The organism is Amycolatopsis albidoflavus, assembly GCF_039525725.1.
Lineage (GTDB): Bacteria > Actinomycetota > Actinomycetes > Mycobacteriales > Pseudonocardiaceae > Amycolatopsis > Amycolatopsis albidoflava.
In genome coordinates this window covers 170,861-227,813 of the sequence record NZ_BAAAHV010000028.1, presented here as the reverse complement: position 1 = coordinate 227,813, position 56,953 = coordinate 170,861, and the positions used below count along the sequence as shown (strand labels likewise).

Annotated in this window: 56 protein-coding genes and 1 pseudogene (2 of these 57 cut by a window edge); 42 read left to right on the top strand and 15 right to left on the bottom strand. The window is 67.7% G+C overall.

Annotated elements, in window-relative coordinates; translation table 11 throughout:
- A protein-coding gene (locus tag ABD156_RS43825; RefSeq protein WP_344287416.1) for a hypothetical protein crosses the window boundary here: on the bottom strand, positions 1-605 show its 5' portion. Its footprint begins 34 nt before the window's first position; 605 of the gene's 639 nt are visible here — the first part of the coding sequence; it begins with the start codon at positions 603-605; its stop codon lies off the left edge, out of view.
- Positions 606-1,173: 568 nt separating this feature from the next.
- On the opposite strand from ABD156_RS43825, the gene ABD156_RS43820 reads away from it, so the two are divergent.
- The 4 genes from ABD156_RS43820 to ABD156_RS43805 are packed head-to-tail and all read left to right on the top strand — an operon-like array spanning position 1,174 to position 4,684.
- Positions 1,174-1,785, top strand: a complete 612-nt coding sequence (locus ABD156_RS43820) for a dTDP-4-dehydrorhamnose 3,5-epimerase family protein (RefSeq protein ID WP_344287414.1) — start codon at positions 1,174-1,176, stop codon at positions 1,783-1,785.
- Positions 1,786-1,836: 51 nt separating this feature from the next.
- Positions 1,837-2,835 (top strand): dTDP-glucose 4,6-dehydratase, encoded by a 999-nt coding sequence (locus tag ABD156_RS43815; RefSeq protein ID WP_344287412.1) that lies wholly within the window; start codon positions 1,837-1,839, stop codon positions 2,833-2,835.
- Entirely contained in the window at positions 2,832-4,013 is a 1,182-nt protein-coding gene (locus tag ABD156_RS43810; RefSeq protein ID WP_344287410.1) for a DegT/DnrJ/EryC1/StrS family aminotransferase, read from the top strand. The genes ABD156_RS43815 and ABD156_RS43810 overlap by 4 nt, the downstream gene beginning before the upstream one ends.
- Positions 4,010-4,684 (top strand): formyl transferase, encoded by a 675-nt coding sequence (locus ABD156_RS43805; RefSeq protein WP_344287408.1) that lies wholly within the window; start codon positions 4,010-4,012, stop codon positions 4,682-4,684. Before ABD156_RS43810 ends, ABD156_RS43805 begins: the two co-directional genes overlap by 4 nt.
- Positions 4,685-4,697: 13 nt before the next feature.
- On the opposite strand, the gene ABD156_RS43800 is transcribed toward ABD156_RS43805, so the two are convergent.
- The gene (locus tag ABD156_RS43800) at positions 4,698-5,846 is read right to left on the bottom strand and encodes a UDP-N-acetylglucosamine--N-acetylmuramyl-(pentapeptide) pyrophosphoryl-undecaprenol N-acetylglucosamine transferase (protein WP_344287406.1); all 1,149 of its coding nucleotides are present in this window, start codon (positions 5,844-5,846) and stop codon (positions 4,698-4,700) included.
- A gap of 462 nt (positions 5,847-6,308) precedes the next feature.
- Here ABD156_RS43800 and ABD156_RS43795 point away from each other — a divergent pair, with 462 nt between their 5' ends.
- Positions 6,309-7,529 carry a helix-turn-helix transcriptional regulator gene (locus ABD156_RS43795; protein WP_344287404.1) on the top strand — a complete coding sequence of 407 codons (1,221 nt, stop codon included), beginning with the start codon at positions 6,309-6,311 and terminating at the stop codon, positions 7,527-7,529.
- Here the strand turns inward: ABD156_RS43795 and ABD156_RS43790 are convergent, their stop codons facing one another.
- The 3 genes from ABD156_RS43790 to ABD156_RS43780 form a co-directional block, all read right to left on the bottom strand.
- A complete protein-coding gene (locus ABD156_RS43790; RefSeq protein ID WP_344287402.1) occupies positions 7,530-8,180 on the bottom strand; it encodes an HAD family hydrolase in 651 nt (216 codons plus the stop codon).
- A gap of 180 nt (positions 8,181-8,360) precedes the next feature.
- Positions 8,361-8,579 (bottom strand): DUF397 domain-containing protein, encoded by a 219-nt coding sequence (locus ABD156_RS43785; RefSeq protein ID WP_344287400.1) that lies wholly within the window; start codon positions 8,577-8,579, stop codon positions 8,361-8,363.
- Positions 8,572-9,459: a helix-turn-helix domain-containing protein gene (locus ABD156_RS43780; protein WP_344287398.1), complete on the bottom strand. Its 888-nt coding sequence runs from the start codon at positions 9,457-9,459 to the stop codon at positions 8,572-8,574. Before ABD156_RS43780 ends, ABD156_RS43785 begins: the two co-directional genes overlap by 8 nt.
- A gap of 1,396 nt (positions 9,460-10,855) precedes the next feature.
- Here ABD156_RS43780 and ABD156_RS43775 point away from each other — a divergent pair.
- The 11 genes from ABD156_RS43775 (at position 10,856) to ABD156_RS43725 (ending at position 21,017) form a co-directional block, all read left to right on the top strand.
- Positions 10,856-11,368: a hypothetical protein gene (locus ABD156_RS43775; protein ID WP_344287396.1), complete on the top strand. Its 513-nt coding sequence runs from the start codon at positions 10,856-10,858 to the stop codon at positions 11,366-11,368.
- Between the two features lie 697 nt (positions 11,369-12,065).
- Positions 12,066-12,311 (top strand): helix-turn-helix domain-containing protein, encoded by a 246-nt coding sequence (locus tag ABD156_RS43770; protein WP_344287490.1) that lies wholly within the window; start codon positions 12,066-12,068, stop codon positions 12,309-12,311.
- Positions 12,308-12,748, top strand: a complete 441-nt coding sequence (locus ABD156_RS43765; RefSeq protein ID WP_344287394.1) for an NUDIX domain-containing protein — start codon at positions 12,308-12,310, stop codon at positions 12,746-12,748. Before ABD156_RS43770 ends, ABD156_RS43765 begins: the two co-directional genes overlap by 4 nt.
- Before the next feature lie 149 nt (positions 12,749-12,897).
- Entirely contained in the window at positions 12,898-13,743 is an 846-nt protein-coding gene (locus ABD156_RS43760) for a hypothetical protein (protein WP_344287392.1), read from the top strand.
- A gap of 605 nt (positions 13,744-14,348) precedes the next feature.
- Positions 14,349-15,296, top strand: coding sequence for a hypothetical protein (locus ABD156_RS43755; protein WP_344287390.1), 948 nt, complete (start codon positions 14,349-14,351; stop codon positions 15,294-15,296).
- Positions 15,296-15,682, top strand: a complete 387-nt coding sequence (locus tag ABD156_RS43750; RefSeq protein ID WP_344287388.1) for a helix-turn-helix domain-containing protein — start codon at positions 15,296-15,298, stop codon at positions 15,680-15,682. The genes ABD156_RS43755 and ABD156_RS43750 overlap by 1 nt, the downstream gene beginning before the upstream one ends.
- A 69-nt stretch (positions 15,683-15,751) precedes the next feature.
- Complete coding sequence (locus ABD156_RS43745; RefSeq protein WP_344287386.1) at positions 15,752-16,663, top strand: Scr1 family TA system antitoxin-like transcriptional regulator; 912 nt, start codon at positions 15,752-15,754, stop codon at positions 16,661-16,663.
- Positions 16,660-17,310 (top strand): helix-turn-helix transcriptional regulator, encoded by a 651-nt coding sequence (locus ABD156_RS43740; protein WP_344287384.1) that lies wholly within the window; start codon positions 16,660-16,662, stop codon positions 17,308-17,310. Before ABD156_RS43745 ends, ABD156_RS43740 begins: the two co-directional genes overlap by 4 nt.
- 335 nt (positions 17,311-17,645) lie before the next feature.
- Complete coding sequence (locus ABD156_RS43735; protein ID WP_344287382.1) at positions 17,646-17,945, top strand: hypothetical protein; 300 nt, start codon at positions 17,646-17,648, stop codon at positions 17,943-17,945.
- Positions 17,946-18,393: 448 nt separating this feature from the next.
- Positions 18,394-19,683, top strand: coding sequence for an MFS transporter (locus tag ABD156_RS43730; protein ID WP_344287380.1), 1,290 nt, complete (start codon positions 18,394-18,396; stop codon positions 19,681-19,683).
- 113 nt (positions 19,684-19,796) lie between these two features.
- Positions 19,797-21,017 carry a GGDEF domain-containing protein gene (locus ABD156_RS43725; RefSeq protein ID WP_344287378.1) on the top strand — a complete coding sequence of 407 codons (1,221 nt, stop codon included), beginning with the start codon at positions 19,797-19,799 and terminating at the stop codon, positions 21,015-21,017.
- Here the strand turns inward: ABD156_RS43725 and ABD156_RS43720 are convergent.
- The gene (locus ABD156_RS43720; RefSeq protein ID WP_344287376.1) at positions 21,014-21,406 is read right to left on the bottom strand and encodes a winged helix-turn-helix transcriptional regulator; all 393 of its coding nucleotides are present in this window, start codon (positions 21,404-21,406) and stop codon (positions 21,014-21,016) included. The two genes, ABD156_RS43725 and ABD156_RS43720, sit on opposite strands and share 4 nt — an antisense overlap.
- Positions 21,407-21,771: 365 nt before the next feature.
- Here ABD156_RS43720 and ABD156_RS43715 point away from each other — a divergent pair, with 365 nt between their 5' ends.
- The 23 genes from ABD156_RS43715 (at position 21,772) to ABD156_RS43605 (ending at position 41,807) form a co-directional block, all read left to right on the top strand.
- Positions 21,772-22,662, top strand: a complete 891-nt coding sequence (locus ABD156_RS43715) for a hypothetical protein (RefSeq protein WP_344287374.1) — start codon at positions 21,772-21,774, stop codon at positions 22,660-22,662.
- A 24-nt stretch (positions 22,663-22,686) separates the two neighbouring features.
- Positions 22,687-23,328, top strand: coding sequence for an A24 family peptidase (locus ABD156_RS43710; protein WP_344287372.1), 642 nt, complete (start codon positions 22,687-22,689; stop codon positions 23,326-23,328).
- 68 nt (positions 23,329-23,396) lie between these two features.
- Positions 23,397-23,957, top strand: a complete 561-nt coding sequence (locus tag ABD156_RS43705; protein WP_344287370.1) for a hypothetical protein — start codon at positions 23,397-23,399, stop codon at positions 23,955-23,957.
- A gap of 437 nt (positions 23,958-24,394) precedes the next feature.
- Positions 24,395-24,940 (top strand): hypothetical protein, encoded by a 546-nt coding sequence (locus ABD156_RS43700; protein ID WP_344287368.1) that lies wholly within the window; start codon positions 24,395-24,397, stop codon positions 24,938-24,940.
- A 168-nt stretch (positions 24,941-25,108) separates the two neighbouring features.
- Positions 25,109-25,714 carry an SAF domain-containing protein gene (locus ABD156_RS43695; RefSeq protein WP_344287366.1) on the top strand — a complete coding sequence of 202 codons (606 nt, stop codon included), beginning with the start codon at positions 25,109-25,111 and terminating at the stop codon, positions 25,712-25,714.
- 39 nt (positions 25,715-25,753) lie between these two features.
- Positions 25,754-26,581: a hypothetical protein gene (locus tag ABD156_RS43690; protein ID WP_344287364.1), complete on the top strand. Its 828-nt coding sequence runs from the start codon at positions 25,754-25,756 to the stop codon at positions 26,579-26,581.
- Complete coding sequence (locus ABD156_RS43685; RefSeq protein WP_344287362.1) at positions 26,578-28,059, top strand: TadA family conjugal transfer-associated ATPase; 1,482 nt, start codon at positions 26,578-26,580, stop codon at positions 28,057-28,059. The genes ABD156_RS43690 and ABD156_RS43685 overlap by 4 nt, the downstream gene beginning before the upstream one ends.
- Complete coding sequence (locus ABD156_RS43680) at positions 28,056-28,997, top strand: type II secretion system F family protein (RefSeq protein ID WP_344287360.1); 942 nt, start codon at positions 28,056-28,058, stop codon at positions 28,995-28,997. Before ABD156_RS43685 ends, ABD156_RS43680 begins: the two co-directional genes overlap by 4 nt.
- Positions 28,994-29,899 carry a pilus assembly protein TadB gene (locus ABD156_RS43675; RefSeq protein ID WP_344287358.1) on the top strand — a complete coding sequence of 302 codons (906 nt, stop codon included), beginning with the start codon at positions 28,994-28,996 and terminating at the stop codon, positions 29,897-29,899. Before ABD156_RS43680 ends, ABD156_RS43675 begins: the two co-directional genes overlap by 4 nt.
- A 57-nt stretch (positions 29,900-29,956) precedes the next feature.
- Positions 29,957-30,211 carry a hypothetical protein gene (locus ABD156_RS43670; protein ID WP_344287356.1) on the top strand — a complete coding sequence of 85 codons (255 nt, stop codon included), beginning with the start codon at positions 29,957-29,959 and terminating at the stop codon, positions 30,209-30,211.
- Between the two features lie 18 nt (positions 30,212-30,229).
- Positions 30,230-30,658 carry a hypothetical protein gene (locus ABD156_RS43665; protein WP_344287354.1) on the top strand — a complete coding sequence of 143 codons (429 nt, stop codon included), beginning with the start codon at positions 30,230-30,232 and terminating at the stop codon, positions 30,656-30,658.
- 95 nt (positions 30,659-30,753) lie between these two features.
- The gene (locus tag ABD156_RS43660; RefSeq protein ID WP_344287488.1) at positions 30,754-31,122 is read left to right on the top strand and encodes a TadE/TadG family type IV pilus assembly protein; all 369 of its coding nucleotides are present in this window, start codon (positions 30,754-30,756) and stop codon (positions 31,120-31,122) included.
- A complete protein-coding gene (locus ABD156_RS43655) occupies positions 31,119-31,571 on the top strand; it encodes a TadE family protein (RefSeq protein ID WP_344287352.1) in 453 nt (150 codons plus the stop codon). The genes ABD156_RS43660 and ABD156_RS43655 overlap by 4 nt, the downstream gene beginning before the upstream one ends.
- Positions 31,568-31,981 (top strand): hypothetical protein, encoded by a 414-nt coding sequence (locus ABD156_RS43650; RefSeq protein WP_344287350.1) that lies wholly within the window; start codon positions 31,568-31,570, stop codon positions 31,979-31,981. The genes ABD156_RS43655 and ABD156_RS43650 overlap by 4 nt, the downstream gene beginning before the upstream one ends.
- A complete protein-coding gene (locus ABD156_RS43645) occupies positions 31,978-35,139 on the top strand; it encodes a BTAD domain-containing putative transcriptional regulator (protein ID WP_344287348.1) in 3,162 nt (1,053 codons plus the stop codon). Before ABD156_RS43650 ends, ABD156_RS43645 begins: the two co-directional genes overlap by 4 nt.
- Before the next feature lie 1,587 nt (positions 35,140-36,726).
- On the top strand, positions 36,727-36,885 hold the full coding sequence (locus ABD156_RS43640; protein ID WP_344287346.1) for a hypothetical protein: 159 nt from the start codon (positions 36,727-36,729) through the stop codon (positions 36,883-36,885).
- A gap of 36 nt (positions 36,886-36,921) precedes the next feature.
- On the top strand, positions 36,922-37,686 hold the full coding sequence (locus ABD156_RS43635; protein ID WP_344287344.1) for a hypothetical protein: 765 nt from the start codon (positions 36,922-36,924) through the stop codon (positions 37,684-37,686).
- Positions 37,687-37,729: 43 nt separating this feature from the next.
- Complete coding sequence (locus ABD156_RS43630; RefSeq protein ID WP_344287342.1) at positions 37,730-37,864, top strand: hypothetical protein; 135 nt, start codon at positions 37,730-37,732, stop codon at positions 37,862-37,864.
- Positions 37,864-38,136: a hypothetical protein gene (locus tag ABD156_RS43625; protein WP_344287340.1), complete on the top strand. Its 273-nt coding sequence runs from the start codon at positions 37,864-37,866 to the stop codon at positions 38,134-38,136. The genes ABD156_RS43630 and ABD156_RS43625 overlap by 1 nt, the downstream gene beginning before the upstream one ends.
- A 23-nt stretch (positions 38,137-38,159) precedes the next feature.
- The gene (locus ABD156_RS43620) at positions 38,160-39,245 is read left to right on the top strand and encodes a DUF932 domain-containing protein (RefSeq protein WP_344287338.1); all 1,086 of its coding nucleotides are present in this window, start codon (positions 38,160-38,162) and stop codon (positions 39,243-39,245) included.
- Positions 39,246-39,375: 130 nt separating this feature from the next.
- Positions 39,376-39,993 (top strand): hypothetical protein, encoded by a 618-nt coding sequence (locus ABD156_RS43615; protein WP_344287336.1) that lies wholly within the window; start codon positions 39,376-39,378, stop codon positions 39,991-39,993.
- Between the two features lie 74 nt (positions 39,994-40,067).
- Positions 40,068-41,120: a DUF3560 domain-containing protein gene (locus ABD156_RS43610; RefSeq protein WP_344287334.1), complete on the top strand. Its 1,053-nt coding sequence runs from the start codon at positions 40,068-40,070 to the stop codon at positions 41,118-41,120.
- An 81-nt stretch (positions 41,121-41,201) separates the two neighbouring features.
- The gene (locus ABD156_RS43605) at positions 41,202-41,807 is read left to right on the top strand and encodes a hypothetical protein (RefSeq protein ID WP_344287331.1); all 606 of its coding nucleotides are present in this window, start codon (positions 41,202-41,204) and stop codon (positions 41,805-41,807) included.
- Here the strand turns inward: ABD156_RS43605 and ABD156_RS43600 are convergent.
- Positions 41,797-42,825, bottom strand: a complete 1,029-nt coding sequence (locus ABD156_RS43600; protein WP_344287329.1) for an IS630 family transposase — start codon at positions 42,823-42,825, stop codon at positions 41,797-41,799. The genes ABD156_RS43605 and ABD156_RS43600 overlap by 11 nt on opposite strands.
- A gap of 573 nt (positions 42,826-43,398) precedes the next feature.
- Between ABD156_RS43600 and ABD156_RS43595 the strand changes: the two genes are divergently transcribed.
- On the top strand, positions 43,399-43,674 hold the full coding sequence (locus ABD156_RS43595) for a hypothetical protein (RefSeq protein ID WP_344287327.1): 276 nt from the start codon (positions 43,399-43,401) through the stop codon (positions 43,672-43,674).
- Positions 43,675-43,777: 103 nt separating this feature from the next.
- Here the strand turns inward: ABD156_RS43595 and ABD156_RS43590 are convergent, their stop codons facing one another.
- From ABD156_RS43590 to ABD156_RS43560, 8 genes and pseudogenes are all read right to left on the bottom strand, one after another.
- Positions 43,778-44,731 (bottom strand): M23 family metallopeptidase, encoded by a 954-nt coding sequence (locus ABD156_RS43590; protein WP_344287325.1) that lies wholly within the window; start codon positions 44,729-44,731, stop codon positions 43,778-43,780.
- Between the two features lie 6 nt (positions 44,732-44,737).
- A complete protein-coding gene (locus tag ABD156_RS43585) occupies positions 44,738-45,772 on the bottom strand; it encodes a replication-relaxation family protein (protein ID WP_344287323.1) in 1,035 nt (344 codons plus the stop codon).
- 68 nt (positions 45,773-45,840) lie between these two features.
- A complete protein-coding gene (locus ABD156_RS43580) occupies positions 45,841-48,342 on the bottom strand; it encodes a type IV secretory system conjugative DNA transfer family protein (RefSeq protein WP_344287321.1) in 2,502 nt (833 codons plus the stop codon).
- Between the two features lie 44 nt (positions 48,343-48,386).
- Positions 48,387-48,539, bottom strand: a pseudogene (locus ABD156_RS47945) (GP88 family protein); the annotation flags it as partial.
- A 35-nt stretch (positions 48,540-48,574) separates the two neighbouring features.
- The gene (locus ABD156_RS43575; protein WP_344287319.1) at positions 48,575-50,485 is read right to left on the bottom strand and encodes a VirB4 family type IV secretion system protein; all 1,911 of its coding nucleotides are present in this window, start codon (positions 50,483-50,485) and stop codon (positions 48,575-48,577) included.
- A complete protein-coding gene (locus tag ABD156_RS43570) occupies positions 50,482-51,645 on the bottom strand; it encodes a PrgI family protein (protein WP_344287317.1) in 1,164 nt (387 codons plus the stop codon). Before ABD156_RS43570 ends, ABD156_RS43575 begins: the two co-directional genes overlap by 4 nt.
- Positions 51,642-53,798, bottom strand: coding sequence for a TrbL/VirB6 family protein (locus tag ABD156_RS43565; RefSeq protein ID WP_344287315.1), 2,157 nt, complete (start codon positions 53,796-53,798; stop codon positions 51,642-51,644). Before ABD156_RS43565 ends, ABD156_RS43570 begins: the two co-directional genes overlap by 4 nt.
- 4 nt (positions 53,799-53,802) lie before the next feature.
- Positions 53,803-55,329 carry a pilin gene (locus ABD156_RS43560; protein ID WP_344287313.1) on the bottom strand — a complete coding sequence of 509 codons (1,527 nt, stop codon included), beginning with the start codon at positions 55,327-55,329 and terminating at the stop codon, positions 53,803-53,805.
- A gap of 535 nt (positions 55,330-55,864) precedes the next feature.
- Between ABD156_RS43560 and ABD156_RS43555 the strand changes: the two genes are divergently transcribed.
- Both ABD156_RS43555 and ABD156_RS43550 read left to right on the top strand, forming a co-directional pair.
- Positions 55,865-56,848: a hypothetical protein gene (locus ABD156_RS43555; protein ID WP_344287311.1), complete on the top strand. Its 984-nt coding sequence runs from the start codon at positions 55,865-55,867 to the stop codon at positions 56,846-56,848.
- On the top strand, positions 56,841-56,953 hold the start of the coding sequence (locus ABD156_RS43550; protein ID WP_344287309.1) for a DNA methyltransferase. The gene runs 808 nt beyond the window's last position; 113 of the gene's 921 nt are visible here — the first part of the coding sequence; the start codon lies at positions 56,841-56,843; the stop codon falls past the right edge of the window. Before ABD156_RS43555 ends, ABD156_RS43550 begins: the two co-directional genes overlap by 8 nt.

Below are 56,953 nucleotides of genomic sequence, written 5' to 3'. Positions count from 1 at the left end.
GCAGCGGTCTCTACTTTCCGCGCTCCGGCGTACAGCTGCCGGGCGTGGTCGATCAGGCGTTCGGCCACGCCTGCTTCGAACTGCATCCCGGAGTCGAACGCCTCGGACGAGGTCAGCGAGGGGATTGGCACTACAGCGCGGGACTCTGAGGCGCAGAAGAACCGTTCCGGGGTGCCGGGATCGTCTTCGACGATGCCGATGTGCAAGGTTTTCAGCCCCAGGCTGCGGTCGTGCGGGTCGCGGACCTGCAGCAGGTCCAGAAGGTGGTCCTTGAGAACCTGATGGCGCGGCGGCCCGAACAGCACCCGGTAGTGCACCAGTTCGGGCTCCGCGGTCAGCGCGCTGTGGATGGTTTCCAGATAGGTCGCGTCCCGGGACCGCGAGCCGACTACGGCCAGGTACCGGCGGGCGTTGCGAACCACATCGGCCATCGCATCGCGCAGGTCGTGGTGTCCGATCAGCAGGCGTGGTTGCTCCGACGGCGTTGTGAGCTGGGTGTCCTGATGCGCGAACAGCACCTCCGGAGGAGAGCCGTAGAAATCGGACAGCATCTTGCGGTACTTGATGCTGGTGACGCGTACTCCGCGTTCCCATCCGGACAACATGCCAGCGGTGACACCTGATGAGCCCCTTTTGGCCCGGCTGTCCAGCTTCTCGCAGACTTGTGCCAACGTGGCCGGCAATGACAGCCGCGCCCGGCGCAGTGGGGACGCGGGCGGGTTGGCGGCTGTCGTATCGCGCTCTGCTCGCTTCTTTCCGCGTCCGTTCCCCGGCATCATGTCCTGCCTTCCCGCCCAGGAAGCAGGTTACGGCTTTCGCCCTTCCGGTTGGGCAAAAGAGGCGACTTCGACGCGAACGGAGTGGTTGGACGTCAGTTGCGGCCACCGGTGTGCGTCGGAGAAGTTCCTGCCCGGTTTTTGTTCACCGTGCCAACGTTCCGCGGGTGCGCTGCCTGCTGTTTCCTCAGCCGAGGTGAACAACTAATGCACAAACAGGCGGCCTAAACCGCGAATTCAATGACATTGCCGCGTCCGCGGTGCTGGGCGATGCTGTCTGGACTTGAAGCGCACGCGTGTCCGGCCGCGGCATGGCAGGACGGGCTTCATGCCTCAGGGCATCACAGCTGATTCTGGGCCATCAGGCACCGCTTGCTCGATTCTGGGAGGAAACGGAATGGAGTCACGGACCGATCCTTTGCCTATCGCTGGCGCGTGGAAGGTCGTGCCCGGGTCGTTCGACGACGACCGCGGCTCGCTGCACGAGTTGTTCCATAGTGGACTGTTTGGTGCAGGCACTGGCATGTCCTGGTCCGTACAGCAGGCGATCTGCTCGATGTCGCGCAGGTCGGTCCTCCGCGGGATTCGCGTGACCACAGTGGACGGTCCGGCGAAGCTCGTGTCCTGTCTGCGCGGCGAGGTGCTGGACGTCGTCGTGGACCTGCGCCTGGGGTCGCCGACATTCAGCCGCTTTCATATCGAGCACCTCAACGAGGACAACCGGACCGCGCTGTACATCGCACCTGGGCTCGGACACGCTTTCCTGTCTCTAGCCGAACGCACGACAGTCCTATACCTGCTGTCACGACCGCACCGCGAGGGAGACGAGCATCCGGTCCACCCGCTCGACCCCGCGCTCGCGATCCCCTGGCCCTCCGACGTCATGCCGATGCTGTCGGCGAAGGACACCGCCGCGCCCACCGCGTCCCATGCGCGCGCAGCCGGACTGCTGCCCGACTACGGCGAATGCCTGCCGTTGAACGGCAGCGGCCCTGCCCGCGCCAGCTGATCAGCATGTCTGCCCGATCTGTCCATCGCCTAGTCCGATAAGGGGAACACCATGCACAAGGTTTTCGTCACCGGCGGCGCCGGGTTCATCGGCTCGCACCTGACGGACCGGCTCATCGCCAGCGCGGACGTCGAGCAGGTCACCGTGCTCGACGCGCTTACCTACGCCGGAGACCGCCGCAACCTCGCCGACGCGGAACAATCGGGCAAGCTCCGGTTCGTCCACGGCGATCTGCGCAACCACGACCTCGTGTCCGCAGTCCTGCCCGGCCACGACTGGGTAGTCCACCTGGCTGCGGAATCCCACGTCGACCGCTCGCTGCGCGACGTCGCGCAATCCGTGCGCACCAACGTCATGGGCACCCAAGCATTGCTCGACGTCGCCATGCGCACCGATGTGGCCAAGTTGGTCCACGTCTCCACCGACGAGGTCTACGGGCCGTTGCCGACCGGATCGGCCGCCGAGGACGCGCCGCTGCGCCCGACAGTGCCCTACGCGTCAAGCAAAGCCTGCAGCGATCTCCTCGCTTTCTCCTACTACATCTCGCAGGGGGTTCCGGTGTGTATCACGCGTAGTTCGAACAACTACGGACCGCGCCAGCATCAGGAAAAACTGATCCCGCGGTTCCTCGCCCTGCTGCTGGCCGGGCAGCCGGTGACCCTGCACGGCGACGGCCGCCACGTGCGCAACTGGCTGCACGTCGCGGACAACTGCCGCGCCATCGACATCGTTCTGCGCAAGGGCACGCCCGGCGAGACCTACAACATCGCGGGCGGCACCGACCTGACGACCCTCGCCTTGACGCGGCTCCTGATCAAGGCCACCGGCAGCAGCGCGGACGCGATTACCCACATTCCCGACCGGCCTGCCAACGACATCCGCTACAGCATGACCTGGGACAAGATCGCGAACCTGGGCTTCGCCCCGATCCGCGACTTTCCCGAAGGCCTGGCGGACACGATCGACTGGTACCGCACCCACCCCGAACGCCTCGCGCTGCGATCCGAAATCTCGCAGCACGCCGCCGAATTCGAGGGAGCACCGGCATGACCGTCGTGACTAGTCCAAGCGGCCTTGCGGCCAACGCGCGCCCATACCTGCACGGGACCGAACTGGCAGCGATCGCCCGCGTGCTCGAAACCGGCCAGTACGGGCACGGCGCGGAAACGGAGCAGTTCGAACGCGAACTCGCCGCGTTCCTCGGCGTCGAGGACGTCGTCGCTGTTGCGACCGGCACCGCGGCCCTGCACCTGGCGCTGCTGGCTGCGGGTGTCGGCCCCGGCGACGAGGTGGTCGTGCCGTCGCTGACCTTCTGCGCCAGCGTGCAGGCCATCCTCGCCACCGGCGCCGCCCCGCGCTTCGCCGACGTCGACCCCACCACGCTCTGCGTCACCGCCGACCATGTCCGCGCCGCGCTCACTCCGACGACCCGCGCGGTTATGCCCGTGCTCTACGGCGGACGCGCCGTCGACCTCGCGCCGATCGCCGCCGACCTTGCCGCCAGGGGAATCGTCGTAGTCGAGGACGCGGCGCACGCCTTCGGCTCTGCGCATCCCGGCGGCCGTCGCGTCGGCACCACTGGCGCGCTCACCTGTTTCAGCTTCGACGCGATCAAATCGCTCACCTGCGGCGACGGCGGCGCCATCGTTCCCCGGACTCCCGACGAAGCGCAGCGGCTGCGCCGAGTCCGGCTCCTCGGCATGGGCGCGGTCCGCGAGGAACGCGTCCGCACCGTGGGCTACCAGGTGCACGAGGCCGGCTTCCGCTGCCACCTGTCCACGCTCCATGCCGCGATCGGCCGGGCCCAGTTGGCCGGATTCCCCGAGATCGCCTCCCGCCGCCAGCGGCTGTGGCGCAGCTACGCCGCCGCGCTGGCCGGGATCCCCGACGTGAGTCTGGTCGACCTCGACGTGGCCCGCTCGGTGCCGTTCAACTGCGTCGTCCGCGTGCCCGCTCCGCATCGCGACACCGTCCACGCCCGTCTCCACGCTGACGGGATACAAGCCGGGGTGCACTACCCGCCCAATCACCGCCAGCCCGCCTTCTCCGCGTGGTCAAGCCCTTTGCCCGCAACCGAAACCCTCGCCGACGAGATCCTGAGCCTGCCGTTCCACCCCGACCTCACCGACGGCGACATCACCCGAGTGGCGGATGCGCTCGCCGCCGCGCTCCGCACCGCACCCACCGGCAGCACGGCAGCGGTCGGGCAGGAAGCGGGAGCACGGTGACCCGCCGCGTCGCCGTCCTCGGCAAAGGCACCCTCGCCGTCCACGCCTGCGAAACACTGGTCCAGCTCCCCGACGCAGTTCTCGACACCGTCGTCCCCGTCCGCCCTGAACCGGAATGGGACATAAGCCTCACCGATACCGTCTCCGCCCGCTGGCCGCAGGCCCACATCATCGCGTCCGGGGACTGGCGTGAGCTGGAACCTGGCCGCTGCGATCTCGTCGTCAGCGTCCTGTACGACAAAATCATCGGCCCTGACCTCGTCGCTTCGACACCGATGATCGTCAACTGCCATCCCGGACGGCTTCCCCAGCACCGCGGCGTACGGCCCGTCAACTGGGCACTGCGCAACGGCGACCACCTCGCCGGGATCACCGTCCACGTAGTCGACGACGGGATCGACTCCGGCGCGATCCTCGGCGAAACCCTGTTCTCAATCTGGCCGGACGTCGACGAAGTCCGCGACGTGTGGCAGCGCGCCATCGGCCACGGCCGCAGACTTCTCACCGACACCCTGCCCCGCCTCGACCGGATCACCCCGCGGCCGCAGGACCCAGCACTCGCGACCACTCACTACAGCCGCGACAACCACCTGCTCGGTGAACGATCCGACTGGACCCGCGCATCGTTCGACCCACAGCAGCGCCCCCGAACCAGCCGGGCCGATCCTTGACCCCGCAGCGGGGTCAGCGACGACCGGCCGCAGCGACGTCGAAGAGGATGCCGACGAGCCGGTCAGCCGCATCCGGTCGGCCCTGTTCCAGAGCCTTCTCGGCCATCGCAGCACGCTTAGTTGGGTTGGCCAGCAACGGTTCGAGCGCGTCGCGCAGGGCCGCAGGACTGGCCTCGTCCAGTAACGCGCTCGCCGCGCCCGCAACCGCCAGCACCCGAGCGTTGTGGGCTTGCTCGCCGCCCGCCGACGACGCGAGGGGAACGAGCACAGAGGGAAGCCCCAACGCGGTCAGCTCCGCGATCGTGCCGGCACCGCTGCGCGAAACCACCACATCGGCCAACGCGAACACATCTGGCAGCTCCCGACCCACGAACCCGACCGGCAGATAGCGTGCCGCACGTTCGTCCGGCACGGTGCCGACGGCTTCGTGCATCCGATCCAGGGCACCCGGCCCGCACTGGTGAATCACGTTCGCCCGTTCCAGCATCCACGGCAGGATCTCGGAGACGAGCCCGTTGATCTGCGCGGCGCCTTGCGCACCGCCGGTAACGTACACCGTCGGCAGCGACGCATCGAACCTCGGCGAGCCCAGCGCAGGCGCGGCCTTCTGCGCGCACCCGCCGAACACTTCCGGCCGGACAGGATTCCCGGTCACCACAGCCCGCCCGCGCGCCCGGCCCGGCAACAACGGCAACGTCGAGGCCGACGAGACCGCCATGACCGTCGCGATCCGTGCCAGGAGGCGATTGGCGAGCCCCAGCCGCACCGTCTGCTCGTGCACGACCAGCGGACGCCGGCATACCCACGCGGCCAGGCTCACCGGAACCGACACGTAGCCGCCGGTTGCCAGCACCACGTCAGGCTTGAACGCGGCGACCGCACGGACCGACTGCACAATCCCGACCGGAACCTTCGCCATGTCCTTGATATTGGCCCACGAAACCATCTTCAACGGGTTTCGCGCGCGCCGAACCTTGCCCGCAACAACCGGGACAAACGGAATATGCTCGTTCCCGGCGACACGCGCTTCCAGCCCGTCAGAAGTTCCGACCCACACCACCTGGACGGCACCGTGCCCTGATACCAGGCGTGCCTGGGCTGTGCGGACCGCGGTGAGCGCCGGATACGTGTGGCCACCGGTACCGCCGCCGGTCACCAGCATGCGAACGGTGCATTCACTTCCGGAATGGCCTGAATTCACGCGTAGTGCCTCTCGTGTCCGAGCCCGGCAGGGCTGCGCTCGTCGGCGCTTGGCAAGCTTGCCACCCCGCCACGACACCGACGAAGGCGGGCAGTCACGCTGCGCGGCTTTGGGACGAGGGGAACCACCGCAAGGCCCATACGTTCGGACGCGGCTCAGCGCGCACAGTTCGGTATTGCTACCGCGGTCGCAACTACAGTTCTTCGCAGGGCATGCAATGAACTGGTGGTGTTCGCCTGGCGACATGCAGAGCAAACGATCCAGCTCCGCGAACCCGATTCGCGCACGCGACGGGGTCGCACATCCGGAGCGAACTTTGCCATCCTGCCCGTATGATGGTTCCGCTGCTGTTATCCACGGGTCCACTATCCAGCCGTGACCTGCGGTCGACGGCGTAAACCCGAACGGGGGAGGACGGCTCAGATGGCTACCCAACCACCACGTTCGCAGTTGCGCGATTTGCGGGAGCGACGCGGTTTCTCCCAGAAGTCTCTTGCTCGTGCCCTCAGAGTCTCGTGGACCACTGTCCAGCGCTGGGAACTTGGCGAATCGTTGCCTCGCGCGACGCACCGCTACGGGTTGGCTCGAATCTTGGATGTCCCGCTCGATGCGCTCGACCAGTTCTTTACCTCTCCGTCGCCGGAACGCCGCACTTCTGCAGGCGCTGTTCACGCGTGTATTCCAGCTCTGCGGCGCGTCCTTGCCGCCCGCGACTTTCCCGAAGACGGGCCGGTGGGGTCGTTTGAACATCTGCGGCAGCGCGTCGCGAGGCTCGTCGGCCAGAGGCTCCAGTCGGACTATTTTGCCCTAGCCGCCGATGCTCCCGCCGTGCTGGCGGAGCTGCACCGAGCGATCGCGAACTCTCCACGCGAACATCGAGGGACCTGTGCACGATTGCTTGTCAACGCATACCGTGCGGCCGACGCCATTGCCGACAAGTACGGCTACTACGACCTCTCGGCGCGGATCATCGATCTTATGTCCGACGCAGCGGTCGACGCCGAAGACGAACTGCTCGTCGCCAGCTGCGCGTACGTGCGCGGCGAGACGTTCTTCGCGACCCTCGACTACGCCACGGGGAGACGCGCGCTAGAAGCAGCTGGCGCGCAGATCCGCACAGCCGACAGTGCAACAGCCGCTGCAACTTATGGCGCGTTGCATATGCGGGCGGCAGTTTTGGCGGCTCGCGGCGGCGATGCGGTGCGCGCGAGAGACCACATCGCCGAAGCACAGCAGTTCGCCTGCAAGGTCAATGAGGGCGTCCACCAGGGAACAGTGTTTGGCCCTGCGTCAGCGCGGATCCACCAGCTTTCCCTCGACGCGGAGCTCGGCGACGTCGGTGCCGCCATGCGTACGGCCGGACGGTGGCGACCGCCGACCAGCCTTCCGGCAGAGCGGCGTTCGCATTTCTACATCGAACTCGGCCGCGTCCGACACCTGGCGGGGCGTAACGACAACGCGATTTCCGCTCTGCTTACGGCCTCCCAGATCGCGCCTGAACACGTGCGAGAGCATCCGCACGTCAACTCGATCGTCCGAACGCTCTGGGAGACGAACGCTGGCTCACCCAGCAAAGGCCTTCTCGAACTCCGTGACAAAGTACTGCCGCTGCAAGCTCTCGTGGAAAGCGGCGGAACTCGTTAGCTATGTCTTCGGTGTGGTGAGCAGGTCTGGCAGTTCCATGAGGTTGTCGATCACCCATTCGGCGTCACGAACCACTACCGGGTCACTGGCCCACAGGTAGCCCCACGGTCCCCGACGGATGAGCGCAGGAAGGAGTCCTGCTGCGCGAGCGGGTGCGATGTCATTATCCCGATGGTCTCCGACATACACGATCTCGCTGGGATCGCCGGGTGCGAAGTCGATGACTTGCTTGAAGAACGCTTGATCTGGCTTCGCGATGCCCCATTCCCCTGAGGTTGCGATCGCGTCGACCGGCAGTTGCAGCGATCGGAGCAGCTCCGCGGCCTTCACGGTCTGATTTCCGGCCACCCCTACCCACAGGCCATGTCGGCGCAGAGACTCAAAAGTCTGGCGCACATCCGGGTAGAGGTCACTCTCGTGGATCTCCTCGCCGACGCCTGCGTCTTCGCGCCGTTGGCGTTCGCCTTCCAGGTCGAAGCCAGGGCGCAGCACCTGGAATGTCTCGGCGTTGTTCCGGCCTGCAGCGGTGACTGCTCCGAGGATGGCAGAGAATGTGTGCCGGGGGACGCCAAGCCAGTCCGCCCAAGCGCCGAACTCGCGCGTGTCATCGAGCAACGTCTCGCCGACGTCGAAGACTACCGATTTAATCATGTCTTCTCCCGCAGAGATCTGGTTCTGGCGTGCGGCCGCGGTTGGCTTGCATCGGGCGTATTGCACACCACGAACCACAGCCGAAGTTCAGGCTCGAACAGCTGCTGCCGCGGCCACCGACGCTGGACAGTTCCAAGCTCGTCCTAGGCGGCGCGGCGTGCCGCATCGGCGGCCGGAGGGTCAACCGTCTCCGTCCGTCTTCTGTCGGATCGCAGCGAGCAGACCTGGCCAGTTGTCCCAGGGAATGGCCAGCATGCCGCCCTTTGGGTCTTTGCTGTCGCGCAGGAACACCTTTGCTTCTCCGAAGGCTACTTCCACGCAGTTCGTTTTTTCCAGGTCGTTGCCGGAGTAGGTGCTCGTGAACCACTCAAGCCGAGCCTCGCTGTCAAGATCACGCATCGCTCGTCAGCACCCCGATCTGTTGGCGGATAAAGGAAGCCGTCTCATCCGGCGACAATGCGGGTCCTTTCCACTGCAGTTCACCCGTTTCACGCGAGAGACCCGCGGCATTGTCGAAGACCTTCGCGAAGCGTTGCACATCGTCTGGGTTGTCCACCACGCTGGCTCCTGCCTGGTACTCGAAGTACACCCACGACGGCACGCCCGGTTCATAGTCAACGAGCGTGAGTCCTCCGGTCGCCGCACCGTAGTCGCCGGCTTCCTTGGGCACGACCTGGAGTGTCACGTTCGGCTGCTGCGCGAGCCTGTCGAGGTGTTCGAGTTGAGCCAGCATGACCGAAGGCTCGCCCACGACACGCGTCAGACAGATTTCGTCCAGAACCGCGTGGTACCAGAGGGGTTTCCGACACTGGTGGTCAAGTCGCACTTGTCGCTGCTTCCGGACCGCTATCGCGCGCCGGGTCGGGTCTCCAAGGGCCTGCGCTAGGGCCATCATGTACCGCTCGTCTTGCATCATGCCGGGGATCAACGTCGTTGCGAGTTCCCGGAGCCCTGTCGCGTCACCGGTCTCGTGCACCAGTCGCCGAAATGCAGCCGACGCGCCCTTAGGCAGGCTGACCGGCTTAGGCTCGTTCTTCGCCGCCTGGTAGAGGCCCCACGCATCCTCCATCACCGGATCTCCGGCGGAGACTCCCACGAATTCGAGGATCGTCTTGATCATGGGCCAGGACGTCTTCAATTCCCCAAGTTCGTATCGGCTGACGCTGGACGGAGCCTGATCGACATGCGTGGCGACTTCATCGACCTTCTTGCCGGATGCCTTTCGGGCACTGCGCAGCAGGCTTCCAAGTTCACGGGTTGTGCGGGTGGAAGTCGCCATGTGCTGAGCATACAGTCCGCGCACGTGCGCGGACTCGCCAAGAGTGCTCGTCCGGCGCTGCTGCTCGGCCGAGCGCCGCACGTTCGACTACCTGAGGTTAGCGAACCCGCCTTCGCTCCCCGAATCGGGTCCCTGACCTGCATAGAACGTCCGAGCTGATCAACGAATCGGCCCAGTGGAGGCACTCGCGAGCCATGCGCGGCCCTGAACGGGTGACCGCTGGCGGTACCGCATTTGCACCGCACTTCCCGCACGTGCGTCGTTCGCGCTTGATTCACGCACGTGCGCATGTCTACGGTTCATGTGTTCGCCGGATGACGCGCAGTAAGCGGTGCGACACGTTGTAAACGGACGTGAGCATCAATCGGCATCCGACAATGTTCGCTTCCCGCTTTGCCGATTCTGGAGTCAAACGCGGACGCGCCGATAGCCGCTTTTCGAGGGGGTTCAACGGATGAATACGGAAGCTGCCTGGGAACTTAGCTCGGCGTTGGCGGCGGTGCGCGACATGCAGTGCACAGTAGTTGTCGATACGACGGCGGGGGTTGGTCCCGCGCGGCGTGTGCTGGGGGAGTTCATCCGAGAACGCACAAGAATCGCGATCGCCGGACCGTGTACTACCGCCGTCTCGCTGGAGATTCCCGTCATTCTTGCCTGTCTCGGAATGCCCAGCTTTCGAGTCGCGCTCTACTGGGCCTTTGCGAGATCTCCCGGGCAGGCAAGCAGCGGCCCCATCGACGCGCCGCGTGTTCCGAGGAGGCCTAGCCAAATGCATCCTCGCAACCTAGCGGAGATCTCGTGAGGTCAAGGCCTGCTGGTCTCTCTTGAGGCATTGCGGCCACCCCGGGGCGTCGGTAGTCGACGGCGCGAGCGTCCCAGGGGATATCGGCGGCGGACGGGCGAGGTCGAGCCCGACGGCGTGCACCTTCTGCCCCGCAGCAGAACGCCCGGGCGCCCTCGCCCGCCTGCCGCCCCATAGCCGCGGTGGAGGCGGCTGGCCCCGACCAGTTGCCTCCACCGCGTTCCACCCCGATTGAGAGGTGTCCGGAATGGCCGGACCAGTTCAACGCCTGTGGACCACGCCCTATACGTGCGGGCGGGACGGCCTGCAGCACGAGATTACCGATGAGGCGTTTCAGGCTGCGCACGAGCGCGGAGTCCCTCTTGTCGCCGTCTGCGGTCGCCAATTGGCATGCTCGCTTGCCATTTCGGCCCCCGGGGCCAGGTGCGCGGCGTGCGTCCGAATCGTTGAACGGTCCCGTGCGCGACAGTGCGAGAAGCAGCGGGCCGTTCTGGTCCTCGTCCAGGGCGGGCGGGAGGGCCGGCATCGCCGACCCCGGTCGGTTCGCTGGCCTCACCGCGTTCACGGGCGAAGCCAGCACTCCCGGAGGGCATCATGAACAACAGTGACAGGCCAGCACAAACCGACGTTGCACACGAGTCCGCCGCGCCGAATGCTGACGGCGGTCTGGACCGCGCCGCGAAGGCCGATGCGAAGCTCCGCAATGTCCTCGGCAGGGTGTTGCGTTCGGTACGCGAAGGCCGGGGGTTCAGCTGGAGCGGCTCGGCTCCTGCGATGGGCACGGGGGCTACCGCCTCACACGAGTTCGGAACTCGCGCTTCGACGGTCGCCCGATTCACGTTGTACTGCAACGTTCGGGGGCTGTCTCCCAGTCGCATGGTCGATCGCGCCTACGGGGAGAAGACCGCCGATGGCACGGCGGTCCTGGGCCTGGCCGAGCTGGCCCGGTCCGGGTATCTGCTCGCATGTTGGGCTGAGAGTCGGTTGGGGGAGCCTCCCCTGTGCTCGATGCGCAGGCTGCCGGTTCCTCTTACCGCGCAGGGCAGTCTGGCTGAAATGTTCGAGCACGACAGGGGCCAGGTTCTCGCCGGCCTGAAAGCAGCCTGACGTGTCCGGGGACAACTCTCCTGCGTCCTCTTACAAGGTGTGCCTTGCACTCTGGCCGTTCGCATTTCGCCGCGAAGCAGTCATGCACAAGGTTCCCCTGCGGCTCCTCTTGCTCCTGTACAGAGGGCGCATGTGGCTCGGGATGAGCGAATGCGGCGTCACCTGCATTGCCGACAAAGAGCCGCCTGACGAACTCAAACCGATGTGGTGCATCAAGTGTTTCCCGGCGGGGACCGTGCCCGTATCGAAAACGAGAGGAGTCATCAGCCGTGAGCGACCGGCCCCGTACCGTCCAGGCTGCAGCAGGAATTCCAGCAGGACGCGAAGAATCCCCAGTCGCAGAGGAGGACGAGATGTGTCTGCTCTCCGTGCCCCGTCACCGTCCCCTGCACGACTGGATCGCCACCCGGACCGCATGGCCGGTCGACGACGTCGACATCCTGCCGGTCGACCGCTAGCGACGAGAGTCCCAGGCGGGACAACGTGATGACGGCGGACATCTCTCGGCGGATTCCGACAGTCGGAAGCACGGCCACCGGACACCAAACGGCGTCCGGACAGGCCGCAGGACTCCGAATCTGTCCGTAGCGGGACGTCAGGCAGCAGTCCAGCGCGCGACATGAACACCTGAATCCAACTGGCCAAGGTAACAAGGCAGTAAGGAAAGGCGGACACCGTGACACCGCCAGCAGTCAGCATCAAGGGGCGTCGGATCACCGGGCCCGCCCGGGACAAGATACGCGAAATACTGAAGACGAAATACGAGAAAGGCGCGACTGTTCGTGCGCTGGCCGAGGAATGCGGGCGCTCGTACGGTTTCGTGCACCGGGTTCTGGCCGAGTCCGGAGTCCGGATGCGCGGCCGGAGCGGGCGGGTCCGCACGGCGCGTCCGGCCGCGCCGCTCGGCACCGGCCCTCAGCATTCGATGGGACATCCGCTGTGAACAACAACGCCCACTACACGCCAGGGCCGCGAGTTGGGGCGTATGCCCTCATCGGCCGAGGCGAGGACATACTGTTCATCACCGACGACACCGGCGCGTTTGTCTTGCCGGGCGGGCCGGTCCGCGACGGCGAGCCCGTCGAGCAAGCCCTCCGCCGCACCGTGCGCGACCAGATCGAGGCCACGATCACCGGACTGCGCTTCTGCTCCGTCGTCGAGCACCGGACAGTCGACGGCCGTCCCTGGTCGTCGTCCGAGCTGGCGTTCCTGTTCGACGTGACGCTCGCCGACACCGACCGCATCGCCGCTCGCCGGCCTCATACTCTCCGATGGGCGGGCGAGGCCGAGGTCGCGTTGCTGCGCCCCGCGGCGATCGCGGACGCGCTCGCGGCCGGAGACCTGTCCGTCGACGTTCCGTGGCGGGCGTGGACACCATGACCTGGCCTCACTTCACCGCGATCGACGGCCGAGACCAGTCCCCGGGCAGCGATGGCGAGTTGCCGCACGCGGAACCGTCTCCTGCCTTGGCTCACGACTCAAGGCAGGGCACAGGGTTGCCCGCAGCCGAGCGCCCGGGGAATGCCCAGGTGTCGTCGCATCCGGTGGCGCAGAGCAGTCGCCGCGCTGCCGCGACCGACGTCGTTCCGGACTTCTCCGAGCTGATCGGGTGCAGTGACGAGCAGTTGGAAGAGCTGGTGCTTGCCAATCTCGGCCCGGACGCGGCCGGACTGTGGGAGGCCTTGCTCGTCCCGCCGCTGCTCGGCCGTGTCCGGGCGATCTTGATCGCGACACAGAACAGGGTCGACAACGACCTCCGCGTGCGGCGGTCGAGGCGTAACGAACGAGGCAGCAGACTAGGCTTCGACCCGGCGTCGCACTACGAACAGCGATACGGCCAGTGGCGCGTCCGCGTCACCGTGTTCAAACGCTTCGTCGAGACCCGACTGGCTCAGACCCGAGCTGCCGCGGTCGACGAAAACCACACGGCATCCGCCCTGAACCAGAGACACCGCAACGCCGTGCGGAGGCTCGCCCAAGCCATCGATTGCCACCGCCGCTCCCTCGGCACGGAGTTCGACCCCGAGCCGGCCGATCGGGAGCTGTGGCAGATCCTCGACGACGTCACCGTTCCCCTGGGACCACACGGGGTTCCGGTCCCCGTCCGCGACATGCTCGACACGTACTGGTCGCCCGAGCAGAACCATCCGAGCCCGTCCCTCAGCCTGTTCTCCTCTGCGGACAGTGACCGTGCGGCCCGGCACCACAGACCGCTCTCGCAACACGGGCAGAAGGGCACGGCCACGGACCCCACTGAGGACGACAGCGGAGGCATGACCGAACCCCCAGCGCCCTGGCCGGAAGACCTGGAGGTATTCGCCGAGGCCGTCCGGCCGACGACGAAACCAACGCGGGAAACCGACGGCGCGAACTAGCATGCCGCCGTCCGGACAGTGGCCGCTGGATTGATGTCCGTGCCCGACCCTGCGTGGCACGTCGGAAGGACAGGAGGTGAGAAACCGTTGCACCCACTGGCAGAGACCGCCGGGACACACCGTCTGCGCGGCAGACACGATGCCCCGCAACAGGAAGCACTCGATCACCGAAGGCCAGCAACGGTCAACGGGAGCCGACGGGACCCGCTGAACGCCTGCCACTGCGGACTGCACGTCCTGTCCCAGGAGATCACGACGGACGCGGCATCCGGCCGCGTCGATCCCAAGACGATCCAGTTCGCCTACCTCGAAATCACCAGTGACCACGGACCGAACGGCCGGACGTGCAACACGCACCACAAAGACTTCTGCACCAACAACTTCGATGAAGCCGTTCCCTCACTCGATTGCAAATGCGGACTCTGCGGCCTCTGCGACGCGGCACAGACGGTCACCGCAGTGTGGTCGCACACGACCGACACGGCAACCGGATGGAATACGACAGAACTGACCACCCAAAGACACGGACTCATGAAATGTTCGACCAGCACACGCCGGAGCAGCCGATGATGCCCGATCACCTTACGGGTCACGGAACCGCAGCCGTGAGAGACCACACCGCACCGCTGGCATGGCGACGGCTCTACGACGCTCCTGGATTCGTCCACGAAACCCCCGACCACCGCGGGCGAACATGGCGGATGTGGTTCGCCGACACCGACACAGCCCGCGACCCTCATCCCCGCGGCTGGCGGCTAGCCCCGGTCGCCGCCTTCGACCAGATCGCCTTCGTCCCGCATACCGGCGACGGCCAGGAATTCGACGTCGCCGCAGCGCTGATCGCCGCAGACGTAGCCGCGTGCGACCTGCGCGACCGCGCAGGACCGCTGCGGCCCGCCGGAGCGCGTCCCCCTGCCGAAGCAAGCATCCAACTGCTGGACGACGCCGAACCGACCAGCCTGCACCTGCACCTCCCAGGCCGACAACACTCATACGGCGTCGTGGTGACGCTGAATCTGGACACCGGCGAACTGACCGCGCGCATCGCCGAAGGAGCACTGCCGGACCGGACCGCCTGGTGGGCGATCCCGTGCGTGACCACCGCCGCGGCGAACCGTGTCCTGCATGAGATCGCCGACCTGACACCCCCGCTGCTCACCGCCGATCCAGCCGCGCCGTACTGGGTCCGCGGCCCCGCCGAGCACGCGCGTCGCCGGATCCGCGAGCACCTTGCGTCGGCTTTCTCCGACGACGACCTAGTGCTCGGCATGTACGCCGGCGAATGGTTCGAGAACGACCCGGCATCCTCCGGGATCACTGCCGCAACCCGAGACGACGAACTGGCCAAGTGGGCCACGGCATACGAGAAGAAGGTCGCGTCAGGACGCTGGCGGCGGTTCTTCCCGCAAGGCTTGGACATCGGCAAGTGCCGGTACGTGGTGCTCCGCGGCACCCGCCTGTGGGCCAGCACGCACCGCGACCTGTTGCGCGAGCGGTCTCACGCAGCTCGACATCCGCCGTCGCGGGATCGTGCCGAGCACCGGCTGCTGTGATGCCGGCCCACACCCCTGAGCGGCAGGCCCGCAACCAGAAAATGGCGCAGGACTACCGGGACGGCAAGACGATCACGGCGATCGCCGCTGCCTACGGGCTGTCGCTGAGCTGGACCGGCCGGATCCTCCGGCAGGAGGGCGTCGCCATGCCTCCCATGCAACAAGGGGTGAAACGCGAACTCAATGTCGCGCCAGTCGTCCGCGACTATCAGCGCGGAGCCACCATCCAAACAGTCGCGAGCACCCACCACGCCTCATACGGCACGATCCGCCGACTGCTCCTGCGCGAGAAAGTCGCCATCCGGCCCCACGGCGGCCAGAACGCGATCACCCCCGTGACACGGGTGATAGCAGCCTCCGCCGGCCGAAGGAGGCGAAAACGGTAGGCCGTGCCTCCACTGCACTGGTCCGTACAGGTCCGACGTCGACAGCAGCACGAGAACATGGACTTATTCGTGACGAAGAGCCACAACGCATCTCAGCCGTCGCCGCGGCACCTGTTGCTCGGTGCCGTCCTGCACGCACAACGCAGCAAGGCCGAGATGACTCTGCGCGAGGTGGGGGATCTGATCCACAAACACCACTCGCAAATCGCGCAGTGGGAACTCGGCGTGCGCAAGCTCGACGCCGAGCACGTGGGAGGAATCCTCTGCGCTCTGGCCGTCTCCCCTGACGACCACGCCTACATCTCCGGCCTCGCGAGGACCACTGACCCCAGCGTGGTCATCCTCCAGCCGGCACACCACCGCCATCATGCCGAGGCGCGGAAACACTTCACCCAACTCGCCATGTCTTTCGCGGACTACCACCCGACGCTGATACCCGTCTCCGTGTGGACATCCGACTACGCACGCGCCGTCCTGAAAGATCACGGCGCGTCCCCCGGAGAGATCGGGGAGTTTGTCAACGCCCAGGCGGCACAGCGACGGCTTCTGCGGACCCCAACTAGGGATTCACGCAGGAAACAGGTCGAGGTCTTCGTCGGCGAACCCGCTCTGTCCGGGCCCGTCCCGGCACCGAACATCGTCTTGGGCCAGCTCCGATTCCTGCGCGCGCTGGGAAACGCGACTCGCATGGTCAGGGTGCGCGTCCTTCCGTCGGAGATCTGCTCCCGGCCCTCGCTGCGGGATCCATTCACCTGCTACGAGACATCCGCGGGTCCTGTCGCCTACTTCGCACACCACAGCGCCGGCGTCTTCGCGCCCGACAACGGGGCCTACCAGCGGTTGACCGCAGACCTGCGCCTGCTCGCGTTGTCCACGACAGCGTCCCGACGGGTGATCGACGACCGCATCCAGGAACTCGACGCACCCGTGCCGGCGACAGAAGCCTCCTGTACACCCAAAGCGAGCGAGGCCCGCTCGTGACACGCGAGCCGACACCCGCCTCCACCGTCGGTGATACATGCACACCGGACGCTGCTGGCGAACCGCCCGAGACAGCGGGAGCTTTCGTGCGCAGGCACCGTCAGGCGTTGAAACTCAGCATCGACGGCCTGGCGAGGCGCTCCGGCATCAGCGCCTCCGCCATCGGAACCCTCGAACGGGGCCGCACCCCGCTGCGATCGCTGTGGAGCGCGGCCGCCTTGGCCTACGCCCTGAAAGCCGACCCGTACGCGCTCGCCGTAGCCGCGGGCCGTAGCTTCCCCACAGCCGAGGGCTCAGACCGAGACCAGGGACCCCGCCGCAGCGCCAGCGTGGCCGACATCGCGGGCTCTCGCCGGTCCGTGGCCCGTTTCGGTGAGGTGCTCTACCTGTGGCGCATCAAGCACAATCGCACTCTGGCCTACGTCGCCCGACTGTCGGGCACCGATCGCTTGCGGCTGTCGAGGATCGAACGCATGACCGCCGCGCCGTCGATACCCACCGTCGTGAAGATCGCCGACGGCTTGGACCTGCCGCGCACGGAGATGCTGGTCGTGGCCATGCGCGACCAGCTCTGCCGCAACCTGTACGCCCGCGAGGGCATGGTCTACGCACCACACGTGCGCGACCTGTACACCCGATCCAGGTGATGGCGGCGGCCAACCCCACACGACAGGTCTGCAGAGCCCACCACCGTCGAACCTGCGGACGACCGATCCCGTCCGGAGACTCGGCCTGTGCGGGCGGTCGTCGAGGCACGCTGCAGCACACGCGGATGCCCGGGAAGCGGCACAGCCGGCCGTCACGTGCCGAACACGCATCTCGCAGCTCCAGATCGATCACCTTGTGACGAACGGCCAATTTGACTTCAATATCGAACACATGTTCGGATTCGGCTTGGGTCGACGACAACCGTGGACGGCCCGGCAACGTGGATGCGAGCAGGTGACCTGAAGTGAATGAGCGGCCGTCAACCGTGCGGAAAGTGGACCCGCCGGTTCCCGTCTGGGTGAGCGTGCGCAAGCTGCTCCCGCTGGGCACCGAGATCCTCGCGCCCCGCAACCGCGCCGGCCTGCGGATCGAGACCGAGCTTCCCGGCCTGCTGTTCGAATGGGCCCGTCGCGAAGACGGCGGCCTGCTTGGCTGGGTCACCTATCAACTCGTCACTGCCGACGACCAATGGTCACGTCCGGTCAGCCACTACGTACCGGCGCACCTGGTCCGTCGGCGAGGACCCGCCCGACGTCAGCAATTCGGCGACCGCCGACCTCGAACCCACGGCTAGCGGCCAGCCGCGTCGCTGGAGTCCGATGCCCTGTCGTCACTACGGTTGATCTCGGGGCGAGCGCGCAACGTTGCGAAAGCTGTTGCACGGCATCAAGAACTCCTGGTCGCGTTGGCGAAACGAACTACGGCAGATGCGCACCGGCTGAGGCCTGACGGCAGTCGGAGCCGCCTTCAGTGCGGATCGGCAGCGAGTCCGCCACACAGGCGGCTCCGGTCACGGCGATCTCGTTCTCGCGCCGGATCGACCATCCTGCGTTGTCGCTGCTCCGAACAAGTGAACGGGAGTGGCCCGCAAGTCACGGTCCGTACGCAGATTGATTCTTACGTGTGAACATCTCGCTGTTTGTGTCCACTTAGGCACGCTCCGGCATACCTTAATAGACCAAGATCTTCGGCCGGGGAGAGCCGTTGATCGGCTTGTGAGCTTCCGGGGAGGGGGCGAGCAGATGCAGTTTGGCGTACGCGGAAACTTCGCGGCAGTCCTGCGATGCGGTGAGTTCCGCACGATGTGGCTGGCGGAGACGTTCTCGGTTGCCGGGGATCAGCTTGCCCGGGTTGCCCTGGCCCTGCTGGTCTACGGTCGCACGAACTCTGCGTCTCTCACGGCACTGAGCTACGCGCTGACCTTCGCACCTGCGGTACTGGGCGGCTTTCTCCTGTCCGGCCTCGCAGACCGGTATCCACGCCGCACGGTGATCATCGTGAGCGACGTCATCCGGGGTTGCCTGGCAATCTCGATGGCGATTCCAGGACTCCCGTTGCCTGCGTTGTGGTGCCTCATCGGGCTGTTGACGTTGGCCGGTGCGCCGTTCAAGGCAGCCCAGTTGTCTCTCCTGCGCGACGTGCTTCCGAACCGGCAATATCAGGCGGGCCTTGGGTTGCGGCAGATCACCACGCAGATCGCGCAAGTCGTCGGTTTCGGAGTTGGCGGCGTGCTTGTCGTCGCGATCCGCTCCGAACCGGTGTTGCTGCTCAACGGCGCTACGTTCCTGCTGAGCGCGCTCGCCGTCTTGCTCGGTGTTCGATCACGTCCGGCGTCGCGGGCTGGCTCCGCCGCCGCGGAGCGGTCCGCTGCGGCTGTCGATGAGCGTCTCGGTCCGCGCCTCGTCGCGCCGGTGATCTTGATTTCGCTCACCGGCCTGTTGGTCGTTCCGGAAGGCGTTGCGGCACCGTACGCAGGCGCGCTCGGAGCGACTTCGTTCGCCGTCGGCTTGCTGATGGCAGCAGACCCCATTGGCAGCGTCTTGGGAGGGTGGTGGGCAAGTCGAGAGGACTCGCTGCCGTCCGCGCGGAGCGTAGTGATTCCGGCGATCGCGGCAGGTCTTCCGCTGCTGGCCTCGGCGGCGGTGCCGTGGTTGGTCGGGTCAGCGGTGCTGTGGGCCGTCTCGGGCGCGCTGTCGACGGTGTACCTGATTCGGCTGCAAGGAGTCGTCGCCGAAATCGTGCCGGACAGCAAGCGGGGCACAGTCATGGGCAGGATGAGCACTTGTCTGCAAACTTCCCAAGGGGCGGCGATTGTCGTCGCCGGTCTCGCCGCTGACCAGGTGGGACCAGTGGCCACCGTGGCAGCGTCGGGGCTGACGGCGTCTGTGCTTGCTCTTGGTGCGGCGATCGTCTGGAAGGGGGCTCGTCCGCGCCAGGTGAGATCTGCCGAGGACGAGCCCGCGTCAGGAGCGCGAAAGCTGTCACCAGTCCTTGTTGCGCATGAAACCCCCTCCCGGGACATCCGGCTTTAGGAAGGACCGAGCCTGGGACAAGTCGTAAAAGCCGCAGCCCTCCCCATGGGAACGGAAGCGAGTTCAGTATGCAACGTGTAACCGATTCAGGGCAGTCTCGCGGTCTGAGCCGGGTGAACAGTTGGCCGATCTGGTCACTTCCCGTGCGTGTCCGCGCGCTCGTGGTGACCGTGGTGCTGGCGGCGACGGCAGTTCTAGTCGCCGACTCAGTGTCCGCGCGAGTGACGTTCCACGACATGCGCAGTTGCCTTGTTCTCGTCGGTCTCGGGATCGTCGCGGCCGAAATGGGTCGCCAGGTCGAGCGTCGCCGTCGCCGGTTCGCTGATACCCCGCACGTGAACTTCTCGTCGGTCTGGACACTGGCTGCAGCATTGATTCTCCCCGGAGTGCTCGCGTTTGCCGTCGTAGTCGTGCTTTACCTGCACTTGTGGCTGCGGAGTTGGCGCGGCATCTCAGGTATCCACATGCACCGCACGTTGTTCAGCGCCTGCAACGTGATCTTGTCCTGCCACATCGCGGCCTGGTGCGCGCGCGGCTTGCTCGTCGTTCCGATCGGACCTGACCGCGGAGTCTTCAGCCTGCTTGGCGCGGCCTCGGTGGTGGCGGTCTACTTCACGGTCAACTCAGTCGTGGTCGGTACTGTAATCAGGCTGTCGTCGGGCAAATGCTCGCGGAGGCGGCTGATCGGACGAGCGGATGAAAACCTGCTCGAACTGGCGACGCTGTGCATGGGGGTCGTCGCGGCTGCGCTGCTCACGTTGGCTCCGTGGCTGGCCGCCTTCTTGTTCTTCCCCTTGTACGCACTGCATCGTTCCGCGTTGGTTCGGCAGTTCGAGCAGGCGGCTACCCGTGACCCGAAGACTGGGGTCCTCAATGTCGCCAGCTGGCGGGCGCTGGCGGAGAGCGAGCTTAGGCGGGCGCAGAAGGTAGGCGGGAATCTCAGCCTCCTGCTGATCAATGTGGATCAGTTCGCTCTGGTGAATGTCGTACATGGCGAAGTCGTTGGCGACAGAGTTCTCAAGGCGGCCGGAGCGGCGATTAGTTCGGTCGTCCGGAACAAGGACCTGTGCGGACGGCTCGGCGGAGACGAATTTGTCGTGATGCTTCCGGGTTGCAGCGGGGAACAAGTCCTCTCGATCGCGCACCGAATTCGCGAAAGTGTTGCGACAATTGACGCTAGGTCCACATCCGAACAGTCGATCCAGATCACTGTTTCGATCGGTGCCGCTGCGTCCCCTGCGGCAGGAACGGACCTCGACGACTTGCTTCGTGCTGCCGACAATGCCCTGTTCGCAGCAAAGGACGGCGGCCGCAACCGGGTGGTTATCGGCTAGTCAGGGGACGTGGTCTCGTCCTCCATTGCGGCGATGACCTGCCGCTGAGCAGCCCAGCTGGCAAGCGGCCTCAACATGCTCAGCAGCTCCTTGCCGTCCGCACTGAGCCGATACCAGACCTTGGTGAACTTGTCGCCCGCGCCGCGACGCTCGACCAGGTGATTGGCTTCCAGCCTCCGCAGATGGTCGCTCAGCACCTTCGAGGTCAGCGGCTTCGTGTGACTGGTCCAGCCCAGCCGTTCCTCTGCCTTGTTCACCTCGTCCCGAAGCTCGGAGTAGTTCCGCTCCCCGACCGCGAGCGTAGCGATGATCGCGACGGTCCACTGCCCTTCTAGGAGAGTCAACAGGTCATGAAGGCTCCGACGGTAGGACGCGTTCCAGTCGCTCATTGTTCGGTGCTTACACGATCACGGCACCCCGTGCCACTACGCCGCAAATCCGGGAGACCAGGACCGTGAACATTGGACTGAACGGGTGACAATCCGTCGTGCAACTTCAAAGTCGCACGGGTACTTACGTTGCGGTCGCACGAGGTCAGTGAGCTAGACCTGTGACTCACCGGGGGACAACGGCCCCTGGGGACGGAAGCAGCGAGGTGCCCGGCTGCTGAACCGAGTCGGGCCCTCGCGTCCACGAAGATCCCTGACCTCGCTCGACGCACTTGACGCGACCGGTACCCGGAAGGCTTGCCACCGGTAAGCCATCACCGGAAGCGCAGCGGACAGCTCACTAGCCGACTTGACGAGGAGACCTTATGGCGTGCCGCAACCCACCCGCGTCGGCCGGACCAGTGCGTACCGCAACGTTTCCGGACGGGCCGGATTCTGTGCTCCTGAACCCCGATATCTCGGACTCCCGACTGCGCGGAGAACGTGTCCGCACCGCGCTCAGCCGGGAAATCGTTCTAACGTGTCTAGGCGGTGCGCTCGGCACGGCCCTCGCGCTGATAGCCGGCCTGAATGTGGTTCTGGTCTGCGTGGGAGTCGTCATATCCGGACTGAGCGTGGTTGCTGGCTTGGACTGCGCCGCCCGCTTGATGACCGACCACCGTCACGACGCTGCACATCCATGTCGGCTGGACTGCGTCCGGGGAGAGTTCTTCTTTCGGAGTCGTGACTTCAGCGAACTCGGCGAGGCTTACCACGCAGCGCGGATCCTGATCGCAGGGGTAGACGAGTTGCACCGCAGTCCGGCACGAGCCTGGATCGATCCAACAGTCCCGCACAAGGTGCACCAGCTCGTATGGCAGGCGTTGTGCTGCCTAGACCGGACGCGGGCAGCTCGCAGTCTCGCCGATGAACTGGCAGCTGATTCCGCGGCCGGCGACCTGGCCGTCGCGGCTCGCCGGTCGGTTGGCGTGGTCGACGGTGCCCTCCGCGAGGTCGTACAGCACGTGAACGCTTGCCTTGTGCTGATCCGGGAATGGGAAGCCAAGCTTCAGCGCTCTGACCTGGTCAGCCTCACCGACCGAACGCTCGCAGCGCTGCCAGTCGATGCCGACGTTCGCCGCCTGTCGGAATTCGCGGAGATGTTGCCACAGAACATATTCGCCTACGTCACCGCAGCGCGAGACGTCCTCGGTGCCGGAGCTTTCCCGTGGGAGCAGCACTCATCGCGTTACGGCGGAGAGAAGGGTTCACGATGATGCAAGGACACGCGGGAGTGCCTGATGATGTTGATTCCGGTGACCGTTGTCGGCGCAGCGAGCATCGTTGCTGGACCGCTCTTGTTGAAAGCCGCAGAACGAACAACCGGTATGGCTATGGCGGCTGGCCGGTCTACGCGCGCCGCATTGGCCGCGGGGCTTTCGGTGGCGACGGCGGCCCTCTGCTGGATCGGGCTTTTCCAGTTCGGCACGACGCCGGTCTGGCTGGCTTGGTGCTGGGCATGCGCGCTCGGCCTCGGCTTGGCACTCACCGACGTGCGTTGTCGGAGACTGCCGTTTCCGATGGTGGCGGCGCTGGCGGGCGGAGGTGCTGCGTTCTTGCTCTGCGACACGATCATCCACGGAACCTGGCTTCGGTTCGGCTTCGCCTGCATCTCAATGGTTGCCCTGCTGGGGCTTGCTTTGCTGGTTCAGATGTCCGCACCGGACCACACCGGGGGCGGCGATACCGCTCTGTACGCCGCGCTTGGGCTCTATCTCGGGTGGTTCGGATGGGATGGCTTGCTCCGCGGCTTGCTAATCGCGAGCGGGTTCACCGCCCTTGTGGCGATCGCGGTAGCGGTGTCGTCCAAGAGTATGAATTCGCGGTTTCCCGCCGGTCCGCCGCTGCTCGCTGGCTCGTTGATCAGCATGCTGTTGACGTAGGCGCACGGCGACCTTTGCAAGGGCAGGTCGGCCTGGGCATCGACATCGCGAACGTTGGGGAGGATCTTGTGAACAACTTCGGTGCTGGTCGGCAACGGCACGTCGTCCTGGCTGCGGCGGTCGCCATGCTGGTGGCGGGGTGCAGCGGCGGCGCCGCGCCGGCGACGACGTCCTCGTCCAACATGCCGGCTCCGTCGCAGCCGCCCTCGGCACCGACGTCATCCGAGCCGGATCAACGGCAAGCGGTCGAGGCCGCCTATACGCAGTTCTGGCCGCGGTCGTTGGCTATTCCGAGCACGCCAGAGGCCACTTGGCAGGCCGCGATGGCAAAGCTCGCCGTGGACCCGCAGTTGTCCACGACCTTGGCGGGGATGCACCGCAATAAACAGGTCGGCGTGAAGCCCTATGGAGACGTGACCACGCACATCAGCAGCGTCGAGGTTCACGGCGGCAAGGCGACGGTGATCGACTGCCAGGACGGATCGCGCTCCGGGCAAGCGGACGCTGCCACTGGCGATCGGAAGACCGTTGGTACGCCGCAGATTCCTATCCACGCACGGATGTCGCGCGACGCCTCGGATGGCCAATGGAAAGTCGCGGAGCTTGCATACCCAGGCGGGCCGTGCTGATGCGTACGCGGAAGGCACTGAGCTATCCGGCGTGTGTCCTCGCCGCTGTCATTGGCACAGTCGGTCTTGCCGACACGTCGTCGGAAGCTGCCCCGAGCCCGCCCGGCCCCACCGATGACGGGCAAGTGGTCGTTGTACCCAACAACACCGACCAGTTCGGCCAATACGCACCGCCGAGCATCGACATGCGCGCGCTGGATCAACGGGGTCAAGCACCTGTGCGGCCGGGTGGTCCCGGGAAGAAGTCGGCCGGTGACGGCGGCCAAGACCGGCAAGCCGCAGCGGGCTCAGGTAATTCTCCGGATTCGCAGGGACGGCTTCCGCCGGGTTGTTTTGTGGGCGGCTTCGGTGCCGGCGGCGCTCCGGGTGCAGGTCGGCCAGGCGGTAGTGCGTTCGGGATCCGGTGTCTCCCACCGCTTCCCGCGAACAACGTGCCGGTGCCGCCCGGTGACGCGCCTGCGCCCCCGCCGTTGCCGACTCCGGCGCAGTTGGCGGCGCAGGCGTTCGAGCAATTGCGGCTTCCCTTGCCAGTGCCGCGGCATTCACCGGATGTGCGGCTGCCGGACGGGCGGGACGCGACGATCGTCGGCGAGAACACCTGGGTGTGGACCGATCGCGAGGTGTGGCAGCCGGCGGTGCGGCGAGTGCAGGTTGGGCCGGTGTGGGCGGAGGTGACCGCGACTCCGGCGGGCATGACGTTCGACTCGGGCACGGGTGGATCGGCGTCGTGCGCGGGGCCGGGCACGCCTTACGACCGTTCTTTCGGCCTGCACGCTGCCAGCCCGGATTGCGGGTTCGTCTACACCCGCAGCTCCGTCGGACAGCCGGGCGACCAAGTCCGTGCGCAGTGGGCGATCCAGTGGTCGGTCAGCTGGGTCGGATCAGACGGAACCGCTGATGTCGGCGGGGACTTCCCGCAGATGCAGTCAAGAGCCGGAGCCAGCTTCGCGGTCGCCGAGGTACAGGCTTTGCGCGCGAGGTAGCGCACAGGGAATTCATCAAACAAATCGCTGCATATAAGAAAACCGCACTTCCGGAAATGAGTAAGGAGTTTCCCGGTGGGTACTGCTCTGTCTTTTTCACGACCACGCCAAGCGCGTGCCGACGACTCCGCACCCCATGAGCGGCTCCGGGATGGTGACGAGCCGCGGGTGCCGCGTCGGCGGCGGTGGTGGCTGCTCAGCGTCGCGGTCGTGCTGGCAGCCGGGGCCGCCTTCGGCAACGTCTTCCTGATCGCAGGACAGGACGAACGGGTCGACGTCGTGGTGCTGACGCGGGACGTGGGCTGGGGCCAGCGGATCGGCGACGGTGATCTTGGCATCGCGAAAGCGGTTCCAGGCCAGGGACTGTCCGCGATTCCTGCCGCTGACCGCGCGGGCGTCGTCGGTCAGGTCGCGCGCTCCGCGTTGCCCGCCGGCAGCGTGCTCGCGCCTCGCCAGCTCTCTGCGCAGCCGGTTCCTGGCCCTGGCGAGCGGCTGGTCGGGCTCGCGGTGAAACCGGGGCACCTGCCCGCCCGCGGCCTGTCGCCCGGCGATCTGGTCCAGGTCAGTCCGGTCGCGGGAGGAACCGGGTCCGACCTCGGGCAGCCGTCGGCGAGTGCTTCCGGACCGTTTCAAGCACGTGTGGTGGGCACCGGTCCGCCGGACTCGACCGGCGCGGTCACCGTCGATGTCGTCGTCGGGATGGATGCCGCGCAGGCCGCGACCAGCGCTGCCGCAGGTCAGGTCGTCGTGGTCCAGCTCGGGCCGAGTGCGTAGGAATCGAATTCGTCGGGAAGGGCGGTGAGGGTGTTGGCGATGATCACGATAGTCTCGGGCAAGGGATCGCCTGGCGGGACCACGACGTTGGCCGCGCTGGCGGCGGCATGGCCCGCGCCGGTGCTGCTGGCCGACTGCGACCCCGCCGGGGGCGACCTCGCGCCCGGTTGGCTGAGCCAATGGCTTGTGGCCGGCGCGATCCGCGCCGATCGCGGGGTGCTGTCGCACGCGACCGCGACGCGGCACGCGACAGCGGGAGATCCGGCTGCGCTGCTTGAACACGTGCAACCGGTGCCGCCCGCACGGCACGTGGGCCTGCTCGCGGGACTGGCGTCGCCGGGCCAGCACTCCGCGATCAGCGCTGCCGGGTGGACGCGGTTGACCGCGTCGCTGGCCGCATTCCGAACCCCGGCTGGCCACCCAGCGGACGCGTTGGTCGACGTCGGCCGCTTCGGCGCGGCCACGCCGTGGCCCTTGCTGTTGGCCGCCGACGTGGTCCTGCTGGCGGTCCGCCCGACCCCGCGGCATGTGCTGGCCGCGCGCCCGGTGCTGGCCGAACTCGCCGAGCGGATCGTGCCGGAGCGGCTCGGCCTGGCGGTGTGCGCGACGTCGCCCGCAGGCGCTCACGAGGTCCGCGCCGCGCTGGGCCGGGCTGTCGCTGTTGCACTCCCTGCCGACGAGCGGACAGCGGCGGTGCTCTCCGACGGGAACGACGCAGGCGCTGTGCCGCGTCGATCGCCGCTGCTGCGCACTGCACGCCGGGCAGCACGCCGACTCCACGGCACCTACCACAATTACACGCCTGCCGAGCTGCGCGTACCGGCACCGCGCGCGTCCGTTGACGTCTTGGCGGGAGCATCGCGATGACGTTGCCGCACAACGGGTATGGCCTGTCCAACGGCCCCAGCAGCTACTCGGTCCCGGCGCCGCAGGAACGCGGACTGCCGTCGAGCACCACGGCGGAGGGGCCGCTGGATTCGCGGACTGTTCGGGCGATCCGGGAATCGGTCGCGGCCCGGCTGGAGCGCGTCGCGGCTGGGGAGACCCACTTGGACGTGCCCCTGTCGGCGGCGGAGCAACAAGCGCGGATGAGCGCGTACGTTGCCGAGGAAGTCGCTGCCTGGGTCGTGCGCCGCGCTGCCGACGGGCAAGCGCCTCTGTCCGTTGAGGACGAACGCCGGTTGACCCGCGCGGTGGTGGCCGCGTTGTCCGGGCTGGGCGCGCTGGAGGAACTTCTGAATCGCGAGGACGTCGAGAACATCCATGTCCACGGCTGCGACCGCGTTCTGCTGGAGTTGGCCGACGGGTCGATCGAGCAATGGCCGTACCCGGTGGCCGACGCCGACGCCGACCTCGTGGAAATGCTGGCCGCGATGTTCGCCCGCCAGGGCCAGACCAGCCGCGAGTTCAACGCCGGCCGCCCGTTGGGAAACCTCCGCATCAGCGCTGGCGGTCCGCTGGGCGCCCGGGTCGCGGCCGTGATGGAAGTCAGCGACCGGCCGCGGGTGGCGATCCGCCGCCACCGCCTGGTCGACGTCACCCTCGACGACCTCGTGGCCAACGGCACGCTCGATCCGGTGATCGCGTCGTTCCTGCGTGTGGCGGTGCGCGCGGGCTGCAACGTGATCGTCTCCGGTGGTCCTGCCGCGGGGAAAACCACGCTGCTGCGCGCGCTGTGCACCGAGATCCCGGACTACGAACACGTCGTGACCGTCGAGGAGGAATACGAACTCGGCCTGCACATCGGCGCGCGCCCCTTGGTCACACCGCTGGAAGCCCGGCCGGCCAACAGCGAAGGGATCGGCGAAATCACCCTGGACGATCTGCTCAAGCAGACTTTGCGGCACTCGCCGAGCCGGGTGATCGTCGGGGAAGTCCGCGCCGGAGAAGTCACCGCGATGCTGCGGGCTCTGGGCAACGGCGCGACTGGCGGGATGTGCACCCTGCACGCCACCAATGCGTCCGCCGTCTTCGACCGGATCGGGGCACTCGGGCAGCTGGCTACCCCGCCACTGGCGATCGAGGCCGCCCACCAGTGGACCGCCTCGGCAATCGACCTGGTCGTGCACGTCGCCCGCACCGACCACACCCACCTCGGCGCGCACCACCGACAGCGGTTCGTCGCCGAGGTCATCGAGGTCGGCCCGGTCGGTGATTCCGGTCGCCCGGACACCACCAGGATCTTCGCGCCGCGCCCGGCCGACGGCCGCGCGGTTCCCGCGTACGCCCCCAGCCGTGACCTGCTGGAGCGCCTGGAGCGGCACGGCTTCGACCGCGCCCAGCTCGACACCGTCGCCGCGGGCACCGGAAGCCTCACCGGTTTCCCAGAAGGAGGCCGGCGATGACGAACGTGTGGCCGGGCTTGCTCGGCGTCGTCGCCGTGCTGGCCCTCGCCTGCGCGGTTGCGGCAATGCTGCCTCCTGCCCCGCGGACAGCCGGTGGTGGCGTTCGAGGTTCCGTGCCGCAGCGAGCGGCAGGCTGGCGGGAGCGCCTGGCGCGGCTTCCGCTGCGGCGGGTCGCTGTGGCGGTGGTCGGGGGCGCGGTGGTGTGGTGGGCCACTGGCTGGCCGGTTGCGGCGATGGTGGCCGTCGCCGGGGCGGTGACCGTGCCGATCCTGGCCCGCGGACACGACGCGCAGCGGCTGATCGCCCGCTTGGACGCATTGGCAAGCTGGGTACGGCGGCTGGCCGACATACTGGCCTCCGGCGCGGGCGGGCTGGAGCAGGCGATCACCAGCTCGGCCCGCACCGCCCCTGACGCCTTGGCCACGGAGGTCGAGACCCTCGCAGTGCGGCTGCGCACCCGAGGGCTGGAGCAGGCGTTGCGCGCGTTCGCCGACGACGTCGGCGACGAAGCCGCCGACGAGGTCGTCCTCGCCCTGGTCCTGCGAGCCCGCGCCGGTGGACGCGGTCTGGTCGATGTTCTCGACGCGAAAGCCACCGCCCTCGAACGGGAGGTCGTGGCCCGCCGGGACATCGAAGCCGACCGGGCGAAACCGCGCACCGATGTGCGCGCGATCCTCGGCATCACCGTGGTCTTGCTGGTCGGGTTGGTGTTGTTCGCCCGGGAGTTCCTCTCGCCCTTCGACGGAGTGCTGGGCCAGGTGGTCATGGCCGGGATAGGGGGTCTGCTCGGCGCGGCCGGGTGGTGGATGCACCTCCTGATCCGAACTCGCCGGCCCGCCCGGCTGCTCGGCGTCTCCTCCCGGACCCCAGTCGGCGCACCGAAACCGAAGCACTCGCTGACCGTGGTCACCAAGCCCGACGCGGAGGCCCCGCGATGAGCCCGGGTATCGCTGCCGCTGTTCTCGGTGCCCTCGCCGGGATCGCGCTCGTGTGCGTGATTCTGGCGTTGGTACGGCCAGCACCGGTCAACCTGGCCGCCGCGGTCGCGGAGCTGGACGACCGTGCTGCGCGTCGCGTGGACGGAGCTGCGCCGCTGGGTCGCTGGTCGGTTCGGCTGCACCGCCTGGCCGGGTACTCGGCGCGGTCGTCGAACCGGTGGTGGGGCATTCCGGCCGGTGACCTCGACGTGCTCGACCAGACTGCCGAGCGTTACCTCGTTCGACGCCTGGCATGGGCTGGCGGCACCGCGGCAAGCGTCGTGGCGGTGGCGGGGCTGGCGTGGTTCGGCGGCGTCGGTTTCCCCGGCACCGTAGTGATCCTGGGCGTGCTGGTCGCTGCGGTGGCCGGGTCGCTGGTGCCGGTGCTGGCCGTGCACGAGGACGCTTCTCGGGCCCGAGAGGAGTTCCGGCGGGGGGTTGCCGCTTATCTCGACCTGGTGGCCCAGGAACGGGCGACGGGTCGTGCCCCGAGCCAAGCACTCGCCGAAGCTGCCGCGGTGGCGGATTCGTGGGTGTTCGCGCGGATCAGTCGCACGCTCGGCCGGGCGATGCGCGCCGGGCACACCCCGTGGGAAGCCTTGTCCCGGCTGGGCAAACGGATGGGTGTCGTTGAACTCGCCGACCTGGCGGACATCCTGTCCACCGCCGCTGATGGCGCTGCCATCTACAGCACGCTGATCGCGAAAGCGGCTGCGCTGCGCTCGGCCGCGCTCGCCGGAGACAAGGCCGATGCCAACGGGCGTTCCCAGCGGCTCGCGCTCCCGGTTGCCCTGTTGCTGGTCGCGTTTCTCCTGCTGGCCATCTATCCAGCCTTGCTCCGGCTGCTGACGGCCGGTGGTTAGCTGCGCAGCCAGAGACGAATCACCTAAGAACGTTGCACACCAAGGAGTTGAACATCCATGACTGAGATCCTGGAGCACTACCTCACCGCGGCGCGGCGGCGCGTTGCGCAACTCGCGCTGAGTCTCGGCGGCGCAGTGATGCTGTTGTGCGTCACCGTCGTGGCCCGCTGGGAGCGCGTGCGTACCGCCGGTGATCGCGGATCGGAAAGCGTGGAGAAGGCCGTCCTGGTGGCCATCGGGCTCGCTGTGGCCATCGGACTTGGGGTCGCGATCCGTGGCGTGGTGCAGCAGTTCCAAAGCCAGATCAAGTGACGATACGAAGGAGCCAGGATGCCCACCAGCGAGGAGATCGAACGTCGTGTCGCAGAGGCTGACGCACCCCGCAGCGTCCGGCGATCCGCTGCGGCACAACGAATCGGCGATCTTGCCACGCGTCGCGCCGAGATCGTTGCCCAGCTGAACGACGTCGAACGCCAACTCGGCGAGGTTCTCTCCGAATCCAGCGACGTCATCGACATTGACGAGCTAGCCCAGTTCACCGAAGTGCCTGCCACCGACCTCGCCCGCTGGCTCGACACGGGCAAACCGGTGCCTGCGAAGCGAAAGAAGCCCGCCAATAGCGGCTCCCGCGCGAAGAAAGCCGCACAGCCGCCGAAAACCACCACCACCACGAAGACAGTGCCCACGCCACGTCCCCTCCCTGCGGCTCCAACACCCGCTGCGGACACCTTGGCGGCAACTAGCTCGGCGGCCCAGTGATGCGCTCCAGCAGGCTCAGCTACCGGGGACACCCGCAGGCGGCGAAAAGCACCGGCACAGCTCAGATCCGCGACCGCGGAGCAGAGTCCGTCGGCTTGGCAATTCTGTTTCCGATTGCCCTGGTGTTGATCCTCTCGGCGGTGCAGGGCGGCTTGTGGTGGCATGCCCATGCTGTTGCCGCGCAAGCCGCCCAGGCCGGAGTGGAGGCTGGACGTCCGGTCGGTGGCACGACCACCACGGCCGCTGAGGCCGCGCTCTCGTTCGCCACCCGCGCCGGCCGCGGCGTCCTCACCGCCCCCGAGGTCCACGCCACCGTCACCGCGGACACCGTTCAAGTGGAGGTGTCGGGCACCGCCATCCGACTGGTGCCCATCCCAGGCCTGGACATCCGCGTCGCTGCATCGGCGCACGCGGTGAAAGAGCGCTTCACCGTGCCCGCGCTGGCGGCTGGAGACGGCCCATGAGGTCCCGAAACCGGATACACCATTGCTGGTCGCGGTACTGGAGTGACACGGGTTCAGTCAGCGTCGAAGCTGCGGTCCTGGTGCCCGCCGTGCTCTTCGTCGGACTGTTGATCATTGCCGGTGCCCGGGTCAGCTCGGCACAGCAAGCGGTCGACAACGCCGCCACCGCCGCAGCGCGCGCGGCGTCGATCGCGCGCAGCCCCGACGCGGCGCAACAGGCCGGAGCCCGCGTCGCCCGCGAACGGCTCGACCGCGAGGGCCTGACGTGTCACGCCTTCAGCGTGTCGGTCGACGCCGGCCAGATCGCGGTCGGCCGTGCCGGACAGGTCCGGGCAAGCCTGATGTGTCAGGTCGGGCTGAGCGATCTCGCACTTCCGGTCCCCGGCGGCACGGACACGCTCACAAGCACCTTCACCAGCCCCACCGACCCGTATCGAGGCATCCCATGACGACCCGGACAACGCCGCGGGACACGGGTTCGGTCAGCGTGATCGTGGCTGTGCTGGTGCCCGCGCTGCTGCTCGTCTTCGCCTTGGTGGTGGATGGCTCCGCCCGTTTGCGGGTCATCGCCCGCGCCGACGCGCTGGCTGCCGAAGCTGCCCGCGCGGCCAACACCGCGGTGGACACCCGCAGCCCCGCGGTCAGCATCGACACTACGACCGCAGCGCGCACTGCCGCCGACTACCTCGCCCGTGCCGGGTATCCCGGTCAGGTCAGTGTCGCCGGACCGCGCGCGGTCCACGTGACCGTCACCGTCGTCGAGCCAGCCCCCATCGGGCTGCTTGGCGGTACCGCCGAGGCCACGGGCACCGCGTTGGCCGAACTCGGCGTCGGCACACGGACCGGTGACTTGCCATGACCACCGCACCAGTACAGCGGATCCGCGGGGCATGCGCCGCGCTGGCACTGCTCGCCTTCATCGCCGGGATACCGTGTGGACTACTCGCGCTCGGAGCCGACCCCGCCCGCCTGCTTCCCGACCACTGGCCCGCCCCCACTCCGATCAGCCAATGGCCCGAACGGATCTGGAACACGCTCCGGTGGGCGTGGCTCACCGGCGACCTCGTGCTCTGGCTGGTCGTGGCGACGGCGTGGGCTGGCTGGTTGCTGCTGACCCTCTCCGTCATGGTCGAGGTGATCCGCCAGACCGGGCACGGTGTCCGTACCGCCCGCGGTCTGCTGCGCCGGGCGCCGCGTGACCGATGGATCGCCGGACTGGTGGCCGCCGTTCTCGTGGCCACCTCCGCTGGTACCGCAGGGGCATCGACAATCCCGGCAACACCGGTTGCGGCCACCGCGCCGCCATGGCCCCACGAACACCCCGTCACGGCAGCCCGGGGCTCCGCAACGGACACCGTGACCGACCAGACCGCGGAGACCGTCGGTGCCCCGACCACGCCGTCTCCCGCGGCGGCGGGAACGGACGACACTGTGCCCTACACGGTGGTGCACGGCGACACCTTGTGGGACTTGGCCGAACGCCACCTCGGCCGCGGCACCCGCTACCACGAGATCGTGCGGCTCAACCCCGCCCTGCTCGCCGACAGCCCCGGCGACCTGGAACCGGGATGGACGCTGCTGTTTCCACCGGACGCCGTCGCCTTGCCTCATCCCGCGAACAGCGCCACCGCGAGCGGGCGCACCGTCACCGTCAAGCCCACCGACTCCCTCTCGGCCATCGCTGAACGCGAACTCGGCGATCCGGACGCCTGGCCCGCGATCTTCGACCTCAACGCCGGCCGCACCCAACCCGACGGCCGCGCGCTGCGGCACCCCGACCAGCTCCTGCCCGGCTGGCACCTCGTCCTTCCCGCCCAGGTGGCACCACCACCCGCGCAGCCGACAGAGCAGCCCGCGGAGTCACCGAACAGCCCGACACCCGCGCCTGCCCCAGAAGGCCCGGTTGCCTCCGCCGAGCAGCCCGCGCCGCCGCATGCACATCGAGGAGAACAGCCGGACATGCCCGAGGCACAGCCCGGAATTGGTATCGCGCTGCCGACCGGTGCGTTCGTCGGCCTCGGACTGGCTGCACTGATCACCCTCGCGATGATCACCGTCCGAATCCGGCGCCGCCGCTGGTATCACCCCGGCGCACGCGACGACGCTGACCCTGCCGGCTTCCCGGTCGTCCGCGCACTGCGCATCGCCCACGACGCCGCCGCACCCAAGCCGGCCGACGACAACCCGGCCGCTGCGACCGCGCCACCCGGACACGCACGACCGGTCGACATCCATGTCCGCGACCGAGCCCAGGCCACAGTCCGTGCAGTGCTCCCGGCACACCAGGACACCTCGCTCGGCGTACGCGACGAGCACGCCATCGCCCTCGACCTCGCCAGCACGCGGGGACTGGGGCTCACCGGTCCCGGTGCCCACGCCGCCGCGCGGGCCTTGATCATGACCCTGCTCGCGCAGGCCACCAGCGACGACCTCGACGCCATGATCGTGATGCCCGCCGACGATGCCCGCGCACTCTTCGGGCACGACCTGGCAGACCCCGTCCCGGACCGGCTGCACATCGTCGACGACCTGCCCGCAGCGCTGGCGACGTTGGAGGCCGAGCTGGTCGCCCGCACCGACACCAACGACCTCGCACGGGACGACCCGCCAGCGAACACGGCGCATCCGCGCGGCGACACCGGGCCTGCCGTGATGGTGGCCACGCCCACCGCGGACACGAACCGGCGCGCGCACGCCGTCCTCGACAACGGCTCGCACCTCGGCCTGACCGGAGTGTTCCTCGGCCCCTGGCACTCCGGCGGCACCGTGCGCGTGCGCCACGACGGCACCGTCGAAGCGACCAGCCCCACCCTGAGTGACGACTTGGCCGGTGCCCGACTGTTCACGTTGCCGGACGCCGACGCCCGTGACCTGCTCGCGCTCCTGCACGCGGCCGAGCCCGGCCGCGACGACCCGATCCGAGACCGTACCGTCGCCGGCAGTGCCGTGGAACCGGGCACGCAGCGGCAAAGCCGAGCCGAGAGCACGACGGCGAACGCTCAACCGCTCGTCTCCGAGTACGAGTTCGCTACCGCAGCACCCGACGCTGCGGCCGTGACCCCACCGACGGCACCCGCCAGCGCGAACCCCAGCGAGCACCCGACGACCGGACCGTTCGGACCGGCTGAATCAGAAACGACCGAGCCATCCCCGCCGGACGTCAGCAACCAGCCGCGTCCGCCAGCTACCCGGCGCGACGGCAACCCAACGACCGCGCCGCGCCCGGCCACGGAACCAGCCCCGGTCCCGCCGCTGCACCTGCAGGTGCTCGGCCGGCTGCGCCTGACCAGAGCGAGCTCCGAACCCCGTGACCTCATCGACGTTCTCGCTCCGCGGCAACGCGAGATCCTGGTCTACCTGGCACTGCACCGTGACGGGTGCCGACGCGAAACCCTCAGCGCCGCGCTCTGGCCGGACGCTCCCGGCGAACGTCCCTACAACAGCTTCCACGCGACTCTGTCCCAGCTACGCCGGGGCCTTCGCCGGGCCAGCAACGACGACACCCTCGACATCATCGTCAACCAGGACAGCCACTACCGGCTTGACCAGGCGATCCTGACCGCCGACCTCTGGCGGCTCCAGGACGCCATCACCGCCAGCCGCCAAGCTCCGGCAACAGAGGCCGTCGGGGCATCGAACCGCGTCACCGAGCTGTACCGCGGAGACCTCGCCGAAGGCATCACCGCGGACTGGATCGACGGGCCCCGCGAAGCGCTCCGGCGCGACGTCCTCGACGCGCTCAGCAGCCTGATCCGCAAGATCAGAACCGACCACCCCGAACAGGCACTCGCCCTGCTGGAACAAGCCCGCAACCTGGACCCCTACAACGAGGCGATCTATCGCGACCTCATGCGCCTACAAGCGCGACTCGGTCAGCACGACAGCATCCCGCGCACCCTGCACCTGCTCACCACATCGCTGGCCGACCTCGACCAACGCCCCGCCCCGAGCACTCTCAGTCTCGCGGACGCCCTGCAACAGCCGAGAAATCACATATCCAACCGGCAAGCCAGCTAAATGAACCCAGCGCCTCACGCAGGAAATAGCGGTGATTCTCATTGCGACCCACCAGTTGCCGAAGGCTGTCCAACAGGAGCCAACCTCGCTATACTGGGCTGATTCCTCACGAATACTTTGAGCGCCGTGACCCTAACGTATTCGTGCGATTCTGGGAAGCAGCGGCGGCAGCCGCGGAGGCGATCTGCTGCACGACCCGAGGCCAGCACTCTGACGCGTGCACAACCGGCACAGAGTCGGCGGCGAGCGCATAGACCTCTCGCCCGTCCACCTTCCTCTCCACCTTCCTCTCCACCTTCCTTTCCGGACTCCTACTAGAGAGGAGGGGCGCGTCAAAGCCTTGTTGCAGGTCAACGCTGGGCAACCCCTTCCTCCGCACCCCCCGACTTCGGTGCCGGCAGGCACGTGAACAGTCGGCTTGGGTGGCGTGTTGGCTATCTGATGCTCGCACTGCCTTCCGCGGCAAGTTCCGTTCCGCTGCAGCCAGCTTCTTCTTCTTCATTCTCCCCCTCCTCGGCTTTCCTTCCATTCTTCTTTTTGATCCCGAGTGGTCGCATGACTCTTTCTGTCTTTTTCCTTGCGCGCAAGGAAAACCTAGCGACACAGAAACATGACCCATAGATATTGACAACCATATAAACGGCGTGGCCACAAGTGGCGTGATTCGAAAACCGCAGGATATCCAAAGAGAAATTCGTACTGAATCAAAGCTGTGCGGGTCGCGGGCGCGGGCGCCGGCTGCCGCTGTGCGGGTCGTTCTCTTCCCCTGCGTCTTCCCCGCTCAAGGGCCCGACCGACCCTGAGCAGGGGGTCGACGCCGAAGGTAACGGCGAGATAACGGAACCCGACTGAGGCTTGAAAGTGTCTAGGCAGTATGTCAACCTAGACATGTAACCGAGACAGGCTGGAGCGGATGGAACAGAGAAGGGCGTGAGGACCGGGACACGGCGTCCCGCGAGCGATCTCCTTCCTTTCTTTCCTTAACGGTTTGGTCGTTACGAACTATAAGACCCGCATAGCGCGGGCGGCGGCTTGGGCCGCGCGGACAGCAGCGAAACCGTGCAGGGCAGTAGTGGGGAACGACGCGTAGCCAAACGCGCATTTCCAGTCTGGGATGCGTAGTAACTGCGCTTGCAGCCCCGTTATGTGAATCCCTTGCTATAGAGCGGAGTAGCGCGCATAAAAGGCATGCCTGCCATAGGTGTGTCCCCAAGGTAACTACATGGTGGTCTAGCACCGAAAAACGTCACAACGTGTGGGCGTCCGGATTGTGTAAAGCGGTTGCCGACATTGAACGTCACTCTCTCAAGCGCGTCGCGCTTTTCCCGTTCGTAGCACGCTATGTCTTACGGGCATGGTTCCCTACGTTGTGCACTAGACATAACGGCTTCCCTTTTAGGGAGGTTCAGGGAATGCGCTACCGGCCGACCGGGCGCTATCGCTTGCGGTTACGCATCGCACGGACATAGAAGATGATCCCCTTTGCATCAATCGCACCCGACGTGTCCACATTTCGACCCGTACCAGTTCGCAACTGGCCTGAACCGCCAAACAACATGCAACCACAACACCGTTGGAGGACCCGTCATGACACGTAAAGACTTCAAAGAAATTGCCGATTCCGTACGTCGGGAAGTTGTTGCCGACGACGAACGAAAAGCACTCGCCGACGCCTTGTGCACGTACTTCGAATCGGTAAACCACCGATTCGACCGAGACCGTTTCTTTGCCGCATGCGGCCTGTGACTCGCACTAATCCGCACCCGCTTGGGAGTGTCAACCATGAACAACCCTGAAATTTCGTTTTCCGAAGATGCACACTTGTTCTTCAGGCAGAACTTTCGTTACGGGACATGGGACGGTGAAGACTGCGCCCGAGATAACGACTGGTCCGGCTTCGGATTCGTGCTCGGATCGGGCGGTGACCCGCTGCCAATTCCCGGCGACTACCTCACCGGACACCAGTGCGCCCACCTGGCGGACGTGTCCAACGGGCACGCGGCGGTGCAACTCATGGACGAAGCGGCACCAGGAAAAGCAACCGAGTGGAACGGACTTCTTGCCTACGACTACAGCGATTCCGCCGCACGTGAGGCCGCCGACCGTATCGGTGCCGCGCTCGCCGGATACCCGCTGCTCGACGACGAAGACCTGTCCGAGCGGGAATCCGAGAACGCCGCGCGCGTGCTGGTCGACTGCTACGACGTGCCCCAGGAAATCGCGGCGGACGTCGTTTCGGCGCTGAGCGACGACGGGCAGACCTTGTGCACCGACTGTCACAGCTGGGATATCGACCACATCATGTCCGAGCTGGGATACCGGCAATGCGCCGAGTGCGACAAGTGGCTCGAAAGCGCTTGTGATGAACCGCTGCATTACGACTGCGCCGAACAATACGCAGAAGACGACTGCGAATGCATTTCGGTCATGGTCGACGGATACCGACACGGCAATCACACCGTAACCATGCCGGACGTCCGCGAAACATTGCGCGGCTGCGAACACTGCTACCCCGTTGTCTACCCCTACGGCAAAAACGTGGCGTAACGAACTCGACCCGTCAAGGGGTAGCGGGCAAAGGAGATGCACCGTGGATACCAACAATCCGGTTGCCGGAAGCGAGAAGGACCGGCAATACGCGATCTTTCGTGATTACGCCAACCAGCACAGAGCCCGGCGCGCGTACCAAGCGCTGTCGACCATGGGGCCCACCATGAACTACTAGTGAGCCTGGTCGTGCGCTATCTCGCCGAATCGGGCCCACAAGGGAATGGACAGCCCGACGACGAAACCGTATTCGCCTACGCGACCGAGAACGGACACGTGCGCGTGATCCTTCACTGGCGCGGGCTGTGGCGCGGGTTGGCGTCCTGCTCGGTTGAGCCCGACGAAACCGAGCAATGGCACCGGCATTTCAGTGATGCCGAACGTTGGCTTTCGCAACGTGCCGCACTGAGCCGGGCAGAAGAATCTATGCGATCTCACTACCGCAACTAGTCGCACTGTGTTGTGGCGTTTCGGTGCCGCGCGCGTTCGCGCGCGGACGCCGTGACCGCACAACGGTTTCCCGTAGCACCTCCGATAACGAAAGTGGGTTTGTCATGTCCAAAGAAACCAGCGAATGGCTCAACAACAATGTTCTGATCGGGTTCACCGACAAGCGCGGCCACGCGTGGCACTACCGGGCATCGGCGCAAGGCAGCGAGCCGAACCACTACGCCGGACCTATCCCGGTCGCCGATGTGCAGCGGCGCTTGTTCCGCTGGACCGCCGAACCGGAACCGGTGCTTGTGGCGGGCAAGTTCGGCCTGCGCCGCGTGCCCAACAAGCAAGCCATCACCGCATCGGATACCGGTGATGTCCTCGGGATCTTCGCCGACGGGTACACCGTGCACCAGTACCAGGAATGGCTACTGGACAAGGTCGGCACGATCCTGGATGACGGTCTGTCGATCGGTTCCGCGGGCCTGCTGCGCGACCGCCGACAGGCGTGGGTGAGCGTGGAAGTGCCCGAAAACATCACCACCCCGGAAGGCGTGGAGTTCCGGCCGAACCTGGTCGCCTGCACCAGCCACGACGGCAGCCTCGCCACCACCTACAAGCGCACCGTGACCAACGTCGTGTGCGACAACACGATGTCGGCCGGCCTGCGCGAGTACGGCCAACAGTTCAAGGTCAAGCACTCCAAGAACGGCAAGTTCCGCATCGTAGAAGCCCGCGACGCGCTCGCGATGGTCCACACCGTGGCCGAGGAATTCGCCGCCGAGGTCAAGGCCCTGTGCGAAACGACCGTGACCGACCAGGCATGGCGCGCCTTCTTGGACGCACACACCCCGATGCCAGAGGAGAAGGGACGCGCCCGCACGACCGCGACGAACGAACGGGCCGCCCTGACTCGCTTATGGGACAGCGACAATCGGGTCAGCCCGTGGCGCGGTACCGCGTGGGGAGTGGTGCAGGCCGTCAACACCTACACCCACCACGAAGCGATCGTGCGCAACGCCTCCCGCGCCGAACGCAACATGGCCCGCGCGGTGGACGGAAAAGCCGACGCGCTCGACCAGGACACCGTGACGACGCTCGGCAAAGTGCTGGCCTCGGTCTGACAAGGACCGTCGCCGCTTCGGTGCCCGCGCGGCCATGCGCCGCGCGGGTGCCGTGGCCGCGAAATGGCCACAACTGGTGCCCAAACCAATTCCGGCTCACACAAGCCGCGACACAGGAAGGAAACAACCCATGGACATGCAGGCATTCGCGGTAGCGATGGCGGAAGCGCTCGATGGGACATGGACGGTCGGACCGGGCCACCACGGTCACCGCGACCGGTACCTTATCGGCCCAGACGGTGAAGAGCTTCACGTGTGCTACTCCGACTGGGAGAAGACACCACGGCTCAGGCTGTCCGGCAGCCTCCCGGCCCAACTGGCGACAATCCGGCACCACCACGGAAACCCGGTGCCATCACACGACATCACGGTGTCCCCGGCCAAAACACCGGAAACCGTCGCCGCGGAGACTGCCCGGCGGCTGCTGCCCGGCTACCGGGTCACCCTCGCGGAAACCCGCGAGCTGAAGCAACGACTCGATGACGAGGCCGCCGCGCGCGACCGGCTCGCGCACGCCATCGCGGATCCGCTCGGCGCGACCGTCCGCACGCCCGGTCCCCGCCCGCTCGGCCGCGACCCGCAGGAAGCCATCGTGCGCTATCAGGGACCGCTGGCCGGCACCGTCACGGTGCCCCGCAACAGCGGACACGTGGCCTTCGCCTTCTCGGTCGCTCCGAGCGAGGCCGCCCGCGTCGCTGCGTTCCTGGCGACATTCCCGCGAACGCCGGATTGGGACCAGGACCACTGACCCACCCGGATTTCGGCGGACCGAACAAGACGGCCCGCACGACCTACGAAATGACACGAAGGAGGCGCACCGCCATGCCCTTGGGAACTCTGACAATCCACCACGACTACGAATCCGGCACCACCGTCGAGGGAACCACTCGTAACAGTCCTGCACACGTGGCACTGAAGGCCCATCCGTCGTGGACCTGGTCCCGCTACGCCACGGCGTGGCTGCTGCGATCCTCTCGGCATCGCCAGTCTAAGCCGTACGCCGTCGCCGAGATCGAGCGCGTGCTCACTGAGGCCGGCTACACCGTCGAGCGCGACATCGACGACACGATGCCCAGCATCGAGCAGCAGGAAACCGATCTCGCCGACCGGATGGACGACCGGGCCGACCGGCTCACCGAGCGCTCGGGGCAACACCAGGCCACGGCCGACGCCACGCGGGCGAAAGCCGACTACGTGTTCCACAACATCCCGATGGGCCAGCCGCTGCTGGTCGACCACTACAGCTACAAGGCCGACCGCAACCGTCGCGAGCGCGCCTGGAACCAGCTCGGCAAATCCATCAAGCAGGGCGAGTACGCCGACGAGCTGGCGCGCCGCGCCGAGACCGCGTCGCACCACATGGGCGCCCGACACAACCCGGTCACCGTGGCCAACCGGATCGAGAAGCAGGAAGCCGACCGTCGGCGTCTTCAGCGCGAACTCGACGGCGAACCGGGCTGGGTGACCGAGACCGACGAGCACGGCCAGCCGCGGCATCGCTGGGGAATCCGGCATCCCGGCGAGGAACGCGCGGTCTACCTGCGGCGCGAAATCACCACCCTCACCGAGCAGATCGACTACTGGAAGGGCGTCTACTCCCAACTCCAGGCTGAGGGCAAGGCGTCCACGCTGGGGCCGGACACCGTGAGCAAAGGCGACTGGGTGCTCTACAACGGCATGTGGATGCGGGTACGGCGGGTCAACAAGAAGTCGGTGACCGTGCCGAACCCGGTCTTCCCACCGCCACGACGCGGAGAGAAAGAGGCCACCTGGACCGTCGCCTGGCACAAGCTGCGCGGCCACCGCACCACGGAGCAGATGCCGCCGGAGGTCGTCGAGGCGTACGAGGCACCAGGCACCGACCGGATCGACTGATGCACGTACTCCGGAACCAGAGGTACCTGGACGTGATGGGGCGAAACGCGACCACCTGGGCAGCGCGATACGTTGCGAGACATGCAAAGCGGACAAGTCTCGGTATGGGTGCCGATCGTTGTTGGCGTGATCGGGCTCGTTGGGGTAATCGCGGGCCAACTCGTCAACGCCTGGCGCGAAGATCGGCGCTGGCACCGGGAACTGGAACGCGAAGACGTGCGGTGGGAGCGGGAGAACAAGCGTGAGTCCGCCAAGCTCGACCGCGATACGAAAGTATTGATCTTTGGCCAACTGCTTCAAGCCTTGAACCGGGCTCATTCGCTGCTTGACCGCCTTCGCGACCTCAGCGGCAAGGAACCGAATAAAAATGCCGCTTCGGAGTATCTGAGAAATATTACCGACATTCGGGAAAAAGCGGCCGAGGTTCAATTGATTTGTTCCGCTGGCATGCACGGATTCTTCTCGCAAGGAATTTCTGACATGTGGCTGCTTCCCGCGATGATGTATGGCGTCGACGTCAACGACCCCAGGACCGGAGAGCCGGCCGGAAGTCTTACGCCCAAGGAAGCAATGGAGAGAATAGGCCGGTTCCGCAGTGACTTCCTCCGGCTTGCCCGTGATGAACTGGTCATAGATGGAGATAGTGCGATACTAAGGAGTTCGGAAGTAGGTCGAGTCACGCGGTGATGTAGGCGAGGTTGGGGTCGTGGAAGAATCCGCAGATGAGGGCGGGGAGTTTCTGCAGGCGTCGCAGGGCGCCGGCGGCTTTGCGTTTGAGGTCGTGTTTGCTGGTGACGCCGGTTGTGCCGATGCGGTCGTGTTTGACGTTTTTCCAGACCCATTCGTCGGGGTTGAGCTGCGGGGAGTAGCCGGGCAGGAAGAACAGCCGCAGCCGGCCGCCGGTGCGGGCGACGAACTTGGCGACGGCTTTGGCGCGGTGGCTGGGGTGCCCGTCGACGACGAGGAACACCGGTCCCGCGGCGTCGTGGAGGAGGCGTGTGCAGAACTCGATGAACACGGCGGCGTTCACGGCGCCGTCGTGGAGCATGAACCGCAGCGCGCCCTGGGCCGAGACGGCGGAGAGCATGTTGACCGAGTAGCGGGCGCCGGTGTTCGCGACGACCGGGGTCTTCCCGACCGGCGCCCAGGTGGTTCCGGCGTGGTAGTCCGAGCGGATTCCGGCCTCGTCGGCGAAATACACTGTCGCGCCGAGTTTCCTGGCCTCGGTGCGGATGGCCGGGAACCGCTCGGTCTTCCATGCTTCCACGGCGTCGGGGTTCTGCTGGTAGGCGCGGTGCAGCGGCCGCTGCGGGGACATGCCCATGGTGCGCAGCAGCCTGCCGACGCTGACCGCGCTCAGCGCCACGCCGAACTCGCGGCGGATCACCTCGCGCACCATCTCCCGTGTCCACAACGCGAACCCGAACGACAACTGCCGCGGATCGACGCCCGCGACGAGTCCGTACAGCGTCGAGATCTGCGTGGCGTTCAGACGCGGCGGACGGCCCGGCACCGCCCTGGCCTTCAACGCGCCCTTCCCGCCCTCGCGAACCTTGGCCAGCCACCCGTACACGGTGTTCTTGTGAAACCCCATGGCCACAGCCACTTCCTCGGGACGAGCCCCCGCCGCGACCTGCTCGACCGCCCGCATCCGCAGCACCTCGAGCGTCCGGTGATCCAGCTTCCGCCCGTCGTTGTCACGCACCCCGAAATTGTCCCAGCACCACACCGGAAAACCCGGGAAAACACCCCGGCAAGTCTCGACTTACTTACGACCTCATTAGTAAGTGGCAAGGCATGAAGACCGTGGAAGTCCTGGTCGGGGGCTCGCGGTGGTCGTTGCGTGCAGCGGGCCGCAATTGCGGGAGATCGCCAACTACGGCGGAGTACTCGCCGTACCGTGGCTACGCATGTCAACGCCTGGTCGCCGCTCAGAGCGAGGCGCCCGTGATCGTCGAGGTCTGCCACCGTGTCCACGCGGTCCCGGGGCTGTTCACCTCGGCGAAAGTCTGCCGGGACCAGCGAACTGCTGCGCACCATGATGGTCACCGCCGTCGCCTGCGCCGACGAGGTCACCGCCACCCGCGGACTCCGATGACGCGCCGGGACCGTTGGACCAGGGCAGCAGGGGCGTGTCGCCACCAGGAATCGCTGGTCACGACACACCTGCTGACCGCGGGGCTGTCTCGGTAAGGTGTCTAGGGCTACACGGCGGCAAACAGATGGTCAGCCATGCCCAGAGGTCGGTGAACCCTGGTCACGCGAGAGAGGGGCGCAGATGGACAAGGACGAGCACATCGCGCAGCTGCGCGCCCGCCGACAGCGCATCGAAGCGATCGAGACCGCCTTGGAGAGCATCCGCGAGGTGGAAAGCTCCCTGCAGGAGATGCGGGAAATCCTGCTCCAGCAGCGGAAGGCCGAACGGACGGAGCGGCTCGCCGATATCCGTGAAGCGGACAAGGCCGGTGTGCCGAAAACCAAAATCTCCAAGGAGGTCGGCCTCAGCCGCGCGAACCTCTACAACCACCTCAAAGGTGCCCCGGCGGACGAGTAGCCGGACTCACGCGTCTGGACGACCATCGGAGACTAGATTCATGCGCCGGAACGCTCCGGAAGTGTCACGAAGGCTCTTCCGGGCGACGCGACGGTACACACACCTAGCAGCAGAGCTGGCCTCCTCGTTGCCGGTAGAACTCCACGGGGTCGACGGGCTGCCCGTTGGCCTCGATCTGCAGGTGCAGGTGCGCTCCGGTGGAGACTCCGCGGTTTCCGACCGCGGCGATGGGCTGGCCGGCCTGAACGAGTTGCCCTTCGCGGACCAGGTTGTTGTCGTTGTGGCCGTAGATCGTCACGATTCCGTCTGCGTGCTGGATGCGGACCCACAGCCCGTAGCCGGACGCCGGGCCTGAGCTGATCACCGTGCCGGAGTTGGCCGCCAGGATCGGCGTGCCGATGGGAGCGGCGATGTCGAGTCCTTTGTGGAATTCGTTGCCGCGGTACCCGAATCTGGAGGTGCAGGTGCCGCTCGTGGGGGTCGTCCAACCGCCGGTCGTCGCATTGGTCGTGCAGGCGGCGCCTTGGACGGCCCCGACGATCTGGCGTGCTGTTGGCTCGAATTTCGCGTAGCGGTCGGGAAAACCGGATCGCTGCACGGTCTGGGCCGCAACGGTGACCGGCATGTTCTGCCAGTTCGGCAGCGCCAGCAGACGCCGGTAGAACTGCTCGCTGCTGTAGGCGGGGTCCATGATCTGCGCGACCGTTCCCCAGCCTTGCGAGGGACGCTGCTGGAACAGGCCGACGCTGTCGCGGTCGCCGTAGTTCAGGTTCTTCAGCCGCGACTCGGTGAGCGCCGCGGCGACCGCGATCACCCAGCCCTGCTCGGGCACGTTCATCCGTTTGCCGACAGCGACGATCGTCGCCGCGTTGCCCATCTCCTGCGGTCCGTACCCTGCGGCGGAGGTGGCGCTCGCTCCGGCGGGGGCACAGTTCATGCCCCCGCCAGCGCTGCTTGAACTGCCGAACACGGCTTGAACCACAGCGATGGCGCCACCGCCGATGAAGAGCATGATCAGGACGACGAACCCAGCGCCGGCGGCGGCCACCTTGCCCATGATGCATCACCTCCACGGAGGCGCGGGGTCGGGCGGGGGCATCGGTGAGGGCGGTGCCACCTCCGCACGGGTGGCGGCGGGCGTCGCGGCCGCCGGACGCTGCCCACCGCCGGGAGCCGAGGCGCGCAGGCCCGGCCAGAGGGCGGGCAGGCCCGCCAGCGCCACTCGACCGGCGGTGCCGGACTCGTCGAGTCGTCGCCAGCGCGGCGCGGCCATGTCGAGCGGGTCAGCCGCGGCTTCGCCGCTGCTGGTCGCCACGGGTACGCGTGCAGGCCGGTCGAGACCCCGCAGCGCCTCGGCCATAGCGCTGCGTGCATTGACTTCGCGCCTGGCGCTGGGCAGCCACACCAGCACGGGTGTGGTGATGCCCGTGACCTCGGCCAGCCGTTCGTAGCGGGCGAGTTTGCCCGCCAGCCGGGACAGTTGCTCGGTGCCGAAGTCGAACTCGATGAACCACTCGACGTCCCTGCCGGCCTCGCGCCAGCGGCCGTAGCCGTCCGGGGTGACGATGTCGCCCCAGTGCCGGCCGCACCGGGCGGCCGACCACCAGGCCGCGAGCGCACCCGCGGCGCCGGGCTGGCGTGCTCGGCGGGTCAGGGTGGTGAACAGTCCGTTGCAGCCCACGGTGTGCGCCAGTTGCAGCGAGAACGCGCGGCCGATCTCGCGTTCACGGCTGTAGCCCAGTTCCTTGGGGTCGATGCCGTCCTCGCGGGCGATCGCGACGGCTCCGGCGGTGTCGAGGACGTAGTGCATCGGGTGCGAGCCGCGGTCGCGGTGCGGCTGGAACCGGTGCAGCACGCCCCACTGGTAGAGGTTGCGCAGGCGCAGGTTCGCCCCGCGGCGACCGGTGAAGGCGATATCGATGATCTGGGTGCTGGTGAGCACGTGGTGCTCGAACAGCATCCGGCACAGCCACCGGTCCCGGTCGGTGAGATGCCGGGCCAGCCAGGCGTGGTGCTCGGCCGTGTTGAGCACCCGCGCAGCAGTCCGTTCGGGCCGATGTGCCCGCAATTGTCGCTGCGGGGTGGGATTGCTGACCATCGTGAGTGCACCTCCAGACGTGCGGGACGCGGGAACGCCCTGCGGGCAAACGGAAATAGCTGAGCGGGTCAGGCCGCGCGGCGCGGGTCGAACGCCACCGGCTGGACGTTTTCGGCCGGATCGGGCGTGTTTCGAGGCTTGGTGTTCACGAGCGCGAGCCGCCGGATTTCTTTGGCGCGCCCGTGAATCGCGGGCGGGAGCTTCTGGGTGACTGCGGTGAACGGGGGAGCTTCCTCGCTGTCGAGCACCAGTCGCGCGGCGATGTGGAACCGGCCGAGATTGGCGAGGTCGTGTTCGGAGAGCCGCGGCGCGGTGTGCCGGGCCAGGTGCCGGGCGTCTTCGGGCGACGCCGAGAAAATGATCTTCGAGCGGGCGTTGGTGCTGATGCCTTCCTCCAGTTCGCGCGGCAGTTGCCGCAGGTACTGGTGCGCGAGTGTCATCGACATCCGGTAGCCCCGGGCTTCGGCGAGCATGTCCTCCATCGGGTACGCCAGATTGAGGAAGTTGTGGCACTCGTCGATGTAGAGCGAGGCATCGTGCCGATCGCGCTGCGGTATCCGGGCTCGCCGGGTGGCGGCCTGCCAGGTGCGGGCCACCACGATCGAGCCGATCAGCCGCGCAGTGTCCATCCCGAGCGCGTCCTTGCCCAGGCGCACCAGGCAGATTCCGCCGTCGAGCACGGAGTCCATGTCTACTGTGGATTCGCCGCCGGCGAGGGAGGCCCGCACGAACGGGCGCAGCAGCAGGCCGCGGAGCTTGTTCATCAGCGGCGCGACGACCTGTGCCCGGCTGGCGTCGGACAGATCGTCGTACCAGTGCCAGAAGCCGGTCAGGATATCGTCGGAGATCTGTTCGAGCGCACGCTGCCGGAAAGCGGGCACCGTCAGCAGTTTCGGCAGATCGGTCAGCGTGGGCGTGCCGGGCAGCTCGCGCAGGGTCAGCAGCCCGGAGCGCAGGATGTCCTCGGTCCGCGGCCCCCAACTGGAGGCGTAGACGTGGGAGAAGATCGACACCAGGTTGTCCACGGTGCGGGCGGTGTCGTCGCCTTCGAGCGGGTTGAGCACCGGCGGGCGGGATCGGCTGTCGGCGTCGAAGAGCACGACCTTCTCCCCGAGCCGCGAGGGCAGCCGCATCAGGGTGTCCGCGACCAGGTCTCCCTTGGGATCGATCACGACCAGCCCGCGGCCGGCCTCGGCGTCGTCGAGGATCATCCGCGCCATCAACTCGGACTTGCCCGACCCCGTCGCACCCAGAATGTGCAGATGATGGCGCGCGTCGGCGACGCGCAGCCCCACCGGCCGGGGGTGGCCGGAGTCGGTGATCCCGATCGGTTTCACTCCCGGGCCCTCGGTGGCGATTCCCGGTGGCGGCGGCACCGCCTTCGCTCCGGCGCGCTGCAACCCGGGTACGGCCTCGTCGGTCGGGACGTGCGCAAGCGCGGCCAGCTCCGAGACCGAGAGCAGATCACCGGAGGCGAGGCGCCGCTCGGCCACCGCCTGGACGGGGTTGGCGAGCCGGACGCGACGGTAGTAGTTGTGTTCGCTGTAAGCCGCGAACGCGCTGGCGATGGCATGCCCGCGTCCGCGCAGGTGCTCCCGCACCGGAACCCGCTCCACACCGGTCGCGTGCTCGTCGACCAAGGTTGCCACGGCGTACCGGATGCGGGTCTCGTACTGGGAGCTGCGCTGCTTGGCCACGATGACCCGGTCCTGCGCCGAGGTTTCCAGCGAGGTCTGGTGATCGACGACCGGCCGCTTCGCGGTCGTGCCGGGCTTGCGCGATCCGGTGTGCGGGGTGATCAGGTCCAGGAGGCGCCCGGCCAGCCGGACCGAGCTGCCCGCGCGGACCCGGCGGGCGGCTCGCCGGGCTGTGCGGACCCGCGCGCCGGTGACCGGGCGCGCAAGGATCTGCACCACGGCACGTTCATGGGCAGCCATGCCGACCGGAGCGCCCAGCAAGGCCCGGACCGGATCAGCGGGGAAGTCCGACCGGATGGGCAATGCCTCGCTGCGGGCCAGACGCAGTTCGCCGCCCACCGCCTCGACCGCTTTGCCCGGCGGATTGGCCAAGGGGATCGGCGGCTTGGCCGGTGCGGTCCGGGTGTGCGCGCCGGGCCAAGCAGCCTCGACGGCGCGCTCGGCCATGCCGGGCGGCACCACCCCTGGCAGCCACAGCCGCAAGGCGACCCCGGCATGGGAAAACACGTACTCCCACACAATGTGCGGCTGGCCGTGCATACGCCGCTTCCAGCCGGACCGCAACAGCCCGACCAGATTGGAGTACAAGGCCGCCGCGCCGTCCGGATCGACCGTCGGCGGAGCCAGCACCGTGACCACCCGGGCGTCGGCGGCCATCCGGTCATGGCACCGGCGCGCCCACCACCGTCGCCCGACCACAATGCCAGCCGCCGCGAGCGCAACGGCCGGCCCGACGAGCGGCCCCCAGGACAGTGCGAATTCCCGCAGTGCCGCGACGACAGCGCGCACTGCGGCACCAGGATCGCGCAGGTAGTCCTGCAACGGCGACGCAAGCGTCCTCGCCGAAGCGACCACAGACTGAGCGGATGACATCAGAAAATCCCCTCTCGCAAGGAAAAGTCGCAAAGGACGCGGATTCAGGCCGCGTATCGCTCGGTGTCGTCCGCGCTCGGCTGGCCTTCCGGCGTCGGGGCAGGAGCGGACGGGTCGGTGGGCACGAGTCGCAGATGGCGTCGCCGTTTGTGTGCCCGTTCGGCGTAGATCTCGGCCTGCCACTGCGACAGCCGCCGCCATGCCCTTGAGCGATCTGCAGCGGCAGGGCGGATTACGCAGCGCTGCCGAGGTCGACGTGGCCGTCAGCGTCCGCATCGAGCGTCAGTTCGGTGTCGTCGATGCCGAGATCTACAAACGCGCCGTCGTCCGTGCTAGGTTCGTGTTCCGCGTACTGCGCCAACTCGGCTGGATCTGTTGTGATGAGCGCGTTTTCCTGCGGCGAAGCCAGCGACTGGAACGCGACTCTCTGTGTCCCGGTCGAGAGCAGACCTTGTCCCTTGTCCGCGGAGATCAGGAACTGCTTCTCGCCTTCGGACAGGTTGAAGGTCGCCACGATCTCGTCGATCGCTTGCGGCGCCTGGCGTAGGAGGATCTGCGTGGCCGCGTTCGCGATGATCGCCTTGCCCAGGTCTGTCCCGAGGACGTCCCCGACGTCTTGGGTCGCGATCGTCAAGCCCGCCCAGTGTTTTCGGGCTGCTTTGGCCATGCGGTGCAGAAAACGCGCCCCGGCAGGGTCTTGCATGAGCAGCCATGCCTCGTCGACCGTGATCAGCCTCGGCCGCCGGATGGCCGGGTTGGACACCCGCCGCCACACCGTGTCCAGCGTGAGCAGGGTGCCGATCGGCCGGAGTTCGTCGGGCAGGTCGCGCAGGCTGAACACGGTCAGGCGGCCCTCGGGCCGCGTGGTGGTCGGCCCGGAGAACATCGTGGAGAACGCGCCCTCGACGAACGGGTGCAACCTGGAGCCGAGATCCGTGGCGATCGGATCGCCGGTGTCGGTGAGGATTGCGGCGAGGTCGGCCAGCAGCGGTGCCTGTCGGCTCCAGGTCCGCGGGTCGCTGGTGATCCCGGCTTGCTGGTAGCTGGCCATGATCGCCCGGTCGAGCACGGCTCGTTGCTGCGCGGACAGTTCAGTGGTCAGCAGCAACCCGATGACGGTGTGCAGGAACAGTGCCCGGCGGGTCAGGGCGTCCTTGGGGGCGGTGCGGCGCCCGTCCGGCCTGATGGCGATCGGCAGGTCGAACGGGTTGATGCGGACGTCGGGGTCGCCGAGGTGGATGTAGGTGCCGCCGATGGCCTCGCCGAGTCGTCGGTACTCGTCTTCCGGGTCGATGATCGCGACCTCGACCCCGCGGTAGAGGCTGCGCAGGGTTTCCAGCTTCACCAGGTAGGACTTGCCCGCGCCGGAGCGCCCGAGCACCACCGCGTTGTAGTTGTCCGCGGAAAATCGGTCCCAATGCACCAAACCCTGCGATCCGACGTTGAATCCGTACAGGACACCGGCCGGTGCGGCGACGCTGGTCGGGTCGGCGGGCGGCAGATCGGGGCTGGTGAAGGGAAACGCGGCGGCCAGCGCGCTGGTGTCGAAGGTGCGGCGCATGCCGATGAGGTCGAGCGCCAGCGGCAGGGTGGACACCCAGCCTTGCAGTGACCGGTAGGTGGTCGGCTGCGCGTTCATCAGCAGCGACGCGGCGAGTGCCCGCACTGCGGCGACCTGCTCGGCGAGATCGGCTTCGCTGGTGGCGTGCACGGTCAGATACAGCCCGAGCCGGTACAACTTCCCTTCGCCGCGGGCGACGCGGGCCGAGAGGTCGTAGGCGTCCTCGGTGGCGGCCTCGACCGTCGGGTCGAGCAACCGTCCCTTGTCCGAGGTGTACCGTCGCCCCGATTCCAATTTGGACAGTTGGCGCTTGAGCCGGTGGGTGGCGGTGACAGGGTCGATCGGTTCGATGTGCAGCGACACGTCTACGCGGCCGGGGTAGGACAGCAGCGGCTGCAGCCATCCCGCGTGGACTTCGCGCGGGTAGCCGGTGACCGCGAAGGAGGAGACCCATTCGCCGCCGATCTCCAGATGCCGGGGCGCGACCGACAGCGAGTCCGGCGTGAACGCACTGGCCCTGCCCAGCGGCGCGTTCGTGTGCGGCGTCCTGCGGCCTCGAATACGGCCGAGCTTCCTGCTCATAGGTCCCTGCCCTCCCATTCGTCCAGGGCCGTCGGCTCCTGCGGCGCGCTGCCGCGCCCGGTGCGACGGGCCGTGCTCCGGTGATGGACGGGTGGCTGGTCGTCGGGGTCCGGGGCGGCGGTGGTGATCACTTCGTCCGTGCCGGCCAGGCCCGCCGAGGGCAGGATCAGGCTGTCCGGGTTGCACGCGGTGGCCAGCACGGCGGTGGCCTGCCCGGCGTCCAGGGGCGTGATCGTGATCCCGGCCGGGGAGAGCAGTTCGGTGGCTTCGCCCAGGCGCCGCACGAGCCTGGTTTCCGCTGAGCGCCGCGCGGTCTCGGTGACCTCGCCGTCCCGGTTGCGGGCGCGTCGCGCCCGCAGCGCGGCGAGCGGGGACGGGCCGCCGAGCCCGTCGGCCGGTCCCGTGGCGCGGATCGGCTCGCGCAGCACCAGCAGCACCTGGCGCCGCAGCAGATCGGCGGAGCGGCGCAACTGGTCGAGATACGTCGCGTGCTCGGCCGCGGCGGCTTCGAGCATCGGATGCGGCAAGCCGGGGGCGGCCTCGCGCAGGTCGCTGATCTGCCGGCTCAGGTCCAGCCGTTCGGCCCGGATGAGCACCTGCACCGGCGCGGAGATCGAATGCAGATACCGGCCGAACGACGCGACCAGCGCCTCCTGCTCGCCGGGCGTGCGGAGCGCGAAGTTGACGGTGCTGGCCACCGCGACCATCGCGACCCCGTCGGGGCCGAGGTCGACGACACCGGCCTCGGTGACCCCTTCCGCGGGCAGCCGCAGCGCCGCCGGAGACACCTCTGTTCCGCTTGCGGCACCGGTGGCATCGGTCGCGGTGATGCTGCTGGTCAGCCACTCGGGTGCGGGCCGTACCCCTTCGGGGGCGGCGACCCGGCGGCGGGGTTGCAGGCGCTGGCGGAGGGCCGCGAGCACGAGCCGGTCCAGGCTCATGCCGTCGCGCTGACCCAGCGCCAGGACCGCGGCAGCGACCCCGATAGGAATAGCGACGATCAGGAAGACCGGCAGCGGCACCACGCCGCGGGTCAGCGTCCAGGCGCCGTAGAGCACGATCCCGGTCACCGCGAGGATCGCCAGCTGGCGGGCGGTGAGGTTGGCCAGGACGCGATCCTCGCGATCGACGTCGGACGGGATGCGCACGGGCTGGGTCATGGCTTCTCACCTTCACGGGGTGGGGCTTTCGGCGCGGACTTCGGCGGTGCCGGTGGCGTGGTCGGTGCCCGGAACGTCACCGGCGGCGCGGACGGCGTGCGCGGGCGGGCGTCTCCGATGCGCGGCTGCGGGTGCGCGGTCCGGAAGACCGGTGCGGCGGGCGGCGCGGTCGCGGGCGTGGCCGGCCGGGCCGCGTGGGGCGGGTCCGGCGTCGGCGGCTGGAACCGCAAGTGCGGGGGAACCGCGGCCGTCGCGACCGGTCGACCCGGGGGCGCGGCGCCGCTGGCGCGGCGCGGTGCACGGGGAGCTTGGAACCGGGGTGCTGTCGGGGGCTGCTTGCGGTGCCGCCCGGAGGGCGGCGGGACCGCGGTCGTGGGCTTGGATGCGGGACTGAATTCGGGCATGGCGGGTCCTTGGTTGGCCGGGGTGACGGCCGGGTCGTGGGTGGTCTCCTGCGGACCGGGCTGCAGAAATTCCGGTCGCTGTGAGGGCGGGCGCGGCTGCTGGGCAGCACGGGTGCGCTCTGCGTCGTAGGCCGCCTGCATCCGCTTGTTGACCGCCTCCGGTGTCCGCGGGCTCCGCGGCGGAGGGTGCGGCGGCGGATTGGCAGCAGCCCCGCCCCGGCCGCTGCCGCCCCTGTGTCCCTTGCCGCCGCCGGCGGCCGTGCTGGCTTTGCCGAAGCGACTGGACTTCCCGGCGACCATCCCGAATGTCTTCGCCGCGATGTAGGTCTTGACGAGGCTTCCGAGGAGAGAGCGGCCGTTGCCGATCCTGGCGGCCGAGAGGAACCAGAACGGGATCTTGAACAGGATGTAGAACAGCGCGATCGCGGCGATCACCATGCCGAGCGCGGACAGCGTCGAGCCGAACAGATGCACCCCGCCGGTCAGGAAGGTCCGCACGGCGGTGATCAGCACCAGCGACTGGGCGACCTGGATCGCCAGCGTCGCCCCGAGCGCCTTCCACCACCACCGGGCGATGCCGTCGGTGTGGGGCAGGCAGTGGCACATCAACAGCAGCGGCCCGGTGACGATCAGGATCAGCGTGATGACCACGCGGACGGCGTAGACGGCCAGCAGGGCGATCCCGACGACCACGAGCACCAGCGCCAGCAGGATCATGAAGAACCCGCCGGAGACCGCGCCCTGGACCGTGTCCTTGAGGGTCGACCCGAGCGAGGGCGGATTGACCCCGTCGCCGAGGACTGCGGCGGACAGCGCGTTGGCCAGCCGGATGAGCTTCTCGGCGAAGAACAGCGACAGCGCGGAGGCGAGAAAGCCGATCGGGATCCGCGGGCCGATCTCCTTGATCGAGTACCGGCTCTGCACCGACTCGTGGGACATCACCACGATCCCGGCGATGAGGATCAGCATCCCGTAGCAGGCCAGCACGATCTGCCACGAGTTGTCCCACAGCTCGCCGACACCAGGCAGCTGGTCCAGCGTCGGCGTGGTCAGCACGGTGTGGCCGAGCAAGTCGAGGATCGGCGACAGCGCGGCGGTGACCAGATCCTTGAACACGCCGTTGATCGCCTCGGCGATGCAGCCGGTGATGTTGGTCAGCCCGCAGTCCGGATCGCCGTTTCCCGTACTGGGACCGCCCGGCTGCGGGCTCGTGCTCGGCGGCGGTGTGGGTTGCGGGATGCAGTCTTCGCCCGTGCACGGCGGGTTCGCTGTCGTGCTCGGCGCGGTGGCCGTGCCGCCGGGCGTGCACCCGATCTGGCCGGGGAAGCAACTCGTCGGCGGCGGCTCGGTGACCGGAGGCAACGGCGTCGCCGGGACCGACGGGCGCGGCGAGCCGGTCGGAAAGTGACACGCCGGGTCCGGCGAGTTCGGCGCACACGAGTTGCCGGGATCGGGCGGCACCGGCAACGGCGGCGGTTGCTGCGGCGCGGATCGTGCGAGCGCCGCCTGCTGCACAGCGGGCTTCTGGGCCGCGCCGGGCGAGGCCCACGCACTGACAGCCAGCACACCGCCGAGCACTACGGTCAGGCCCAGAGCCAGCAGCCAGACCAGCCGCCGCCGGGAACCACGGCCGGGGCGCTGCGGGGCGAGCAGGACCCGCTCCCGGCGCACCGGGTCCGCCGGGCGCGCGCCGGTGCCGGGCTCGCCGCGATCGGGCTCGGGCACGCGTGGGTGTCGGGTCGCGGTCATGGCCTCAGGCCCCGACAATCCCGCGCAGGATTTCCACCACGAGCGGTGCCAGCGCCGCCAGCCCGTAGCCCCACCCGGCGCTCTTGAACGCGGTCTTCGCTTTCTCGACTTCTCCGGGGTCGCCCCCGGCCATCAGGTACCGGACGCCGCCGACGGTGAGGAACACCGTCGCCAGCCCGGCGAGGATGCCGAGCAGCCAGTTGCGGATGTTGTCGAAGACCTGCCCGACGCTGCTCGCGATCGCGAGCACCTGGGTCGAGGCCTGCGCCGCATCCACGGCGAGCGAGCTGAGCAGGACCGCGCCGAGTACCGCGAAGACCAGCGAGCGCGTCACCGCGCGGCGCACCGGTCGTGACTGAGAGGTCCGATGACGTGGACGCGCACCAACCGTGTGCGCCGTCGGCCGCGCGGGACTGACGACGCTCGCGCTGGGCCGGTTCTGATGGGATGCGCTCGACGCCGACGCGCGCGACGGCGCGGTAGCGTGCTCGGTCTGGGGATGGGGTGTCACGCGCATCGGCGCACCTCCGAAATCGGCTCGTGCTCGGCGGTACGCGGAGAGCCGGGTGGGATCTCCCCGCGCCCCCAAGAGGCCGGATTTCGGGCCGTTTTTCGACACCGCCCGTGACGATTTCCTGGAAGAAGCCGGTCGGCCGTTGCGCAGACGACCGCTCACGGCACGTGACGATTTGAGCTTTTCCTCGGCGGGCACGTCCGGCGCGTCGACGACCAGGGCGGCGACAGCTGCGTCGGCGACGGGGTCTTCGGAGTCGGTGTCGGCGAGCTGATCGTGCAGCCACGCGACGAGTCGGTCTTCGGCCCGATCACGGGCCTTGAACGCGGTCTTCAGCGCAGTGCCGTGGGCTTGCGCCCAGTCGGTCACCGAGGTGTCGCCGAGCCGCGTCGCCGAGATCAGTTCCGCTTCGACGGGGGTGAGAATCTGCTCACCGACCGCCCGCGCGAGCACCAAGTCGGGGTGCCCGTACGGCGGGCGCGGCACCGCGGAGCGATAGCCCGAGCCCGCCGGCATCGGAGCGTCGAGCGACTCCTCCAATGCCTTCTGCCCGGCGCGGCGCGCGGCGAAATGCAGCCGCACCGCGATGGCCGGGTCTGCCAGATCGACCGTCGACAGCGCGTGGACAAAACCTGCGAGAACAGCCGCGTGCGCGTCCGCGCGATCGCCGCGAAACCGCGCCGCCAGCCATCGCGCACTCGATGCCAGCGACGGCAGCGCCAACCCGACGCACGCCACCGTCCAGGCACCCCCATGCGCGCGGGAACACAGCACCAAGTGCGCCCACACGTCGTCGCGCGTGCGAGGCGGGCACTGCCTGCTCATCACCCGGTCCCGCAACTCGTCCAGCGGCACCGGACGCCGCGGCAACCCGGCGAACCGGGCCCCGTGCACGGCCATCGGCTTCGGCCCGGTGACCAGCCACCCGAAGGCGTCGCGTGCGGTGTCCAGCGGGAGCCAGTCGTGCCCCTCGTGATCAGTCCGGATAGGTGCGGACACAGTTTCGTCGTTCGTCATTGATGTGCTCCTGACTTGGAGTCGGCGAATCGGCTCCGTCAGGACGCCAGGACGGCGACAAGAAAAAGACAAGAAAAGAACAAGGACGATCTTCTTAGTAGGCGAATCCGGCTACTAAAACGGAAGCCTTGAAGGATTCAGCTACCCGATGCGGGACGTCGTGCCCCTCCGGCGTCCACGATCGACTTGGTAGCCACTGAGCTGGCGTTTTAAATGATCCTTAGTAGCAATTCGATGAGTTCGCCAAGGCGGGGTCTGCGGCCGTTCGGCCGGGCCGCTGCGATTCGATCGGAAATTCTTCGTGACCTGAGTCGACGTGATTCGACAGCAGGGCGGCCCTCATCGTGCTGGGCTCGAATACCTCCGAACACTGGGAAATTGTCGACGTATTCGGAGTCGTGTCCCGTTGCGTGCGGCGCAGCGATTCCGGACTTGTGAAAAAACTTGGGCGAGCGGTGTCGAAAAACGGCCTCAAAACCCGCCTCTTGGGGTGACTTGGCAGACCACGCCGATCACACCGCGAGGAAGGCCACCGATGACCTCAACACCGCATCCCGAGCCCGGACGCCGTCACCGCCGCTTGCCACATCGCGACACCGCAAGCCTCCGCCGTGGCCGGCACCGCGCGCCACGGACCACACCTGCTGCCGCAGCTGCCCGCCGTCCACGTCCGGCGACGTTCTGGTCGTTCGCCGACGCGGAGATGCTGCCCGGTACCGCGCGGCTTCCCGGCTGGCTCGGACGCACGATCGTCACCCTCGTGACGACCTACACACGACCCGGCGACCGCGTCCTTCTCCTCACCCCGCCGCCATCCCCGCGCGCTCCTCAGCACGCGGCCGGCAACACCCGCAGCGCCGAGGCTTACGCCGGTCTCGCCGAGGCAGTCTGGACCGTCGCCCGGCTCGGTCGCGGCGCCGACACCGCGACAACGGCACCCGCCCCCAACGACCCGGCCGAGCACACCGACTCATCCCGCCCTGCCGGAGCCGAGTCGGGGTCGCGACCCCGACTCGGGCGGCTCGGGCTGCACCCGGTGCCCGAACCGCACCCCGACTCCGCGCGCCCTCGGCATCGCGACGGAGACGGACCGCGCGGTGGCTTCGACCTGATCATCACCGCGCTCGATCCGCACGCCACCGACTGGCTCGCACGCACCGACTGGGACGCCCTACTCACCCCGCGCGGCCTCCTCGCGACAGTCACACACAGTGATAGCCGCGGTGGTTGGCTGCGAGATCCGCACGCGACTGTGCTGAACACACTGGGTAGTCAGAGGTTGCGGTGTCTCGATCACATCGCCGTGCTCACCGCGCCCTTCCCGGACACGCCTGACTGCCTCACCACCGCCGACCGGATTGGCACCGCAGTGCCTGCGCCGGACTTCTCGCCGCGCGTGGTCGACGCCATTGCGCCGCCGCTGCGCACGGTGCACCACGACCTCGTTCTGCTCGGGCGGATGTCGTCGGACGCGACGGACGACGGTGCCCTCGACGCGAAGGAGACCTCGGATGTCTAAGCGCACCGGCACGCAGCCCCCCCGCCCGGCGGGGGAGCGGTCCGAAGGCCACGTTGTGTCGTCGGTGTGGCCGACCGGGACCGACAGCCTGACGGCCCAGCTGAC

Bases quoted from the DNA above. Each gene is read 5' to 3' on its own strand.
- ABD156_RS43570 (WP_344287317.1), bottom strand. From the start codon at position 51,645: ATGACCCAGCCCGTGCGCATCCCGTCCGACGTCGATCGCGAGGATCGC.
- ABD156_RS43595 (WP_344287327.1), top strand. From the start codon at position 43,399: ATGGACAAGGACGAGCACATCGCGCAGCTGCGCGCCCGCCGACAGCGC.
- ABD156_RS43680 (WP_344287360.1), top strand. From the start codon at position 28,056: ATGACGAACGTGTGGCCGGGCTTGCTCGGCGTCGTCGCCGTGCTGGCC.
- ABD156_RS43655 (WP_344287352.1), top strand. From the start codon at position 31,119: ATGAGGTCCCGAAACCGGATACACCATTGCTGGTCGCGGTACTGGAGT.
- ABD156_RS43580 (WP_344287321.1), bottom strand. From the start codon at position 48,342: ATGTCATCCGCTCAGTCTGTGGTCGCTTCGGCGAGGACGCTTGCGTCG.
- ABD156_RS43675 (WP_344287358.1), top strand. From the start codon at position 28,994: ATGAGCCCGGGTATCGCTGCCGCTGTTCTCGGTGCCCTCGCCGGGATC.
- ABD156_RS43635 (WP_344287344.1), top strand. From the start codon at position 36,922: ATGAACAACCCTGAAATTTCGTTTTCCGAAGATGCACACTTGTTCTTC.
- ABD156_RS43730 (WP_344287380.1), top strand. From the start codon at position 18,394: ATGCAGTTTGGCGTACGCGGAAACTTCGCGGCAGTCCTGCGATGCGGT.
- ABD156_RS43610 (WP_344287334.1), top strand. From the start codon at position 40,068: ATGCCCTTGGGAACTCTGACAATCCACCACGACTACGAATCCGGCACC.
- ABD156_RS43590 (WP_344287325.1), bottom strand. From the start codon at position 44,731: ATGGGCAAGGTGGCCGCCGCCGGCGCTGGGTTCGTCGTCCTGATCATG.
- ABD156_RS43605 (WP_344287331.1), top strand. From the start codon at position 41,202: ATGCAAAGCGGACAAGTCTCGGTATGGGTGCCGATCGTTGTTGGCGTG.
- ABD156_RS43640 (WP_344287346.1), top strand. From the start codon at position 36,727: ATGACACGTAAAGACTTCAAAGAAATTGCCGATTCCGTACGTCGGGAA.
- ABD156_RS43650 (WP_344287350.1), top strand. From the start codon at position 31,568: ATGACGACCCGGACAACGCCGCGGGACACGGGTTCGGTCAGCGTGATC.
- ABD156_RS43795 (WP_344287404.1), top strand. From the start codon at position 6,309: ATGGCTACCCAACCACCACGTTCGCAGTTGCGCGATTTGCGGGAGCGA.
- ABD156_RS43690 (WP_344287364.1), top strand. From the start codon at position 25,754: ATGATCACGATAGTCTCGGGCAAGGGATCGCCTGGCGGGACCACGACG.
- ABD156_RS43565 (WP_344287315.1), bottom strand. From the start codon at position 53,798: ATGACCGCGACCCGACACCCACGCGTGCCCGAGCCCGATCGCGGCGAG.
- ABD156_RS43785 (WP_344287400.1), bottom strand. From the start codon at position 8,579: ATGCGTGATCTTGACAGCGAGGCTCGGCTTGAGTGGTTCACGAGCACC.
- ABD156_RS43820 (WP_344287414.1), top strand. From the start codon at position 1,174: ATGGAGTCACGGACCGATCCTTTGCCTATCGCTGGCGCGTGGAAGGTC.
- ABD156_RS43615 (WP_344287336.1), top strand. From the start codon at position 39,376: ATGGACATGCAGGCATTCGCGGTAGCGATGGCGGAAGCGCTCGATGGG.
- ABD156_RS43810 (WP_344287410.1), top strand. From the start codon at position 2,832: ATGACCGTCGTGACTAGTCCAAGCGGCCTTGCGGCCAACGCGCGCCCA.
- ABD156_RS43710 (WP_344287372.1), top strand. From the start codon at position 22,687: ATGATGTTGATTCCGGTGACCGTTGTCGGCGCAGCGAGCATCGTTGCT.
- ABD156_RS43715 (WP_344287374.1), top strand. From the start codon at position 21,772: ATGGCGTGCCGCAACCCACCCGCGTCGGCCGGACCAGTGCGTACCGCA.
- ABD156_RS43560 (WP_344287313.1), bottom strand. From the start codon at position 55,329: ATGACGAACGACGAAACTGTGTCCGCACCTATCCGGACTGATCACGAG.
- ABD156_RS43685 (WP_344287362.1), top strand. From the start codon at position 26,578: ATGACGTTGCCGCACAACGGGTATGGCCTGTCCAACGGCCCCAGCAGC.
- ABD156_RS43800 (WP_344287406.1), bottom strand. From the start codon at position 5,846: ATGCTGGTGACCGGCGGCGGTACCGGTGGCCACACGTATCCGGCGCTC.
- ABD156_RS43665 (WP_344287354.1), top strand. From the start codon at position 30,230: ATGCCCACCAGCGAGGAGATCGAACGTCGTGTCGCAGAGGCTGACGCA.
- ABD156_RS43575 (WP_344287319.1), bottom strand. From the start codon at position 50,485: ATGAGCAGGAAGCTCGGCCGTATTCGAGGCCGCAGGACGCCGCACACG.
- ABD156_RS43775 (WP_344287396.1), top strand. From the start codon at position 10,856: ATGAACAACAGTGACAGGCCAGCACAAACCGACGTTGCACACGAGTCC.
- ABD156_RS43815 (WP_344287412.1), top strand. From the start codon at position 1,837: ATGCACAAGGTTTTCGTCACCGGCGGCGCCGGGTTCATCGGCTCGCAC.
- ABD156_RS43585 (WP_344287323.1), bottom strand. From the start codon at position 45,772: ATGGTCAGCAATCCCACCCCGCAGCGACAATTGCGGGCACATCGGCCC.
- ABD156_RS43670 (WP_344287356.1), top strand. From the start codon at position 29,957: ATGACTGAGATCCTGGAGCACTACCTCACCGCGGCGCGGCGGCGCGTT.
- ABD156_RS43555 (WP_344287311.1), top strand. From the start codon at position 55,865: ATGACCTCAACACCGCATCCCGAGCCCGGACGCCGTCACCGCCGCTTG.
- ABD156_RS43780 (WP_344287398.1), bottom strand. From the start codon at position 9,459: ATGGCGACTTCCACCCGCACAACCCGTGAACTTGGAAGCCTGCTGCGC.
- ABD156_RS43720 (WP_344287376.1), bottom strand. From the start codon at position 21,406: ATGAGCGACTGGAACGCGTCCTACCGTCGGAGCCTTCATGACCTGTTG.
- ABD156_RS43790 (WP_344287402.1), bottom strand. From the start codon at position 8,180: ATGATTAAATCGGTAGTCTTCGACGTCGGCGAGACGTTGCTCGATGAC.
- ABD156_RS43645 (WP_344287348.1), top strand. From the start codon at position 31,978: ATGACCACCGCACCAGTACAGCGGATCCGCGGGGCATGCGCCGCGCTG.
- ABD156_RS43750 (WP_344287388.1), top strand. From the start codon at position 15,296: ATGCCGGCCCACACCCCTGAGCGGCAGGCCCGCAACCAGAAAATGGCG.